The sequence below is a fragment of the Staphylococcus sp. HMSC063A07 genome, from assembly GCF_001836955.1.
In the GTDB taxonomy this organism is placed as follows: Bacteria; Bacillota; Bacilli; order Staphylococcales; family Staphylococcaceae; genus Staphylococcus; species Staphylococcus lugdunensis.
In genome coordinates this window covers 285,983-342,794 of the sequence record NZ_KV830932.1, presented here as the reverse complement: position 1 = coordinate 342,794, position 56,812 = coordinate 285,983, and the positions used below count along the sequence as shown (strand labels likewise).

General features: G+C 34.5%; 52 protein-coding genes. 40 read left to right on the top strand and 12 right to left on the bottom strand.

Annotated elements, in window-relative coordinates; genetic code table 11:
* The first annotated feature begins 143 nt into the window (after window positions 1-143).
* The 9 genes from HMPREF2597_RS11560 (at window position 144) to HMPREF2597_RS11520 (ending at window position 8,650) form a co-directional block, all read left to right on the top strand.
* Window positions 144-806: a DUF5080 family protein gene (locus tag HMPREF2597_RS11560; protein WP_002478477.1), complete on the top strand. Its 663-nt coding sequence runs from the start codon at window positions 144-146 to the stop codon at window positions 804-806.
* A 68-nt stretch (window positions 807-874) separates the two neighbouring features.
* Entirely contained in the window at window positions 875-1,528 is a 654-nt protein-coding gene (locus HMPREF2597_RS11555; protein ID WP_002478476.1) for a DUF5079 family protein, read from the top strand.
* 322 nt (window positions 1,529-1,850) lie between these two features.
* On the top strand, window positions 1,851-2,894 hold the full coding sequence (locus HMPREF2597_RS11550) for a hemolysin family protein (RefSeq protein WP_002478475.1): 1,044 nt from the start codon (window positions 1,851-1,853) through the stop codon (window positions 2,892-2,894).
* Window positions 2,895-2,910: 16 nt separating this feature from the next.
* Window positions 2,911-3,984, top strand: coding sequence for an NAD(P)H-dependent flavin oxidoreductase (locus HMPREF2597_RS11545; RefSeq protein WP_002478474.1), 1,074 nt, complete (start codon window positions 2,911-2,913; stop codon window positions 3,982-3,984).
* A gap of 79 nt (window positions 3,985-4,063) precedes the next feature.
* Window positions 4,064-4,912, top strand: coding sequence for a DUF72 domain-containing protein (locus HMPREF2597_RS11540; protein ID WP_012990908.1), 849 nt, complete (start codon window positions 4,064-4,066; stop codon window positions 4,910-4,912).
* A gap of 12 nt (window positions 4,913-4,924) precedes the next feature.
* On the top strand, window positions 4,925-5,752 hold the full coding sequence (locus HMPREF2597_RS11535) for a sulfite exporter TauE/SafE family protein (RefSeq protein ID WP_002478472.1): 828 nt from the start codon (window positions 4,925-4,927) through the stop codon (window positions 5,750-5,752).
* Window positions 5,753-5,772: 20 nt separating this feature from the next.
* The gene (locus HMPREF2597_RS11530; RefSeq protein WP_002478471.1) at window positions 5,773-7,092 is read left to right on the top strand and encodes a bifunctional metallophosphatase/5'-nucleotidase; all 1,320 of its coding nucleotides are present in this window, start codon (window positions 5,773-5,775) and stop codon (window positions 7,090-7,092) included.
* Between the two features lie 83 nt (window positions 7,093-7,175).
* On the top strand, window positions 7,176-8,099 hold the full coding sequence (gene lipA / locus HMPREF2597_RS11525) for a lipoyl synthase (RefSeq protein ID WP_002459589.1): 924 nt from the start codon (window positions 7,176-7,178) through the stop codon (window positions 8,097-8,099).
* Window positions 8,100-8,251: 152 nt separating this feature from the next.
* On the top strand, window positions 8,252-8,650 hold the full coding sequence (locus HMPREF2597_RS11520) for a YutD family protein (protein WP_002478470.1): 399 nt from the start codon (window positions 8,252-8,254) through the stop codon (window positions 8,648-8,650).
* A 151-nt stretch (window positions 8,651-8,801) separates the two neighbouring features.
* Here the strand turns inward: HMPREF2597_RS11520 and HMPREF2597_RS11515 are convergent, their stop codons facing one another.
* Entirely contained in the window at window positions 8,802-9,068 is a 267-nt protein-coding gene (locus HMPREF2597_RS11515; protein WP_002459587.1) for a DUF3055 domain-containing protein, read from the bottom strand.
* Between the two features lie 101 nt (window positions 9,069-9,169).
* Here HMPREF2597_RS11515 and HMPREF2597_RS11510 point away from each other — a divergent pair, with 101 nt between their 5' ends.
* From HMPREF2597_RS11510 to dltD, 8 genes are all read left to right on the top strand, one after another.
* Window positions 9,170-9,601 (top strand): DUF86 domain-containing protein, encoded by a 432-nt coding sequence (locus HMPREF2597_RS11510; protein WP_070817306.1) that lies wholly within the window; start codon window positions 9,170-9,172, stop codon window positions 9,599-9,601.
* Window positions 9,602-9,603: 2 nt separating this feature from the next.
* Complete coding sequence (locus HMPREF2597_RS11505; protein ID WP_002459585.1) at window positions 9,604-10,383, top strand: TIGR01457 family HAD-type hydrolase; 780 nt, start codon at window positions 9,604-9,606, stop codon at window positions 10,381-10,383.
* A gap of 27 nt (window positions 10,384-10,410) precedes the next feature.
* The gene (locus tag HMPREF2597_RS11500; protein ID WP_002478469.1) at window positions 10,411-11,376 is read left to right on the top strand and encodes a 2-hydroxyacid dehydrogenase; all 966 of its coding nucleotides are present in this window, start codon (window positions 10,411-10,413) and stop codon (window positions 11,374-11,376) included.
* A 316-nt stretch (window positions 11,377-11,692) separates the two neighbouring features.
* Window positions 11,693-11,842 carry a teichoic acid D-Ala incorporation-associated protein DltX gene (locus tag HMPREF2597_RS11495; RefSeq protein WP_002459583.1) on the top strand — a complete coding sequence of 50 codons (150 nt, stop codon included), beginning with the start codon at window positions 11,693-11,695 and terminating at the stop codon, window positions 11,840-11,842.
* Window positions 11,843-11,860: 18 nt separating this feature from the next.
* Window positions 11,861-13,318, top strand: a complete 1,458-nt coding sequence (gene dltA, locus HMPREF2597_RS11490) for a D-alanine--poly(phosphoribitol) ligase subunit DltA (RefSeq protein ID WP_002459582.1) — start codon at window positions 11,861-11,863, stop codon at window positions 13,316-13,318.
* Entirely contained in the window at window positions 13,315-14,529 is a 1,215-nt protein-coding gene (gene dltB, locus HMPREF2597_RS11485) for a D-alanyl-lipoteichoic acid biosynthesis protein DltB (RefSeq protein ID WP_002459581.1), read from the top strand. The genes dltA and dltB overlap by 4 nt, the downstream gene beginning before the upstream one ends.
* Window positions 14,530-14,544: 15 nt before the next feature.
* Window positions 14,545-14,781 carry a D-alanine--poly(phosphoribitol) ligase subunit 2 gene (dltC, locus tag HMPREF2597_RS11480; protein ID WP_002459580.1) on the top strand — a complete coding sequence of 79 codons (237 nt, stop codon included), beginning with the start codon at window positions 14,545-14,547 and terminating at the stop codon, window positions 14,779-14,781.
* Window positions 14,778-15,968, top strand: a complete 1,191-nt coding sequence (gene dltD, locus HMPREF2597_RS11475; RefSeq protein ID WP_002478468.1) for a D-alanyl-lipoteichoic acid biosynthesis protein DltD — start codon at window positions 14,778-14,780, stop codon at window positions 15,966-15,968. The genes dltC and dltD overlap by 4 nt, the downstream gene beginning before the upstream one ends.
* 224 nt (window positions 15,969-16,192) lie before the next feature.
* On the opposite strand, the gene HMPREF2597_RS11470 is transcribed toward dltD, so the two are convergent.
* On the bottom strand, window positions 16,193-16,435 hold the full coding sequence (locus HMPREF2597_RS11470; protein WP_002433501.1) for a NifU family protein: 243 nt from the start codon (window positions 16,433-16,435) through the stop codon (window positions 16,193-16,195).
* 103 nt (window positions 16,436-16,538) lie between these two features.
* Between HMPREF2597_RS11470 and HMPREF2597_RS11465 the strand changes: the two genes are divergently transcribed.
* Entirely contained in the window at window positions 16,539-16,865 is a 327-nt protein-coding gene (locus HMPREF2597_RS11465; protein ID WP_002459578.1) for a YuzD family protein, read from the top strand.
* 172 nt (window positions 16,866-17,037) lie between these two features.
* On the opposite strand, the gene HMPREF2597_RS11460 is transcribed toward HMPREF2597_RS11465, so the two are convergent.
* Window positions 17,038-18,102: an NAD(P)/FAD-dependent oxidoreductase gene (locus tag HMPREF2597_RS11460; RefSeq protein WP_002492328.1), complete on the bottom strand. Its 1,065-nt coding sequence runs from the start codon at window positions 18,100-18,102 to the stop codon at window positions 17,038-17,040.
* 324 nt (window positions 18,103-18,426) lie between these two features.
* Here HMPREF2597_RS11460 and HMPREF2597_RS11455 point away from each other — a divergent pair, with 324 nt between their 5' ends.
* The 19 genes from HMPREF2597_RS11455 (at window position 18,427) to HMPREF2597_RS11365 (ending at window position 46,460) form a co-directional block, all read left to right on the top strand.
* Window positions 18,427-18,663: a YuzB family protein gene (locus HMPREF2597_RS11455; RefSeq protein ID WP_002459576.1), complete on the top strand. Its 237-nt coding sequence runs from the start codon at window positions 18,427-18,429 to the stop codon at window positions 18,661-18,663.
* A 12-nt stretch (window positions 18,664-18,675) separates the two neighbouring features.
* Window positions 18,676-19,035: a HesB/IscA family protein gene (locus HMPREF2597_RS11450; protein ID WP_037540859.1), complete on the top strand. Its 360-nt coding sequence runs from the start codon at window positions 18,676-18,678 to the stop codon at window positions 19,033-19,035.
* 239 nt (window positions 19,036-19,274) lie between these two features.
* Window positions 19,275-20,006: a thioesterase II family protein gene (locus tag HMPREF2597_RS11445; RefSeq protein ID WP_002478465.1), complete on the top strand. Its 732-nt coding sequence runs from the start codon at window positions 19,275-19,277 to the stop codon at window positions 20,004-20,006.
* A 22-nt stretch (window positions 20,007-20,028) separates the two neighbouring features.
* Window positions 20,029-20,694, top strand: a complete 666-nt coding sequence (locus HMPREF2597_RS11440; protein ID WP_002491926.1) for a 4'-phosphopantetheinyl transferase family protein — start codon at window positions 20,029-20,031, stop codon at window positions 20,692-20,694.
* Window positions 20,691-22,274: a (2,3-dihydroxybenzoyl)adenylate synthase gene (locus HMPREF2597_RS11435; RefSeq protein ID WP_002478463.1), complete on the top strand. Its 1,584-nt coding sequence runs from the start codon at window positions 20,691-20,693 to the stop codon at window positions 22,272-22,274. The genes HMPREF2597_RS11440 and HMPREF2597_RS11435 overlap by 4 nt, the downstream gene beginning before the upstream one ends.
* A gap of 28 nt (window positions 22,275-22,302) precedes the next feature.
* Window positions 22,303-28,326 (top strand): non-ribosomal peptide synthetase, encoded by a 6,024-nt coding sequence (locus tag HMPREF2597_RS11430; RefSeq protein ID WP_014533331.1) that lies wholly within the window; start codon window positions 22,303-22,305, stop codon window positions 28,324-28,326.
* Window positions 28,327-28,328: 2 nt separating this feature from the next.
* Window positions 28,329-30,437, top strand: coding sequence for a bifunctional Gfo/Idh/MocA family oxidoreductase/class I SAM-dependent methyltransferase (locus HMPREF2597_RS11425; RefSeq protein ID WP_012990905.1), 2,109 nt, complete (start codon window positions 28,329-28,331; stop codon window positions 30,435-30,437).
* A gap of 2 nt (window positions 30,438-30,439) precedes the next feature.
* Window positions 30,440-31,132 (top strand): VOC family protein, encoded by a 693-nt coding sequence (locus HMPREF2597_RS11420; RefSeq protein WP_002478460.1) that lies wholly within the window; start codon window positions 30,440-30,442, stop codon window positions 31,130-31,132.
* A gap of 5 nt (window positions 31,133-31,137) precedes the next feature.
* Window positions 31,138-33,891, top strand: coding sequence for a condensation domain-containing protein (locus HMPREF2597_RS11415; protein WP_012990902.1), 2,754 nt, complete (start codon window positions 31,138-31,140; stop codon window positions 33,889-33,891).
* Window positions 33,892-33,907: 16 nt separating this feature from the next.
* Window positions 33,908-34,486 (top strand): MptD family putative ECF transporter S component, encoded by a 579-nt coding sequence (locus HMPREF2597_RS11410; protein ID WP_002459567.1) that lies wholly within the window; start codon window positions 33,908-33,910, stop codon window positions 34,484-34,486.
* Window positions 34,483-35,208 carry an energy-coupling factor transporter transmembrane component T gene (locus tag HMPREF2597_RS11405; protein ID WP_070817305.1) on the top strand — a complete coding sequence of 242 codons (726 nt, stop codon included), beginning with the start codon at window positions 34,483-34,485 and terminating at the stop codon, window positions 35,206-35,208. Before HMPREF2597_RS11410 ends, HMPREF2597_RS11405 begins: the two co-directional genes overlap by 4 nt.
* Window positions 35,208-36,668 carry an ABC transporter ATP-binding protein gene (locus HMPREF2597_RS11400; RefSeq protein ID WP_002478457.1) on the top strand — a complete coding sequence of 487 codons (1,461 nt, stop codon included), beginning with the start codon at window positions 35,208-35,210 and terminating at the stop codon, window positions 36,666-36,668. Before HMPREF2597_RS11405 ends, HMPREF2597_RS11400 begins: the two co-directional genes overlap by 1 nt.
* Window positions 36,669-36,691: 23 nt before the next feature.
* Window positions 36,692-38,446 (top strand): ABC transporter ATP-binding protein, encoded by a 1,755-nt coding sequence (locus HMPREF2597_RS11395; RefSeq protein ID WP_002459564.1) that lies wholly within the window; start codon window positions 36,692-36,694, stop codon window positions 38,444-38,446.
* A gap of 24 nt (window positions 38,447-38,470) precedes the next feature.
* Complete coding sequence (locus HMPREF2597_RS11390) at window positions 38,471-40,204, top strand: ABC transporter ATP-binding protein (protein ID WP_002478456.1); 1,734 nt, start codon at window positions 38,471-38,473, stop codon at window positions 40,202-40,204.
* Window positions 40,205-41,242 carry a saccharopine dehydrogenase NADP-binding domain-containing protein gene (locus tag HMPREF2597_RS11385; protein WP_070817304.1) on the top strand — a complete coding sequence of 346 codons (1,038 nt, stop codon included), beginning with the start codon at window positions 40,205-40,207 and terminating at the stop codon, window positions 41,240-41,242. It begins immediately after the preceding gene.
* A gap of 283 nt (window positions 41,243-41,525) precedes the next feature.
* On the top strand, window positions 41,526-42,734 hold the full coding sequence (locus tag HMPREF2597_RS11380; RefSeq protein ID WP_002459561.1) for an NAD(P)/FAD-dependent oxidoreductase: 1,209 nt from the start codon (window positions 41,526-41,528) through the stop codon (window positions 42,732-42,734).
* A 215-nt stretch (window positions 42,735-42,949) separates the two neighbouring features.
* A complete protein-coding gene (locus tag HMPREF2597_RS11375; protein ID WP_002478454.1) occupies window positions 42,950-44,428 on the top strand; it encodes a M17 family metallopeptidase in 1,479 nt (492 codons plus the stop codon).
* 316 nt (window positions 44,429-44,744) lie between these two features.
* The gene (locus tag HMPREF2597_RS11370; protein WP_002478453.1) at window positions 44,745-46,064 is read left to right on the top strand and encodes a Na+/H+ antiporter family protein; all 1,320 of its coding nucleotides are present in this window, start codon (window positions 44,745-44,747) and stop codon (window positions 46,062-46,064) included.
* 21 nt (window positions 46,065-46,085) lie between these two features.
* Window positions 46,086-46,460 carry a PaaI family thioesterase gene (locus tag HMPREF2597_RS11365; RefSeq protein ID WP_002459558.1) on the top strand — a complete coding sequence of 125 codons (375 nt, stop codon included), beginning with the start codon at window positions 46,086-46,088 and terminating at the stop codon, window positions 46,458-46,460.
* A gap of 31 nt (window positions 46,461-46,491) precedes the next feature.
* On the opposite strand, the gene HMPREF2597_RS11360 is transcribed toward HMPREF2597_RS11365, so the two are convergent.
* The 9 genes from HMPREF2597_RS11360 to kapB all read right to left on the bottom strand — a co-directional run bounded on the left by HMPREF2597_RS11360 (window position 46,492) and on the right by kapB (window position 54,058).
* Window positions 46,492-47,661 (bottom strand): NAD(P)-binding domain-containing protein, encoded by a 1,170-nt coding sequence (locus HMPREF2597_RS11360; RefSeq protein WP_002478452.1) that lies wholly within the window; start codon window positions 47,659-47,661, stop codon window positions 46,492-46,494.
* 127 nt (window positions 47,662-47,788) lie between these two features.
* The gene (gene mnhG1, locus HMPREF2597_RS11355; protein WP_002478451.1) at window positions 47,789-48,145 is read right to left on the bottom strand and encodes a Na+/H+ antiporter Mnh1 subunit G; all 357 of its coding nucleotides are present in this window, start codon (window positions 48,143-48,145) and stop codon (window positions 47,789-47,791) included.
* Complete coding sequence (locus HMPREF2597_RS11350) at window positions 48,123-48,413, bottom strand: Na(+)/H(+) antiporter subunit F1 (protein WP_002478450.1); 291 nt, start codon at window positions 48,411-48,413, stop codon at window positions 48,123-48,125. Before HMPREF2597_RS11350 ends, mnhG1 begins: the two co-directional genes overlap by 23 nt.
* Window positions 48,410-48,889, bottom strand: a complete 480-nt coding sequence (locus HMPREF2597_RS11345) for a Na+/H+ antiporter subunit E (protein WP_037543131.1) — start codon at window positions 48,887-48,889, stop codon at window positions 48,410-48,412. The genes HMPREF2597_RS11350 and HMPREF2597_RS11345 overlap by 4 nt, the downstream gene beginning before the upstream one ends.
* A 2-nt stretch (window positions 48,890-48,891) precedes the next feature.
* Complete coding sequence (locus HMPREF2597_RS11340) at window positions 48,892-50,388, bottom strand: Na+/H+ antiporter subunit D (RefSeq protein ID WP_002478448.1); 1,497 nt, start codon at window positions 50,386-50,388, stop codon at window positions 48,892-48,894.
* A complete protein-coding gene (gene mnhC1 / locus HMPREF2597_RS11335) occupies window positions 50,375-50,722 on the bottom strand; it encodes a Na+/H+ antiporter Mnh1 subunit C (protein WP_002478447.1) in 348 nt (115 codons plus the stop codon). Before mnhC1 ends, HMPREF2597_RS11340 begins: the two co-directional genes overlap by 14 nt.
* Window positions 50,722-51,150, bottom strand: a complete 429-nt coding sequence (locus tag HMPREF2597_RS11330) for a Na(+)/H(+) antiporter subunit B (RefSeq protein ID WP_070817303.1) — start codon at window positions 51,148-51,150, stop codon at window positions 50,722-50,724. The genes mnhC1 and HMPREF2597_RS11330 overlap by 1 nt, the downstream gene beginning before the upstream one ends.
* Complete coding sequence (locus HMPREF2597_RS11325) at window positions 51,131-53,548, bottom strand: Na+/H+ antiporter subunit A (protein ID WP_002478446.1); 2,418 nt, start codon at window positions 53,546-53,548, stop codon at window positions 51,131-51,133. Before HMPREF2597_RS11325 ends, HMPREF2597_RS11330 begins: the two co-directional genes overlap by 20 nt.
* Window positions 53,549-53,677: 129 nt before the next feature.
* Window positions 53,678-54,058: a sporulation phosphorelay system protein KapB gene (gene kapB / locus HMPREF2597_RS11320; RefSeq protein WP_002478445.1), complete on the bottom strand. Its 381-nt coding sequence runs from the start codon at window positions 54,056-54,058 to the stop codon at window positions 53,678-53,680.
* Window positions 54,059-54,126: 68 nt separating this feature from the next.
* Here kapB and HMPREF2597_RS11315 point away from each other — a divergent pair, with 68 nt between their 5' ends.
* The 3 genes from HMPREF2597_RS11315 to HMPREF2597_RS11305 all read left to right on the top strand — a co-directional run bounded on the left by HMPREF2597_RS11315 (window position 54,127) and on the right by HMPREF2597_RS11305 (window position 56,714).
* A complete protein-coding gene (locus tag HMPREF2597_RS11315) occupies window positions 54,127-54,720 on the top strand; it encodes a peptidylprolyl isomerase (RefSeq protein ID WP_002459548.1) in 594 nt (197 codons plus the stop codon).
* Window positions 54,721-55,005: 285 nt separating this feature from the next.
* Window positions 55,006-55,386, top strand: coding sequence for a S1 domain-containing post-transcriptional regulator Ygs (gene ygs / locus HMPREF2597_RS11310; protein WP_002478444.1), 381 nt, complete (start codon window positions 55,006-55,008; stop codon window positions 55,384-55,386).
* A gap of 197 nt (window positions 55,387-55,583) precedes the next feature.
* Window positions 55,584-56,714 (top strand): NADH-dependent flavin oxidoreductase, encoded by a 1,131-nt coding sequence (locus HMPREF2597_RS11305; protein WP_002478443.1) that lies wholly within the window; start codon window positions 55,584-55,586, stop codon window positions 56,712-56,714.
* Window positions 56,715-56,812: the final 98 nt, after the last annotated feature.

Below are 56,812 nucleotides of genomic sequence, written 5' to 3'. Positions count from 1 at the left end.
CGTCATTTTAATGATTAACTTGTTAATAGGTCGTTCTTACTTTAATTTGATGAGATATCAAGTGTTAGAGGAACTTGAATTAGAAGAGCAACATCATACTAGCAAGTAAATAACTTATATTTTAAATAAGAAGGTGAATACCTATGATTATAATTATTACAGTGGGTCTGTTCATTCTAAGTTGTGCAGCATATTTTATTGTTAGAGAATGCTTAGATTTACTTAAAAGGAAGAAATATGTGAAAGCTGCATTATTATTTATAGGTTATATGGTAGTGTATGAAACATATGTTTACTTTGATAACATTGGTATGGTTGAGATGGATAATGTGAAGAGTATTGTGTTTTGGTTGTTCTTACTAAGCAGCTATTTATCAGCGCATTATTCTATATTAAAACCCAACAGAATAAGATTGGAAGAGGTCAAAAATACGGCAAGAATATTACATAAATATGATAAAGAAAAAGCTGAAAGTTTAAGAACTGATCTAAAATACGGAAAAGATATTGCACGTGCAGGTGCTATATGTTCATCTATTTTTATTATGTCAATAGCGATGAAAGTTAAACAAACCACTGAACGCACGAATGATGATTTACGTTATTTTGTAGAACGCTCACTTAATGACACAATGTCAATTGCATTTGCAATCACTTCTATTGTATTTGTCTTGATTTTTATTTATTTCATCATAGACATTTATTTTTGGGTGAATCGTGGCATCTTTCATGGCTATGTGGTTCGACCCATTATTATGTTTGGGTGGATGATAATCTTCGCAATTGTTATAGCTCAATATCGATAAAGATATATACTTAATGTTGCTTAATCTGTTAAAAAGTAGAAGCTACTATTAATAGGAGGGATGATGGCATGGAAGAGACTTATCAAGCATTGAGAAAACCAGCAACTCAAGCTATGAATATGTTGGCTTTAGGCTCAATTCTTTTTAGTTCTATACAATATTTTGTTGGTCTCACTTTAGCAGCAACAGCTAATTATTTAATTATAGCAACTTCTATAGAACTTTTAATAATTTTTTGTGGCTTGTTGCAGTTATTCTTCCCTAAAATTCCTAGTGATCGAAAAAAGATAAAAAAGAGAGCCCTGATATTTATGATAGTGGGCATACTTTCTACATATAGCAGTTATTTATCTTTTTATAATATTTACTTTTTTATCGAGGGTAATACTCAAGAAATTAGAATATATTGGATATTAGGAACCGTTATAGCCATTATTTGTTTTTCTGCACATATTTTAAGTTTAATTTTTATGACGATTACGCCGAGTTTTATTAAAGATAAGACGCTCTTAATTCTGTTTTTAAAATTTGTTGCGATCTTATTATATGTTCAAAAGGCAATAGAGTTTTTTATTATACCTGATCATCAAGGTAATAGATTTTTAATGATTGGATTGCTATTATTGATTCCATTAATGAACTATATTTGTACATATTTTTATTTGTTATTTGGTGAGATATTAACGAGTAAAGAAATGGGTTACAGGATTGAAAGCAAGTAATCCAGTGAAAATAAGCATCGGTTAGCAACTTATGGTGAATTTAGCTATGAGTTTAAAAATGATTTGAACTTATCGAGTCTCATTATAGACTGTGTCACCCAAAATATATGATTATTTCATAATGAATTTGAATTTACTTTATTCAGTTTGTAATAACATAATTTAAATTAAAACTTATAATGTGTTATTCGCACGTCATCGTCGCTAACACTTATAAGTTTTTTGTATATTGGCTAAGGGAACTTATGCGTTTATGGTGTTTAATTGTTGGGAATATTTTATATAATATAACATTTTTATTCATTGCAGAGGAGCATGTTGTATGATTATTGCAATTATTTGTTTAGTTGTGTTGTCGTTCTTCTTTTCTATTGGTGAAACCACTTTAAGTACGGTGCATCGGACGAAATTTCAAACTGAAGGCGAGCAAGGTGATAAAAAAGCATATCGTATTGCACGATTTTTAGCGCATCCAAGTGAAGCGATGACGGCGTTACTCATTGGTCGTACGATAAGTATGACGCTGTTGACTGTGCTAGTAGCAGCGGTATCTTATCATGCACAATGGCACTTAGGCCTCACGCTTACAATATATGCTGTATTTGTTATTTTATTTGCAGAAGTGATACCTAAATCTATTGCTGCAAATTTCGCTAATCGCATTATGCGTATGATTTTTCCTGTTGTACGTGTGTTTGTCGCAATCTTGCGTCCAATCACTTTATTATTGGATGCGATAACGAAAGGGTTGAATCGACTTATTGCGAATGGAAGTGAACCAGAAGCGCAATGGTCTAAAGCGGAGATTCAAATGATGTTTGCAGTGGCTCAGCGTGATGGGGCATTGAATGAAATTGAAAGTGAACGTTTAAAAGGGGTTATGGCGTTTAGTAATTTAAAGATTAAAGATGTTAATACGACGCCAAGAGTAAATGTCACTGCATTTTCAAATATCACACCTTATGATGAAGTCTATCAAACGGTCATGAATGAACCTTATACGCGTTATCCAGTATATGATGAAGATATTGATCATATTATAGGCGTGTTTCATTCGAAATACTTACTGTCTTGGAGCAAAGATCCGAGTCATACTATTGATGAATATATTGCTGAACCACTGTTTGTCAATGAACACAATCGTGCAGAATGGGTGTTGAGAAAAATGACAATAAGTCGAAAACATTTAGCGATTGTGCTTGATGAATATGGTGGTACAGATGGTATTGTTTCGCATGAAGATTTAATTGAAGAAATGTTAGGCATGGATATTGAAGATGAAATGGATAAAGAAGAACAAGAAAAGTTACAACAACAACGTTTAAAACATCAGCACCTGCATCAACAATTTCAAAGACGACGGTAAATTTGGAGGATACAAGATGAAGCAGTTGACAACGCAATTCACAAAATATTTGAACGTTCACTATCCTATCATTCAAGCAGGCATGGCTGGCAGTACTACACCCGAATTAGTGGCTGCCGTGAGTCATCAAGGTGGGCTTGGCACGATTGGTGCAGGCTACTTTGATACTGCGCGATTAGAACAAGAAATCCAAGCAGTTCAGGCATTAACTTCGGAACCATTTGCAGTGAATTTATTTATTCCGAGTGATTATCAGTATTCAGAGGCTGAGGTGGCACAAATGAATGCTTGGCTGAAACCTTATCGTCGTGCACTTCAACTAGAAGAACCCACTGTAAATATTACTGAGGAACAACGTTTTAATGCTGCGATTGATTTAGTGCTTCAATACCATGTGCCTGTATGTAGCTTTACATTTGGCATACCGAATCAAGAAATCATTGAACGACTAAAAGCAGCACAAATTGTGACGATGGGTACTGCAACATCAGTAGATGAGGCAATCGCAATTGAACAAGCAGGTATAGATATCGTAATTGCCCAAGGTAGCGAAGCAGGAGGACATCGTAGTAGCTTTTTACCTACAACTCAAGGGCAACAATCAATGATTGGTACAATGGCACTTGTACCACAAATCGTTGATCACGTAGATATTCCTGTTATTGCTGCAGGTGGCATTATGGATGGCCGTGGCATTTTGGCAAGCTTGATTTTAGGTGCCTCTGGCGTACAAATGGGCACAGCTTTTTTAACGTTGCAAGAAAGTGGTGCACGCCCAGTATTAAAGCAAGCCATTCTGAATAGTAAAGAGACGGATACGGTCGTGACAAATGTATTTAGTGGCAAATATGCGCGTGGTATTAATAACAATTTTATTCAATCCTTTAAGAATTATAATGGTAAAATCCCTGATTATCCAATTCAAAATCAGTTGACAACATCGATACGTCAACATTCAGCACAAAAGCATAACGATGCATGGACGCACTTATGGAGTGGACAAGCACCACGACTGGCTATAGATAGTCATGTAGCTGGACTTTTTGATAAATTGTTGACAGAGATAGAAGCATTACGTTGCCAATTTTAAATCGTTTATCATTGATAAATCTAAGTTGATATAATGAAGTAATAAATTCGATTGTGGTATGATTGTACTGGTGATGAATATGATTAACATTGGCTTAACTGGTTGGGGTGACCATGAGACGTTATATGAAGATATTGGACGCCAAGCTGATAAACTTCAAACGTATGCAGGTCATTTTCCAATTGTTGAATTGGACGCCTCTTATTATGCGATTCAACCTGAAAGAAATATATTAAAGTGGATTAAAGAGACACCAGAGACGTTTAAATTTGTTGTCAAAATACATCAAGCGTTGACGTTACATGCGGATTATAAAGATGTTGCGACATCGCGCAAAGCGTTGTTTGAGCAATTTAAAGCAATGATTGAACCCCTGCAAACGCATGATAAATTAGCGTTGGTGTTAGTTCAATTTCCGCCTTGGTTTGATTGCTCGATGGAAAATGTAACTTATTTACGGTATGTACGCCAACAATTATTAGATCTTCCTGTATGCATTGAATTTCGTCATCAATCATGGTTTGATGCGGTACATAAGGAACAGACATTACAATTTCTTGTCGACCATCAATTTATTCATGCGGTTTGTGATGAACCACAGGTGAAAATGGGTTCGATTCCAATGGTTAATCGTATTACTCATGATATCGCCTTTGTACGTTATCATGGGCGCAACACTCAAGGCTGGACTAAAAAGGATATGACAGGCCAAGAATGGCGAGATGTGCGGTATTTATATGATTATAATCAACAAGAATTGCAAGACCTCGCGCATAAAGTTGAAATATTAGCGCAAAAAGCTAAGACAGTATATGTCGTGTTTAATAATAATTCTGGGGGCCATGCGGCTAAAAATGCCAAAACATATCAACAGATGCTTGGAATAGATTATACAGGTTTGGCACCACAACAACTAAAATTATTTTAAGAGGCGAAATCAATGGTATTAACTTTTATTTTTCTTATTTTAATTGGCCTACTTTCTGCTGTTATTGGTTCATTAGTAGGTATTGGCGGCGGTATCATCATTGTACCTACGCTTGTTTATTTAGGTGTGGAACATCATCTTTTACATGGCATTACGCCTCAAATTGCTATTGGGACGTCATCCGTGATACTCATTGTAACAGGATTATCGTCATCTCTAGGCTATTTGAAAACGAAACAAGTCGATATTAAAAATGGCTCTATTTTCCTATTTGGCTTATTGCCTGGGTCATTAGCGGGTTCGTTGCTTAGTCGCTATTTAACATTAGAGTCATTCAATTTATATTTTGGTATTTTTATGATTCTTGTATCCATTATATTGATGGAACGTCATAAAATAAAACCAATTAAACTATTTGATAAGCCACAATATCGTAAGTCTTATACGGATTCGGAAGGTGTAACTTATCATTATAGTGTTCCACCGCTTGTGGCTTTTGTCGCAACCTTATTTATTGGTGTGTTAACAGGATTATTTGGCATTGGCGGCGGTGCATTAATGACGCCATTAATGCTGATTATCTTTAGATTTCCACCACATGTTGCTGTCGGCACAAGTATGATGATGATTTTCTTTTCTAGTGTGATGAGCTCAATTGGTCACATTTTTCAAGGACATGTGGCTTGGGGCTATTCTATTATTTTAATTATCTCAAGTTATATTGGCGCACAAATTGGAGTGAAGATCAATCATTCTATTAAGTCTGAAACGGTAGTCATGTTGCTTAGAACTGTCATGTTATTCATGGGGATTTATCTTATTTTTAAATCATTGATGTAAATTACAAAGGGGGTAGTACTGTGAAGTTGACGATTTATCATACGAATGATATACATAGTCATTTGTACGAATATGCACGCATTCAAGCTTATTTACAGACACATCGCCCAGCGCTTCAACATCCTTCTCTTTATATAGATATTGGGGATCATGTCGATTTATCTGCCCCTGTGACAGAAGCAACATTAGGGAAAAAGAATGTTGCGTTATTAAACGAGGCACAATGTGATATTGCAACCATTGGTAATAATGAAGGGATGACGATTTCGCATGAAGCTTTGAATACATTATATGATGATGCGCATTTTAAGGTGATTTGTACGAATGTTCTTGACGAACATGGACAATTGCCTAACCATATCGCAACTTCATATATTCAAAACATCGAAGGGACACGGATTCTTTTTGTTGCTGCAACCGCACCATTTACACCATTTTATCGTGCGCTAGATTGGATTGTGACAGATCCACTTGAAGCGATTAAAGATGAGATTCAATCACGTCAAGGACAATATGATGTCTTAATTGTGATGAGTCATGTTGGTGTCTTTTTTGATGAACAATTATGTCAAGAAATACCAGATATTGATGTTATTTTCGGGAGCCATACGCATCACTATTTTGAACATGGTGAAATAAATAATGGTGTGCTGATGGCTGCCGCTGGAAAATATGGTCACTATTTAGGTGAAGTTACGCTAACCATTGAACAACATCAAGTCATTGCGAAAGAAGCAATGCTACATCCGCTCGACACATTGCCCACTGTCGAAACACACTTTGATGAGGAAGGTAAGGCACTGCTAAATGAACCTGTGATTCACCATCCAGTTCACTTAGAAAATAAAACAGATGTCATTACCCAAACAACCTATCTTCTCGCTGAAAGTGTCTTTGAATTTACAAATGCAGATTGTGCGATCATCAATGCGGGATTAATTGTTCAAGGTATTCAGGCTGACCAAGTGACCGAGTACGATATTCACCGTATGCTACCACATCCTATTAATTTAGTAAGGGTAAAAGTCACAGGTACAGAATTGAAAAATGTGATTATAAAAAGTCAAAAGCAAGAATATTTACATGAGCATGCACAAGGTTTAGGCTTTAGAGGAGACATCTTTGGCGGTTATATTTTATATAATTTGGGTTTTATAGAATCAGAAGCACGTTATTTTATCAATGGAGAAGACATTGATGATGAGCAATACTATACGTTGGGAACGGTTGATATGTACACGTTTGGCCGTTACTTCCCGATGCTAAAAGGATTGCCAACAGAATATTTAATGCCAGAATTTTTACGCGATATATTTAAAGAAAAGTTATTAAATTATTAAATTTATTGCGTATTACGTTTTAATTTAGGGTAAATTTAGTTATAATGAATGAAGATTGATTATTCAGGAGGGTAAGCGTTGTTATGGCTACAAGAAATGAAGAAATTTTACGTAAACCAGATTGGTTGAAAATTAAGCTTAACACGAATGAGAACTACACTGGCCTCAAAAAAATGATGCGAGAAAAGAATCTACACACTGTTTGCGAAGAAGCAAAGTGTCCAAATATACATGAATGCTGGGGAGCAAGACGTACGGCAACGTTTATGATTTTAGGTGCGGTATGTACAAGAGCATGCCGTTTCTGTGCTGTTAAGACGGGATTACCTAATGAATTAGACTTAAATGAGCCAGAACGTGTGGCAGAATCGGTTGAACTGATGAATTTAAAACACGTGGTTATTACAGCAGTAGCACGTGATGACTTAAGAGATGCGGGTTCAAATGTTTATGCTGAAACAGTGCGCAAAGTACGTGAACGAAATCCATTCACAACGATTGAAATCTTACCATCTGATATGGGTGGGGATTATGAAGCGTTAGAAACATTAATGGCATCACGACCAGATATTTTAAATCACAATATCGAAACAGTACGCCGTTTAACACCAAGAGTACGTGCACGTGCAACATATGACCGTACACTCGAATTCTTACGTCGTTCAAAAGAATTACAACCAGATATTCCTACGAAATCAAGTATTATGGTAGGTTTAGGTGAAACGACTGAAGAATTATTACAAGCTATGGATGATTTACGTGCAAATGACGTAGACATTTTGACAATTGGTCAATATTTACAACCATCTCGTAAGCATTTAAAAGTTCAAAAATATTATACACCTCTAGAATTTGGTAAGTTACGTAAAGCAGCTATGGATAAAGGATTCAAACACTGTGAAGCTGGACCAATGGTACGTAGCTCATATCACGCAGATGAACAAGTTAATGAAGCGGCTAAAGAACGTCATCGCTTAGGAGAAAAGCAATTAAATCATCAACAATAATCGAATAGACTGTGGAAATTGAGTTGGCAGAAGTATTATGTGAGCCACTATCAGCTATGGTCATTCTTATCAATAAAAGGGCTTAGTTTGTACGAGAGTGATTAACTGTCGTATTTGCTAAGTCTTTATTATCATATAAAGGTGAGTCATTTATGATTAAAGTAAACCAGCAATATTTTGAAATCATTGAGGACTATCGTGACTGCTTTGATGAAGAATTATTTGCTGCTAAATATGCAGATATTCTCGATAAATATGACTTTGTTGTCGGAGATTTTGGTTACGAACTGTTAAGACTCAAAGGATTTTATAAAGATAGTAACAAAAAGGCTGAAATTTCAAAACGCTTTTCAAGTATTCAAGATTATATCTTAGAATATTGTAATTTTGGCTGCCCATATTTTGTTCTACAGCGTCTTTCAGAAGACGAGGTTAAAACTCGATTAGGTGAGTCAGACACACAAATTAACAGTGAAGACAAACTACACGATGTCAAAATAGCGCCATCCATACCAGCAGAATCTCAACAAATAGAAACCAATAAAGATTAATTGGCACAGACAACATAGCATCAACAGAGTAACTTTCAAAACGAAAGTCCACAAGTAAAGCGAGAAAACAAAGTTAACATCAACTTTTGTTTCCTCGCTTTTTTCATGCTTTGATAACATGTTTATGACACAGCATTGAATCATGAACATGTTATTGTATGACTTCATTTAAATATTCGGTTATTTCAGTGGCTTCTGCATCAGAAACACCAAGAATATAGGCGATATAACCATCTTCTTCAAGGTCATCTGTGCCGATAATTCCAAATTTATTGGTCTGCATATTCAAAACTAATGTCTTTCCATAATGACGGTCTGTTTGAACTAACATCAAATCATAGCGACTATGTTCACCGACAAAGCCTACAAATTGCACTTGACTTTGTTCTTCATCGTCATATAAATACATATCTATCATAAAGTGGTGCTCCTTTATTTAAGGTTATTTATTTAGTATAACTACAAATGAAGTGTGCTGCAAAATTATGATATGATAAAGACATTAAGAGGTGACTAAGCATGTATTTTGTAGACAAAGAAAAATTAACACAGAAATTAAATTATTTAAGGCAGTTAACGCAAGATTATCAAGATCATAAAGATAATCCTTATGCTTTTGAGCGCATTGCACAAATTCTAATTGAAGCATCTGTCGATATTGGTAATATGATTATCGATGCTTTTATTTTAAGAGATCCTGGTAATTACAAGGATGTAATTGATATATTAGCACTTGAGGGTGTGATTACATCTGAAACACAAGCTGCAATCAATCAAACAATCGAAGTGCGTAAGCAATTTGCACATGATTATATTACTTTACAACATGATACACTTGAACCTCTGTTTGATGATGCACTACCGTATTATGACAACTTTATATATGAAGTATCATTATTTTTAGAACAGGAAAGTGTACCAGTGACAGCTTTTGGAAAAGGAGACAATTAACAATGAAACACTATAAAGGATATTTAATAGATTTAGATGGGACGATGTACAAAGGTACAGAGGAAGTTGACGGAGCAGCACAATTTATTGATTATTTAAATCAGCAAGGCATCCCTCATTTATATGTAACGAATAACTCGACCAAGACACCTGAAGAAGTAACAGCTAAATTACGCGAGATGCATATTGATGCTAAACCTGAGGAGATTGTGACTTCAGCATTAGCTACGGCAAACTTTATTGCCAATGAAAAAGCAAATGCCTCTGTATATATGATTGGTGGTAGTGGTTTGAAAGCAGCATTACTAGACCGTCGTTTAACATTAAGACGAGATAAACATGTCGATTATGTAGTGATAGGATTAGATGAACAAGTTACCTACGATAAACTAGCGATTGCAACACTTGCTGTACGTGAGGGTGCCACATTTATTTCAACTAATCCGGATGTTTCTATTCCTAAAGAAAGTGGTTTATTACCTGGTAATGGTGCTATTACAAGTGTCGTTAGCGTCTCTACTGGGCAACAACCACAATTTATTGGTAAACCAGAACCAGTTATAATGGATATTGCACTTGATATACTTAAATTAGATAAAGCAGATGTTGCCATGGTCGGGGACTTGTATGATACAGATATTATGTCTGGCATCAATGTTGGCGTGGATACAATTCATGTTCAAACGGGTGTAACCTCATTTGCTGAAATTCAAGAAAAAGATGTTCCGCCAACTTATTCGGTAAAAGATTTAAATGAAGTGATTCGACAATTACAACAATAGTCAGGGACACATAAAGGAGGCTGAATGATGGTTAAAATACTTGTTACCAGAAAAATCCCAGACCACTTTGTCCAGCAATTAGAACAATTTGGGGAAGTAGAGATGTGGGATAAGGCACTTGTACCAATGCCTAGAGCACAGTTTTTAACAGCTATTAAAGATGCAACAGCGTGTTTCATTACGCTCAGTGAACAAATTGATCACGAAGTTATCGCACAAGCGCCACAGTTGCGTATCGTTGCAAATATGGCAGTTGGCTATGATAATATCGATATTTCACTAGCAAAGTCACGCGATATTGTGGTAACCAATACACCAGATGTACTTACAGAAACGACAGCAGAATTAGGGTTTACCTTGATGCTTAGTGTTGCGCGACGTATTGTTGAAGCAGAAAAATATGTTCAAGATGGTCGATGGACTAGCTGGGGTCCTTACTTATTATCTGGTAAAGATGTGTACGGTTCGACTGTTGGTATTTTTGGCATGGGTGCCATTGGTCAAGCATTTGCAAGGCGTTTAAGTGGCTTTAATACGCGTACGCTATATCATAATCGTTCAAGAAGAGAAGATGTTGAGCGTGAATTAAAAGTCACATATGCTGATTTTGACACATTATTAGAAGAAAGTGATTTTGTCATATGTACAGCACCATTGACAGCGGAAACGAAGAACAAATTTAATGCTGAGGCATTTCAAGCGATGAAACAAGATGCAATCTTTATCAACATTGGTCGAGGTGCAATAGTAGATGAAGACGCACTTGTATTTGCACTTGAACAAGGTGATATCGCAGGATGCGGCTTAGATGTTTTACGTGAAGAACCTATTAATGAGAAACATCCATTATTATCTATGCCGAATGCCGTCATTTTACCGCATATTGGCAGTGCATCAGTGAAGACGAGAAATCGTATGATTCAATTATGCGTTGATAATATCGTGGCTGTTTTACAACAACAGGCGCCATTAACACCGGTTACTAGCCATTAAATTATGATACAAGCAGAGCTTTTACATGTTGTTATTTAATAGCATGTAGAAGTTTTTTGCGTATATAACAAAATTGTTATGTCATATGTAATTGTGTGTTTCGTTAATAAGACGTAAAATAAAATATGTTCTACAAATAGTGTAGTGCAAGTCTTTGCAATAGTGTTTTTAAAGATAACATTGCAGGCTTGTCAAAAAATAGATATAATAAGTTGTAAAAATAATATATAAATCTGAAACTAATTATACTTATTATAAAAAGTGGCGCAGCAAAAGATAAGCTGTGCATCTTAATTTTGAATGAGTGAGGTGCGATATGAAAGCCCAACAAAAAGAAACTTCAGAAACATTTAAAAAACTTAAACCATATTTATTAACATTGCTTTATTTAGCTATATTCATAGCATTGTATTTAATTTATGGTACTGGCGATACACAGAATAACTTCATTTATAATGAATTTTAATGAGGGAGAATATAACATATGAACGATATCATTTCTAAATTAATCGATATTGAGCAAGCGCAGCCGAATCAAGTTGCTGTAAGACATATGAATGACGAATTAACTTATAAGGAATTACTTGAGGAATCAAGTAAACTAGCACATCAATTACAAGGCAGTCAACAACCAATGATTTTATACGGCCATATGTCTCCGTACATGATTGTTGGTATGCTTGGTGCTATCAAAGCAGGTTGCGGCTACGTTCCGATTGATACATCGGTGCCAGCTGAACGTGTAAACATGATTATTGATAAAGTTGAACCACAGTTCATCTTTAATACCGTTGATGAACCATTAACATATGATGGGGCGAAGACGATTACGACTCAAGATGTCAAAGAATCAAACAATCCAATCGTATTCGATAGTCAAATGACTGAAACAGATACGGTATATACTATCTTTACTTCCGGTTCAACTGGTGAGCCTAAAGGTGTTCAAATTCAATACGCAAGCTTGATTGAATTTGCTGAATGGATGGTATCGTTACATCAAGAAGATGGTGGCCAAGAATGGTTAAACCAAGCACCATTTTCATTTGATTTATCAGTGATGGCAATCTATCCATGTTTAACATCTGGTGGCACACTAAATCTTGTAGATAAAGATATGATTAAAAAGCCTAAGTTATTAAATGACATGTTAGTGGCTACACCAATTAACACTTGGGTATCTACACCATCATTTATTGAAATGTGCTTATTATTGCCGACATTGAATGAAAATGATTACCCAAGCTTAAATCATTTCTTCTTCTGTGGTGAAATTTTGGCACATAGAACAGCTAAGGCTTTAGTTGATAGATATCCACACGCTGTGATTTACAACACATATGGTCCGACTGAAGCAACTGTAGCTGTTACAAGTATTCAAATCACACCTGATGTATTAGCGCAATATAATCCACTTCCAGTAGGTGTTGCACGTCCAGGTACGACGTTATCTATAACTGATGAAGACGAACTTGTTATTAAAGGTAACAGCGTGAGCCTAGGTTATTTAAAAAATAAAGCTAAAACAGATGCTGCATTTAAATATGATGATGGCATTCGCCATTATTATACAGGGGATAAAGCCAAAGAAGACAACGGCCTATGGTTCATTCAAGGACGTATTGATTTCCAAATTAAAATGAATGGTTACCGTATGGAACTTGAAGAGATTGAAGCACAATTACGCCAATCTGATCGAGTGAGAGAAGCTGTTGTAGTGCCAGTATACCGCAATGATAAAGTTGTTCACTTAATTGGTGCTGTTGTTCCAACGCAACACGTTGAAGATGATATGGCTATGACTCACGCATTGAAATCCGAATTGAAATCTCGTTTACCCGAGTATATGATACCGAGAAAATTCGTTTGGATGGATCATTTACCACTTACTTCAAATGGTAAATTAGATCGTAAAGCTATTGCGGAGGTTGTAAACGGATGATTCCATATGGTACGTTTACGTTCTTTTTAATTGCATTTATTGTACTCTTACCAGTGATTATACTCGGATTTTTAGGTAAGCGTAGTTATATATACAACGGCATTAGTACAGCCATTATGATTGTCATTATCTTTGCTTCAGATAAGTATCATTTCTTTGGTACGAAATATATTAGCGTCCAGTTAATATGTTTTATTGTGTATTTAATTTATCAAACAGCGCTGATTATGTTTTACTTTAAATCGAGACAGAAAAATAATACATTTGCAAAATTTACTGTAATTATGGTTCTGTCTATCTTGCCATTAGCAGTGGTTAAAATATTGCAAAGCTCTTGGCTAGGTGGTCATCAAATTCATTTCCATGAACATAAATTAATTGAATTTGTAGGGTTCTTAGGTATTTCTTATGTAACTTTTAAAAGTGTTCAATTAATTATGGAAATTCGAGATGGCTCGATTAAAGAAATAAAAGTTGGCAAGTTAATGCAATTTATTTCATTCTTCCCAACGGTATCATCTGGTCCAATCGACCGTTACAAACGTTACGTGAAAGATGATAAGAAGATTCCAACAGGTGAGCAATATCGTGAGTTGATTTTAAAAGCGATTCATATGATAATGTTAGGGTTCCTATATAAATACATTATTGCGCATTTAATTCAATTCTATGCGATTAATCCATTGATGATGGATTTACATGGATTTACGCATAAATGGCTGTATATGTATGCGTATAGTTTCTATCTGTTCTTTGACTTTGCTGGTTACAGTTTATTTGCGGTAGCAGTCAGCTATATCTATGGCATTATGACACCGCCAAACTTTAAACAACCATTTAAAGCTAAAAATATAAAAGACTTCTGGAATAGATGGCATATGTCGCTATCATTCTGGTTTAGAGATTGCATTTACATGCGTGCACTGTTCTACATGTCAAAGAAAAAATTATTAAAAAGTCAATTTGCCATGTCTAATGTAGCCTTTTTCCTAAACTTCTTTATCATGGGTGTCTGGCACGGTTTAGAATTATTCTATATCGTCTATGGTATCTATCATGGTTTAATGTTTATTGGTTACGGCTATTATGAACGCTGGCGCAAGAAACATCCTGCACGTTGGCAAAATGGATTTACAACTGCCTTAAGCATTGTTATCACTTTCCATTTTGTAGCATTTGGATTTTTAATTTTCTCAGGAAAACTGATATAAAAGGAGTAATTAATTATGGAATTTAAAGAACAAGTATTAGATGTATTAGCTGAAGTTGCTGAAAATGATATCGTCAAAGAAAACCCTGATGTAGAAATTTTCGAAGAGGGGATTATTGATTCATTCCAAACTGTAGGACTGTTATTAGAAATTCAAAACAAATTAGGTATTGAAGTTTCAATTATGGATTTTGATCGTGATGAGTGGGCGACACCAAATAAAATTGTGGAAGCATTAGAAGAATTACGATGAAATTAAAACCGTTTTTACCGATTTTAATTAGCGGTGTGATATTTATCATCTTTGTCTTAATGCCGTCAAGCTGGTTTACGGGATTGGTGACAAATAAAACACTGGCAAATAATAGACTTGCTTCAACGGATCAAGTGCTTAAAGGTACGCTCATTCAAAACAAATTATTTAAATCAAACGATTATTACCCAATTTATGGTTCAAGTGAACTCAACAAAGAAGATCCATTTAATCCAGGTATTGCACTTAATGGTCGTAAAGGGACTAAACCTGCATATTTACTTGGAACGGGTGGTTCAACAGACTTGATTAACGCTGTTGAGTTAGCAGCACAATACGATCAACTAAAAGGTAAAAAAATTAGTTTAATTATTTCACCGCAATGGTTCACTGATCATGGTTTAACAAATAAGAACTATGATGGACGTATGTCTGCGAACCAAATCGATCAATTGTTCAAGCAATCTAAAATGCCAGCTGAGTTGAAACAACGCTACGCGAAACGGTTATTACAATTTAAGCATGCTAAAAATAAAGCATTTTTAAAACAACTAGCAAAACACCCAGATCAAGATCATGGCAATTATATTTCTCAATTCAAAGGTGAGCAAATCAAAAAGATTGAAGCAATCAAATTATACTTTGGTTTCGACAAATCACCGTTGTCACATGTTGAACCAGTGACATCACCGAATGCTTCTTGGAACGAGATGAATCGCAAAGCGACAAAAATTGCAATCGATCATTCGAAATCCAATAAATATGGCATTAAAGATGAATATTGGAAACTAATTAAGGAAAATAGACGTAAAGTAAGACGTGATTGGGAGTTTAATATTAATTCTCCAGAATTTAACGACTTAAAATTACTTGTAGATACGATGCGTGAAGCAGGTGCAGATGTTCAATACGTCAGCATCCCTGCCAATGGAAAATGGTACGATCATATCGGTATTCCACATGAACGTCGTCAACCTGTTTACAACAAAATTCGTGAAACAGTAATTAATAATGGTGGTCAATTGTATGATATGACGGACAAAGAATATGCGAAACATTACATTACTGATGCCGTTCATATAGGATGGAAAGGCTGGGTCGACATGGATAGACAAATCGACAAGCATATGAGAGCACCTTACAAAGCACCACATAAACCGCATCACGATGATCAAGATCATCAATAAATATAAGTAAGATGTATTGAATATAACAATAGCACAAAGACGGTTTTTAATTTCAAATCGTCTTTGTGCTATTTATTTTGGGATTTATGTTCCATATTGTCATTTTTTAGAGATTTATATCTCAGTATTTTGGTTCTTGAATGTTATACATTTTATCTCTGTGACTACAAATGAAAAAACTAGAGCGCGTAGGGGCTCTAGTGATATATATATATTATAGATATCTAGAATACTTGTTCCACTTCAATTACACCTGGAACTTCTTCATGTAATGCTCGTTCAATACCTGCTTTTAATGTAATTGTTGAACTTGGGCAAGTGCCGCAAGCACCATGTAGTTGTAATTTAACAATACCGTCTTCTACATCGACTAATGTACAGTCGCCGCCATCACGTAAGAGAAACGGGCGTAAACGTTCAATAACTTCAGCTACTTGATCAAACATTGTTGCATTCTCAGTTGGCATGAGAGATGACTCCTTTCAAGTATATTACTTCATATTTAGATTGTTATTCTATTATAATGGATAGTGAAAGAAAAATCTATCAACTCAACGGGGGATTTTTTATATGACAAAGGTGAGTGTTGTCGTTTATGGGGCAGATGTGGTATGCGCAAGTTGTGTCAATGCGCCAACATCTAAAAATACGTATGAATGGTTACAACCATTATTAAAAAGAAAATATCCGCAAATTGACTTTCAATTCACATATATCGATTTTGAACACCAAACAGAAAATTTAACGGATCATGATGTGCAATTTATTGAACAATTGCAAGAGGATGAATTATTTTATCCTCTTGTGACGATGAATGATGCGTATGTAGCTGATGGCTATATACAAACAAAACAAGTCACAAATTTTGTAGATAATCATATTATGGATACAAAATAATATGTAGGGAGCGGGACAGCATTCATTATGAATCCGTAGTCTCGCTCCCGCAAGGTTGACAGGATTGAAAATACGCTGATACCAAGTTTTTTCAATCCTGTCAATTACTGTCAATATAGAGTTCGTAACCTAAAATATAATGATGTCCAAGACTTTATATTGAATAATTTTATTAACCATTATGGTATTTGTAGAGCCATAAGACACCTGATTTTAAAATAGCAGCAAGACGTCCGGTCACGGTACGATCCATGATATAGGCGAAACCTTGCTTTTCACCTAAAGAACCAAGGAAACCTTGTACTTTTAATTCTGGCATTTTATCTGGAAGCGCTTCGTTTGCCCATTGTTTTTTTAAGACATCGGCTATTTGATCGCCTTGAAGTTCTGCAAGTTGTGCACTTGGTGCGTGAGGTAAATCTGCACAGTCACCAACTACAAATACATTCGTATATGTAGGAATTTGATGATATTGATTTACAATCACGCGACCACTGCGATTAATATCTATCGGTAAATTTCTGACAATCTCAACAGGTTGGATACCAGCCGTCCATACTACTAAGTCGACGTCTTCAGGCTGTCCATTGTTATATATTTTACCGGGTTCAACACCATCAATTGTCGAATTTGGTACCACCGTTACATCGTGCTTTTTGAACCAAGTTGCAATATAATTGCTTAGTTTTTCCGGGAAATTTCTTAAAATACGTTCTCCACGGTCATATAAGATAATCTGAATGTCTTTTCGACTTTCTCTCAATTCGCTTGCTAACTCAATCCCGCTTAAGCCTGCACCAACGATACCAACTTTGGAACCAGCAGGCAGTTCGCTGATTTTATGAAATGTTTCACGAGCTTTAGATAATGTTTGGATACTATACGTATAGTCGTCAGCGCCGGGAACATTATGATATTTATCTTCACAGCCAAGTCCAATCACTAATTCATCGTAATCGACTTTTGTTTGACCGACCGAAATGATTTGGTCATCTAAGTTAATATCTGTAATTTCCCCATAAATGGTATTAATCCGCTCTGATTCTGGAAAATTCATGCGAACATCTGTATCAGACTTTGTGCCGGCTGCCAATGCATAAAATTCTGGCTTAAGGCCATGATAAGGCATGCGGTCGACTAACGTTAATGTATAGTCAGCCGGTAATGCATTTGGTAAAATGTGCGACATAATACGCATATTACCGTAGCCGCCACCTAGTAATACTAAATTTTTCATAAATATACCCCTTTGATATGAAATCATTGTCACACATCACTCATATTTTCTTAAACTGATGTTATATTAATTGAGTGAAAAACTGTGTAAACTGCATTTACGATAACAAAACATCAATTTCCCCAAAAAATTGAAGTATTTTTATTTATGTGCTTATTATATCTTGTTTTTTTGATGACTACAAACAAATTTACGACTGGGCACAATCATATTGTAAACGTTTTATTGGAGTGCATATAAAAATCAAGATAATGAGCTGGCCGTATGCATATAGAAAGTATATTTGCTATAATAATATGACTAAAATGATTGAGAGGGTGTACTATGAATCCAATCGTGGAATTTTGTATTTCCAATATGGCACGTGGTGGACAATATGTATACGATCAACTTGAAGAGGACCCTGATGTCGATGTGTTAGAATATGGTTGTCTACAAAATTGTGGTATCTGTTCATCCGGGTTGTATGCATTGGTTAATGGTGATATTGTTGAAGGTGAAACGCCAACTGAGTTATTAAATAATATATATAAACATATAGAAGAAACATGGATTTTTTAGGAGGTCATGATGATGAGTACTGTAACTTTAACAGAAGCTGCTGCTTATGAAGTCAAAGATATGTTGAAAAGTAATGATATGGAAGACGGTTATTTAAAAATTAAAGTTAATGGTGGTGGATGTACTGGTTTAACGTATGGTATGTCTGCAGAAGAAACAGCAGGGGATAACGACGAAGTGTTAGAGTTCTATGGTTTAAAAGTACTCGTAGATAAAGATGATGCGCCGGTGTTAAAAGGGACAACAATCGATTTTAAACAGTCACTCATGGGTGGTGGTTTCCAAATCGATAATCCTAATGCGATTGCATCTTGTGGCTGTGGCAGTTCATTTAAAACAGCCAAAGTTTCAGGTACACCAGAAGAATGTTAATCACGTGTAGTTAAATATAAATTGAATTAAATATGTTAGAAAACCTTATGAGTCTCTCATAGGGTTTTTTTGTTTTCCCAAAAAAGAGTATAAAAAATAAAAATTATATAGAATTTTTTGGGAAACAATAAATTTTGCGTTAAATATCAATCGACATTGATAATCATTATCAATTAATGTAAGATAAAAGTGTAAATATCATTTTAAATCATAAAATAACTATAGGAGGAAAAAGGTATTTGGCAAATTATCTAATAAATCATGAAAAAGATAGAGATGAAGCGTTGATATTATTTCCCTTCGCAGGTGGGGGGGCGAATATTTATCGACATTGGAGTGATTATTTTCCGGCAACCAATGTGATGCGAGTGCTTTATCCAGGCAGAGAAAGTCGGTTTAGCGAAACGCCCATTTCCGAAATTAGTGAGTTAGTTCAAGAAATTTATGATGAATTAGTCCAAACATTTAATTTTGAACAAGACTATTATTTATTTGGCCATAGTATGGGAACTAAAATTGTTTATGAACTTGCATTAAAAATTAAACATAGCGGTTTAAATAATCCTAAGGCAGTGATTATTTCGGCGGGTAGAGCACCGTGTTTTAAAGAACCTGATCCTATATATCATCTTGATGATGCAGGTTTTAAACAGGGCTTGCAAGACTATGGTGGTACACCAAAAGAAGTATTAGAAAATGATAATTTAATCAAAATGTTTTTACCGATGCTAAGAGCCGACTTTGTCATTGATGAAGAATACCAAGATATGAATAAAGAACCCTTAGATAGTCCTATTTTGGCGTTGATGGGTACCTCAGATGAACAAATGACGCTAGAAGAGTTACTAGAATGGGAGCAATACACAACCAAATCATTTAGATGGGAATATGTAGAGGGTGGACATATGTTTATTAACGGTAATTCCGAAGAAGCCATCAATAAGATAAAGGCATATTTAAATGAAATATAAAATATATGAGCTAAATGATAACATGCACAATTTATCACAACGCATCATGCAACATTTGTTAAATGGTTATTCGGTGATTGTTATTGGTAGGACTGACAGAGTTAACAAGTGCGGTAATCAATCCAGTTTTTTAACAAAATCACAGCTTGCTAAACTAAAAAATTTAAAAAGAAAAAGCGACAAAGTGAATTATATTTATAGTCATGCACTTGTGAATTTGTTTTATCAATATCTATTGACGTGTGAGTTAACTGACTTGGTCTATCAATACACAAGCTACAAAAAGCCTTATATAGAAAATGCTTATAATATTCGCTTTAATATTTCGCATACTGAAGGTTGCTGTGTGGTTGCGTTTTCAATGGTTGATATTGGTGTAGATGTTGAAAATATAACAAGACAAATTGACTTCAAAGATATTATTGACTGTTATTTTAATGTGCACGAAGCGTTATATATTAGCGATAATCCGTATCATTTCTTTCAGTGTTGGGTTGCCAAGGAAGCATATTTAAAATGTATTGGTACAGGTTTGATGGAAGGATTGGATTATGTAGAAGTTCAAAAACGTTCAGGCAATCATTTTATAATATACAACAATAAAGATACAACAAAATCCATTGTGAGAATGGAAGATATAGATTCAAAATTTATTTTAGGTATTTCAATGATGGAGGTTCCAAAATGAAAAGGACAAAGAGAGAACAACTAGAAATATTTTATGATGAACAAGTTTGGGATCATCAAACACTAGATGAATTTATCCAAGAAAAAGTAAGACAGTACCCAGAAAAGATTGCACTTATAGATCGTGAGTTTGAATTTACATATCAAGAAATGTATGACGAGATAAATCATTTTGCGTATAAATTTTATCAGGATGGCATTAAACCGGACGATAAAGTGTTAATCCAGTTACCAAACTGCTTCGAATTTATTTTCGTCTTATTCGCATTATTTAAAATAGGAGCGATACCTGTATTAGCTTTAGCGACACATCGAAAAGTTGAGATCAAAGGTGTTTTGGAAGCGTCTGGTGCGGTAGCATATATAGCTAAAGATAAGTATTTAGGCTTTTCATATTCACAGCTGATTAATGAAATAGAAGGTGAACTAGGTTGTCAGATTAATCAATATATTCTTGGAAATTCCAAGCAATATAAAAATTTTTATTCCGTAAATCGTAATGATTATGACTATCGCTATTCAGAGGAATTAATCAAGCCATCTTATAATAATACTGCATTATTGTTACTTTCAGGCGGTACGACAGGTATACCTAAACTTATACCTCGTAGACATTGTGACTATATTTATGTTGCCAAACAATGTGCACAAAGATGTGGCTTAGATGAACATTCGACTTACTTAGTTGCTTTGCCTATCGCACATAATTTTCCTTTAGGTTGTCCAGGAATCATTGGAACATTAGCGGTCGGTGGCACAATAGTGATTTGTAGTGTTACGAGCCCTGATGAAATTTTCCCGTTGATAGATGAACAAGATATTACTCATTTAGCGCTTGTACCATCATTGGCGAAAATGTGTCTTGACTATCAAAAAGATAACGATGAAGATGATATCAGTTCTCTCAAATTAATTCAGGTGGGAGGTGCATTATTAGATTCATTTACTGCGCAAAAAATTGAAGAACAATTTGAGTGTAAATTACAACAAGTATACGGTATTGCAGAAGGATTAATTTGTATGACTGATAAGCAAGATGGCAATGAAGTCACTTATCACACACAAGGGACACCTATTTCTGAATATGACGAAATTAAAATATTAGATGATAGTGGAAAAGAAGTGCAGCAAGGTGAATATGGCGAGCTTTACGTCAGAGGCCCCTATACAATATATAACTATGAACATGCGCCACACATAAAATGTGTAGATGATGACATGTATTTTATGACAGGAGATAAAGTGAAGCAACAACCTGATGGAAACTTTAAAGTTGTTGGGCGTATCAAAGAGATGATTAATAAATCAGGTGAGAAAATTTTACCTAATGAATTAGAAGATGTCATTTTAGGCCATCCTAATGTTGACGAAGTCAAAGTAATAGGAGTACCAGATGAGGTTGTAGGTGAGAAAATTTGTGTCTGCATTAAAGAGGATACAAATATCAATCTTAATGAACTGAGAAATTATCTACAACAACAAGGTATAGCAAATTTTAAATTGCCCGATTTAATAAAAAAAGTACCCGTATGGCCTTTAACTACATTTGGGAAAATTGATGTTAATAGATTAAAAGAATGAGTTAAATAAGACATGGAGGTTTATAGTAATGGAAGTGCTTTTTTCGAAAGATAAAATAAAACAGCTTATTAAGTCTTGGTTAACTGAAAAAACAAATCTTACACACATTGATGCGCACGAAAATCTTATTAATTTAGGCGTTCATTCAATAGATATCATGGCATTAGTCAGTAAATTGCGACGAGAAGGTTTAAGGATAAAATTTTCTCAATTAATAGAAAAACCTACATTTAGCCAGTGGATGTTACTTGTTGACAACAGTAAATTTAAAAAGAAAAAAAGTACTGTTCATCATTCAATAGAAGCGGTTGATAACTATCAGCCATTTCCATTAACAGATGTACAAAGTGCGTATTTAATTGGTAGAGAACAGGATCAAGTGTTGGGTGGCGTTGGCTGTCATGCATACTTTGAAATTATAGGGCATCAAGTGGATATAGAAAAATTAAATCAAGCATGGAATGAGCTACAACGTATTCACCCTATGTTACGCTGCCGATTTATTGATAACCATCAACAACAATTTCTGAAAGAACCAATCAAAAAACGCATCGATATAATCGAATTAGATAACTTAGATGAAACGCAACTATCAGTGGAATTAGCAAAATATAGAACAGAACTATCCCACAAAAAATTAGATGTTTATCGTGGAGAAGTGGCAAGCTTAACTGCTTTTATATTGCCACAGCAAAAGGTGCAAATAAGTTTAAATATCGATTTATTGGTAGCAGATGTTTTAAGTATCAGTATGATCATAAAACAATTAGCGCATTTATATCATGGTCATACTGTAAGTGAAGAACAAATCACGTTTAAGACATATTTGGAACAAAAGCAGATAGATGATGAACAAGTAGAACAAGATAAAACATTTTGGTCACACAAAATAGATGAATTGCAGTTGAATCCTATTCAATTACCCATTTTAAAAAAGCCAGAATTGGTAGAACAGGTAAAAGTATCAAGACATAAAAGAATAATTGAAAATAAGGTATGGGAAAAAATTAAAGAGAACGCAAAGCGATTTGACACAACGCCATCTATTGTTTTACTTACATGCTATATGTTGACACTAGAGAAATGGAGCAATCAAGAAGGCTTTTATGTCAATATTCCGTTGTTTAATAGAGAAAGTGATACAAAAGATGTAACGCATATAGTAGCAGATTTTACAAATCTGTTATTAGTTGAACATATACCTCATAAAAATGAACGCTTTGCGAATACGTTACAAAGAGTAAAGCAAACGTTTATTGAGAATGTATCCCATTCTGATTATAGCGGTGTACAAGTACAACGTGATGTTTCAAAAAAATATGGAGAAAGTATAAATATCGCCCCAGTCGTATTCGCATGTAATATTGATTATGAACTTGAAAACGATGAGACAAGACAAACATTTGGAGAAATATCGTATATGGTTTCTCAAACACCAGGCGTGTGGTTAGATTTTCAATCTTATCTTGTTAAAGGCGACTTGCATTTATGCTGGGACAAGGTGGATGATTTGCTAACAGATACAACGGTTGATGCGATGTTAGATGACTATCGTCGTTTGCTCGCATCATTAACAGATGTTGATAATTGGAATAAGACGAACGACATATTAAGCGAATATGTGGAAGACATACAGCTATCAGACTTGAAACAACCTAATGCAATGCTATATGAAGGTTTCGTGCGAAATTATCAGCAGACACCAGACAATATTGCATTAATAGCTTCAGATGATGGTAAACGTATGACTTACGGTGAATTATTTGACAAAGCCATGTCCGTTAAACAGATGTTAGAAGATATTGGCGTTAAGCCCCATGATTATGTGGGGATTACATTACCTAGAGGAATCGACCAAGTGGTGTCAATTCTCGGTGTGTTATTTGCCGGCGCTGCTTATGTACCGATTGGTATTCAGCAACCTAGTGATCGGAGAGACAAGATTTATAAGCAGGTAGGGATAGATGTCATTATTAGCAATACCAAATATATTGAGTCATGTTCATTAAGAAGTAGTCATAAAAAAATGATTGATGTTAATTTAACTACAAAGCCAAAAGATTGCAAGATTAAGTCTGTTAGTGCGAATAGCTCTGCATATGTCATTATGACGTCGGGTTCAACAGGTGTACCTAAGGGTGTTGAAATTACCCATAATAATGCAATGAATACAATACTTGATATTAATTGTAAGTATCATATCACCAATGAAGATACATTATTGATGGTGTCATCAATAGACTTTGATTTATCTGTTTACGACATATTTGGGATATTAGATGCAGGTGGCACGCTAATCCTCACAACCGAAGAGAATTTTAAAGATGCTAATAAATGGCTAGAAATCATTCATAAATATAATGTGACAGTTTGGGATTCTGTGCCTATTCTGTTTGATATGCTTGTTACCATGGCAGAAGGTAAAAATGAACATCTTCCTTTAAGTAAAGTATTACTGTCAGGAGATTGGATAGATTTAAACTTGCCACAGCGGTTTTACGAACGTTCAATGTCAGATAGTTTAGTCGTTGCGATGGGTGGTGCAACGGAAGCATCCATTTGGTCTAACCATATCGATGTTCCACATCAACTTCCTATTGACTGGATTTCGATACCATATGGAACAGCACTCAAAGGGCAAATGTATAAAGTAGTAGATAAATTTGATAGAGTATGCCCTAATAATGTAGTTGGAGAATTACATATTGGTGGACTTGGCGTGGCTAAAGGTTATATTGGTGACCAACAGCTAACTGAAGAAAAATTCTACTATGATAACAATCATGTTAAGTGGTATCGAACAGGTGACCAAGGTCGTATTTGGAATGATGGCACGATTGAATTTTTAGGTAGAATTGATAATCAAGTAAAAATCAAAGGGCATAGAATTGAAATCGGTGAAATTGAAAAAGCAATCTCAAACGCTATAGACATTAGTAAAGTGAAGGTTATTAAAACTAATAATGCACTTTCAGCATTTATTATTCCTAAAAGTCATACAACCATCTTAAATGATGAAAATGGTATTAAAGATATACCTCAAACATTATCTAGAATGAATAACATGATCTATCACGTATTAATGAAAATGTTTGAGAATTTAAATGCATTAGATAGCTTAAATTATCGTTCGTTTGAGACTATTTTAACAACATTAAACGTTCATAAAAAGTACGAGTCTATAGTGAACAAATGGCTAAATAGACTTATAGCTAAAGGCTATATTAATGAACAAGATGGCAAATACAAGCGTACATCTAAAGTAGATAATGCTTATCAATACCCTGATGAAAACAAATCCATCATCAAATTTTTAAATAAATTAGAAAAATATTTACCTAAACTGATTACTGGAGAACTGAATCCTATTGAGCTGTTCTATCAGCAAGAACCAGAGTTAGCACCATCTAAACTTGCAGAACTAATGCCTTGGAATATGGCGATACAAGACTATTTGTTCAAAACTATCCAAGAATTAAACAATCAATCGATAAATGTCTTAGAGTTTGAGACAAGAAACAGCGCATTAAGCAGTGACCTTGTGCATCAAATCAATCATAAAGGCAAAGATTACCATTATTTAGATGAATCAAAATTATTAAATCGGGAGTATATTGATCATGACATTGGAATCGAAGTAAAAAACGACTTTGAGCAGCTAAAAGATCACCATTATGATGTGATTATTGCTGTTAACGCGCTTCATAGAAGTTTTAATATACAACAGCAGTTGATGAAACTTAAATCTAAGTTGAAACCAGATGGACATATAATTATTGTTGAACCTAATCTAAGTTTATTTATTGAACAAATTACGGTTGATATATTAAATGCTTATATTGGTGATTATAAGGGGAAATTAACTAGACGAGATTGGCAAAACATGTTTACTGAAAATAACTTTGATTGTCAGCGTATACAACAAGTTGGTAATGATAGGGTTTATGCTAATATTTATTGCATTTCTCCAACTGATATAACATCTGAATATATTACATCTCAACTGACGCATGTTATACCGAATTATATGATTCCAGCGCATATTTATTTCTTAAATGTATTTCCATTAAATAAAAATGGTAAAATTGATCAGAAAAAATTAAGTCAGTTAGCTCGTAAACAAAGAAACAGTGATTCCAGCGTTAAAGCTAACAACTTAACTCATATGGAACAAAAGATACTAAATATATGGCGTGCAGAGTTTAACGATTACACTATTAACAGCGATTCAAATTTTTATAACATTGGTGGCGATTCACTAATTGCTACACATATAGCTAAAGAAATAGAAACCGCATTTCATATAAATTTTACTATTAAAGATGCCATGGAAAACACAACAATCAAAGCGCAGGCTGCACAAGTTGAGAAGAATAAGAACCAAGTGCATACAGATGAAACCATCGAATTTCAAACTAATCCAGCAAAAGAAAATGAACCGTTTTCCTTAACTGATGTTCAATATTCTTACTTCATAGGCAGGAAAAAAGAATTAAGCCACCATAATGTATCGACGCATTGCTATTTCGAAATTAATGCTACGAATATTGAATTAGAACGACTAGAAAGAGCATGGAACAAGCTAATCCATAGCCACGGCATGATGCGAGCAATAATTACTGATGATGGCTTACAGCAAATATTAAGCGAAGTGCCATATTATAAATTTAAAACGAACCATCTTGAAAATAAAAATTCACAACAGCAACAAAGTTCGTTGTTGGAAATTAGAAATAGATTGTCTCATCAAGTATTAGATATCAATCAATGGCCCATTTTTAATATTGAAGTATCTATTTTATCTGACAGAGAAGTTAGACTGCATATTAGTTTCGACAATTTGATCTTTGATGGTTGGAGTATGTTTACATTGCTAAGTCAATGGAATCAGCTGTATCTTAACAAAGATATAAGCCAACAACTTACAGCGTTAAACTTTAGAGATTATGTATGCTACCTAAATCAACTTAAACAAACAGAGCAATACACCAAAGATAGAGACTATTGGTTAAAACGAGTCGGACACTTTTTAACAGCACCAGAAATACCAACAATGGCTGTATCAAATGATGATGCAAATCAGTTTACAAGAAGAACATATCATGTTGATAAACAAAGTTGGCAAAAGTTAAAAGAAATAGCTAAAGGCATAGAGTTGACGCCAACCTCACTCTTGATCGGTATATATGCTGAAGCGATTAGGAAAGTCAGTCATAACGATAATTTTTCACTTAATATTACGCAATTTAATAGGTTGCCAGTACATCCTAATATTGAACATGTCATAGGTGATTTCACTACATTAACTTTATTAGAAATTAAACATTATGGCAGCACAACATTGTTAGATCGCTTTAAATATGTTCAGAAACAGCTCGTCAAAGATTTAGAACATCATCTGTATTCCGGTGTTGAATTTCAACGAGATTTAAGAAAATATTGTGAAATTAATGACTATATACTCATGCCGTTTGTATTTACAAGTGGTCTAGGTATACATGCACTTAATAGCCAAAACTTACTAGGAGAAATTGTTTACAATATTAGTCAAACGCCTCAGGTTTGGTTAGACAATCAAGTGATTGAACGAGATGGTGGTTTAGACATTTATTGGGATAGTGTAGATCACCGCATAGGTACAGACAACCTTGATAAAATGTTTGATTATTTTATTAAGATGATACTTGAGATTGCGCATAATAAAAATGTTCTAAATCATGAATTAAACGTAAGTGATAGATATGAAGATACTTATTTTACAAAAATAGATTCCGTTTTAGAAAATGATAATCAACTCGAAGTAAGTAGTTTCATAGACGATGTTAAAGATATTTTAACGGATATTGTTAAACAAGAGGTTTCTAACAGTAATAGCAGATTTTTTGAAATTGGTGGTGATTCTCTTAAAGCGATAGAACTTGCCAATAAAATTAGAAACCAATTTAACGTTGAACTCGAACTATCCTTTATATTTACAAATCCTACTGTCGCTGATATTGCAGCTAAAATAGAAGGCTCACAACATATTAATCGTGATGAAGGGGTGTTGTAAATATGAAAAATTGTATTATATGTGGCAGTAGATTTGGTCAATTTTATATAGAGGCGATACGTAAACATGATGATATAAATATTTGTGGGTTGTTAGCAAATGGTAGTCAACGCTCTGTCGACTGTGCTGAATTTTATCAGTTAAATTTATATACGCATATCGATGAGATTCCGAGTCATATTGATTTTGCATGTGTAGCAATTAAATCAGAAGTTCAAGGTGGTCAAGGCAATATTATTGCCAAAAAGCTATTACAAAAAGGGATAGATGTCATATTTGAACAACCTATTTCTGAGAGGGAATATGCGGAGTTATATGGGGTCGCTCGAAAAAATCAACGTTATTTTGCAATTTGCAATTTATATAGTAGATTGCCATCAGTACAAAATTTTATCGAAAATTATCAAATCATAAAAAAGGAACAAGATGTTAAATATATCAATTTCGAATTTGCAACACAGTTATCTTATCCAGTGGCAGAAATACTATGTAAATTATTACCAGCGTTTGTAAATGAACCCCTCCCTGAAAAATTAAATAATGATGGACCGTATCATTTACTTTCGACTAATTTAAATGGTATTCAATTAAATTTAAGTGCGTACAATGAAGTTCGTGATGATATTGACCAATTTATGCGACAGTTATTCAATATAAAAATAGGATTTCAAGGTGGCGAACTAGCATTAACCGATCCGCACGGTAATGTGCAGTGGAGAGAATATATTCATTTTCCAAAAGAACACTTGTTGCCTTATAAATTAAAAGATCATCCACCACTTGGCATGCAAAAAAATAACATAGAAACGATATATTCAAGCTATGAACAAACACAGCAATTAATATTTACAGAACTTTGGACTCGGATGATTTTTGAAGAAATAAATTTATATTTAAACCAAGAATATTACAGTAAAAAATGCTTTAATTCCAAGGCACAGAGCCACATCAATCATGCCATGGCTTGGAAAAAACTTATGCAAGCATTTGGTTATCCACAAAAGACAAAAAATGATTTTTATGCGTACTTTGATGTCAGTCAGTTCAAATATGACATTGCGTCTGATGATGATATAAGTGGTCAACTGCATAGATTAGAACGTGTATGTGCGCTCACCATGCTTTATGTATTAGGTAAGTATTTAGATAAGAAACAGTCTTATATGTTAGATGACATATTTGAAAGATTAGAAGTACATCCTAACAATAAAGACATTATGAGCAGATGGTTGAATTATTTAGTAGATCATTTTTATGTAATTAAAACTATGGATAATGCATATATTTTTGATTATCAAACGCTTACTAAAGATAACGTGCAACATGAATGGAATCATCTTGAGCAGCAATGGATAACATCTATTATGCCAAAGAAAATCTTCCAATATTTTAAAGCACACTTTGAGCATATTGAAGCTATCGTTAGAGGAGATAAACCAGTTAATTTAATTTTATTTGAACATGGAGATATTGACATTGCCAATGCGTTGTATCGCCATACAGCGATTGCACGCTATATTAACACACAAATTGCTTTATACGTTCAAACATGCGCAGAACATAGAAGGCTCAATATATTAGAATTAGGCGCTGGTACAGGTGCAACTACGACGTGCATTTTGAAACAAATCGGGCAGATATTTACGGGGTCGTATCTCTTTACGGATATTTCGCAGTATTTTATCTCGTTGGCAAAAAAACAATTTGTTGATAAAACCTTTATGCGATATCAACTTCTAAATATAGATAACCTTCATCATAGCAAATTAAATGCTTATCAGCCTATAGACATTGTGATCGCAGTGGGTGTTATTAATAACGCGAAGAACTTGAACAGATTACTTAAGTCTGTGCATCAGATTTTAACTAAAGGAGGCAAACTTATCATCGGTGAAGCTTATGGTGAATCGGCACCTATGTTAATTTCTCAAGCATTTATGATGACCGAGCCAACTGATATTAGAAAAAGTAAAAATACAACCTTTCTCACGCTAGATGAATGGTATGAACTATTTAATCAGACGGGATTTAAACTATTAGATAAAAAACCACAACAAAGCGATGAATTAGCATCATTTAAGCAAGCATTATTTATTTTAGAAAAGAGGTAATTATGTATAAAATTGGCCACTTACAATATAAAGTGAAAAATCTTGCACAAGCGATGGAAGCGTTCAAACAGCTAGGGTTTGAAATTGAAAGAGGCGGTGAAAAATCTAAAAATGCATTTATTTGGTTCAATGAGGGTCCCTATATTGAACTTATAGAAATGAATCGCACATTAATGCCATTTGCTTATATTTTTAGATGTATTTATGGCCGTGCAATGAAAGCGCGATGGAAAAAATGGTGTTGTAGTCAGCAAGGATTTATAGATTTTGCCATTGAAGCTCAAAAAGCTAGCTTAAGGTCTATTGCGCACTTTTCAAAAAACAAAACAATATTAAATCAATTTGAAATCAAAGGGAGAAAGGTGATTACGTGGTATAGAAAAAATTTAAAAAACGAAAAGATAGCATTTAGTTATTATCCAATTCTACCTGTAACATTACCGTTTGTGGTTTCAGATTATAGTACGCCACAGAGGCCTTCAAGTACAATTCATTCGAATCAATTCACAGAAATTGATAAGGTTATCTTCGTGTGTCAACCACAAGATTATCAATTGATGTGCCAATTGGTTTGTCATGATGACAAACTTCAATTAAAACAAGGAAATATTACAGAAATTGATAAAGTTATTTTGAAAAATAATCAAAATGAAACGTATCAATTATCTAATAAAATTACCTTAGAAAGGATGTGATAAAGGTGAATTTAGAGCAGCAACTCATTGAGTTATATAAGCAAGGTATAACGCTGTGGACGAAAGACGGTCAATTACATTATAAAAGTAAAAATGCAAAAATAAATGAAAAAATATTAGCATTTTTGAAGCAAAACAAACAGGATATTTTAAAGCTTTTATTAAAACATAGTGACGTTAATTATTATCAAAGTGCAACACGCTTTCTCTTAAAAGACATTCAAAGTGCCTATCTAATAGGGCAACAAAGCAAATTTGGAGATGTATCAAGTCATGTCTATTTTGAAGTCAAATTTCCTAAATTAGACATAGAGCGAGCTAATCAATTATGGAATAAACTCATAAAGAAACATCAAGCTTTGAGGACGATTATTGACTCATGGGAGACACAAACGATATTGTCAGGTGACTTAGATTATAAATTATTAGTAAATAATGAAAATGGTGACAGTCATTTAATACGAGAACAACTTCAAGATAAACAATATGATCCAGCAACATGGCCATTATTTGATATAGGTATTACGCAACGACATGAGCAATCCATACTGCACCTATCGTTTGATTTTTTAATTTTAGATTGGACAAGTATTTGGATATTACTTAAATCGTTTGAAAGTGCCTATTTTAATGAAAATGACGTTATTGATACATCTCAAGACTACGAGCTAAAAGATATATATATGCAAAGCGAATTAACTAAGGCAAGCTCTAAATATTTGGTTGATCAGCAATATTGGTTAAATAAGTTGCCACATTTAGGACAATATCCACAATTACCAATTACTATTGATAATGCCAAAGATTTATTTGTAAGAAATTCATTTGTAGTCAATCGTCAGTCATGGTTAAATTTAAAAACATTTGCACAACAGCATGGATTAACGCCAAATACATTTGTACTAACCGCATTTGCTTGTGTTGTCAATAAGTGGATCGATCAACAGACATTTGTAGTCAATTTAACGACGATGAACCGTAATGAAACATATAAAGATATTGATCATATTGTCGGTGATTTCACCTCTACGAACTTATTATCAATCAATGTTGATGAAAATAGTTCGTTTTTGGAAAACGCTTCAAAGATTCAAGCTACACTATTAGAGGACTTACAGCATAACACTTTTACCGGTGTTGATTTAATTAGAGAGATTAGAAAAACAAATTCAAATCGTCTGTATCCTATTGTTTTTACAAGTTCATTAGGGACTGGAGATATGCACTTTGAGCATTTGAAAATTGGGGATGAAGGCTTAAGTCAATCGCCACAAGTGTTTATGGATTGTCAAATCATGGAAATTAACGGTAAGTTAAACGTTAATATTGATACGAGACAAGGTATTTTTAAAGAAGCATTTATCAATAGGTTTATTATGGATTTAGAACACATGCTCATGAATTATACAACTAGTGAAAGTTTAACTAAGACACTTAGCTTTTGGTATGACACTGAAAGAAAAACAAGTGCGTATCAGCAAATCATGTCACAACAGCAAGACGTCAAACAAATAGATAATAAAACATCTGATGTTCAAGCAGATTTAGTACCCGAATCTTTAAAGCAAGAAATCATCGACCATTGTCAGTCGATATTACAAGTCAATTCACTATCTTATGATGACAATTTTTATAACTTTGGTGCGGATTCACTAGTATTAGCACGACTTTCTACTCAAGTGGTTGAATCGTGTAAAGCACATGATTATGAAACCATCAATTTTGATGGTTTATTACGAAAATTATTAGCCGAACCCACGATTAATATGCTATTCAATGCAATTAATACCAAAATTGCTGAAGTAGAAAATGTGAAGGAGTCGGAAAGTAATCAATCAATCGGGAAGTTGACATTCTTTAAAAAGGAAGGTACGACACTAAAAATACTATTTCATGCTGGTTTAGGAACGATGAATTGTTTGCGTTATTTAATCGATGATTTAAAAGCTATTGATCGCGATGCATTGGCAGGAATTACCATTAACAATCAAGAGCAATATTGTCATATCAATCGTCAAAATCTTGTTAAAAAAATTAGTGAATCCTATGCTGAAATGATTAGTGAAACGGATTATGAATCGATTCATCTTGTAGGATATTGTTCGGGCGGATTGGTGGCGTTAGAAACTGCTAATATTTTAACACTACAAGGCATTGACGTAGAACATGTGACGTTAATTGATACATCGATATCACCTATATCTCAAATAGATGACATCGTGTCAGAAATGGCATATATACAAAATCATTTTATAACAATCTCTGATGTCATTCCTGATATTGAATACAATAAATTAACTCAGAGTATTAAAGAAATGTATAGCAACATAGAACAAGACAAACAATATCATTTATTAGATTTCCTGGAAAATAAATATGGGGAATCAGATCAATTAGTTACACAATTAAAACATTTTTTTGAACGCAAAACATTTGATGAACGATTTAAGATTTATGCGAATGTAATAGAGGAAACAAATGGAGAAACTATTAATGAAGCATTTTTAATGTCTTCTTATCAAGTTCAAATGGCAAGTTGGGAATCCGCACATATGGTGCCCACGACTTACATTGGGGATGTTACGTATTTAAATGCGCAACAAAAAGAAAATAGTTCTTTATTGCCAGCACAAGATAATGATCAATGGGAACAATATTGCATAGGTAATTTTGAACAAAAAAATATTCCAGGTAATCATTACGATTGCGTAGAAGATAAAGATAATGCCACAGCAATAGCAAATTTAATAGCTCATTAGTAAAGGAGTCATTTTTATGAAACAGTTAAACGTTAAAGATTTAATTACAGTAGGTATTTTTACAGCCATTTATTTGGTCGTCTTTTTTGTTACTTTTATGCTAGGTTATATACCGTTTTTAATTCCATTTTTAGGATTAATTTGTCCAATCGTTTGTGGTATACCGTTTATTTTATATGTGATGAAAATTGAAAAATTTGGAATGTTAACACTGACTGGATTTATATTAGGGCTAGCTTTTACCATCATGGGAAGTGGACTAATTATGATTCCAGCTGGATTGATTTGTGGATTGCTTGGTGATTTGATTATGAAACAAGGTGATTACAAAGCTTGGAATAATATTGCATGGGGTTATGCGGTCTTTTCATTATGGATGATGGGCTTTGTGTTGCGTATGTTTTTAGCTAGAGATGCGTATTTTAAAGAGTTAGAACAATCTTATGGGCATGAATATGTGCAAACATTAGCATCTATAACGCCATTATGGACGTTACCAATTATGTTTGTTTTAACAATCGTTGGTGGGCTCTTAGGTGCTTGGTTAGGTAAGAAAATGTTTAGTAAACATTTTAAAAAGGCGGGGCTTATGTGAGTAAAATAAGTTCTTTATTTAAAGATGATAGAACACGGTTAGCACAATTAGACCCTCGAACTAAGATTTTACTGACAATTACTGTGGGCACTATTCTTATTTCAAGTGGGAGTTCACAAAGTATCTTACGTATTACGATTACGTTATGTTCATTGAGCTTGTTACTTTCTATATATAAATACTTAGCTTTTTTAAAGTTTACAATGTTGTTCGTGATACTGATGCTTTTACAAGCTTATGTTGTGCCGTATACACATGGTATGCTGCAGTTTATCTTGTTGGCTTGCGTAGGCATATTTATGAATATGTTGCCTGGTTTCATTGTAGGTTATTTTACATTATATTCAACTAAAGTGAGCGAATTTATAGCCGCTATGGAAAAAATAAAAATGCCACGCAACGTTATTATTCCAATCACTGTTATTTTTCGCTTTTTTCCAACGATTTCAGAAGAGTATAGGAATATTAATCATGCCATGAAAATGCGCGGTATTACGTTAAGACGACATATTTTTAAAAATTTAGAGTATCGTCTCATTCCACTGATTATATCAGTCGTACAAATTGGCAATGATTTATCCTTTGCTGCAATGACACGTGGCATCGATGCACCACACGCAAGGACAAATATATGTACAGTCAAATTTAAGTGGTTAGATATGGTGTTCTTTATTGTTATGTTGGCATTGTGGGTGAATTATTATAAGGAGAAATTAAGTTGATGATTAAATTTGACAACGTATCTTTTACTTATGCTGAAGCAACACATCCAGCACTAAAGCAGTTATCTTTAGAAATCAAACAAGGTGAAGTTGCTATATTTTGTGGGAAGTCAGGCAGCGGTAAATCAACCATAGCAAAATTGATTAATGGCTTAATACCAAAGGTTCAAACGGGTGACATTGAGGGAGACATTTATCTTAATCAACAATCGATGGCTGAATTATCCATGTATGAAATTTCGACCATGGTAGGCAGCGTATTTCAAAATCCTAAAACACAATTCTATAACGTGGATACAACCAGTGAACTGGCTTTTAACCTGGAAAATCAAGGTGTTTCACCAGCTACAATCATGCAGAAAATTGAACAAACCATGGATTATTTTGAGTTAACACATTTATTACAGCGGAATATCTTTGAGTTGTCTGGAGGCGAAAAGCAGATGATTGCATGTGCTTCCGTGCTAATTAGTAAGCCAGAAATCGTCGTCTTGGATGAGCCTTCTTCCAATTTAGATATGTATAGTATTAAAAAGCTTCAGCAGATGATACGTTATTTGAAGCAACAAGGGACGACGGTAATCATTATAGATCATCGTCTCGATTATGCGCTTGATTTGGCTGACAATATCTATTATATCGATAGCGGACAATTGCAACAGTGTTTTACGGTGAATGATTTTCGTGCGCTCGAACAACAACAGTATGAAACAATGGGATTAAGATATCAAGCCTGTCCAGTAAAAAACGATATGCCTCATAACGATAATCAACCGTCAATACACATTAAAGATTTCAGCTATGGTTACAACAAATGGAGACAAACTAAACAACTAAATATTGCAGATTTCAGCATACCTGAACATGAAATGATTGCCATAATTGGTGATAATGGTAGTGGAAAGTCCACCTTTGCACGTTGTTTTTGTGGTTTAGCAAAGGGATTCAAAGGAAGTGTCTCATGGCAACAATGTCATGCAAAAAGGAAACAATTATTAAAGCATAGCTATATGGTATTTCAAGATGTCAACACACAATTGTTTACAGAAAGTGTTGACCAAGAAATGAAACTACTCAATCAAGATATAGAAGAAACACATGTTAATGCTATTTTGAAACACATGAATTTATTGGCTAAAAAAGAGGCGCATCCACGCTCATTGTCTGGTGGTGAAAAGCAACGTGTTGCGATAGCGACCGCGCTTATCAGCAATAAAGATTTTATTATTTTTGATGAGCCAACGTCAGGTTTAGATTTATATCACATGAAGCAAGTCGCACAGAATATTCAGACGGTCCATGCGCAAGGTAAGCGCGTTTTTGTTATCACGCATGATTATGCTTTGATTTTAGAATTATGCAGTTATGTCATGCATTTTGCAGCTGGACAAGTCATAGATCATTATCCATTAGATCATGCAGGTCATGATAAATTGGCATCATATTTCCAAGTATTATGAGGTAAAAGAAAGGAGTAACAAACATGACAAATCGCTCACATTGGTTCACATCTTTATTGAATTTCGGTAAAGATAGTAAAGGAAAAATTGTGTTATCGGTCTTGTTATCCATCTTGAGTGTGTTTTCAGGTTTAGTTCCATATTGGGCAGTCTATCGAATTATTCTGTATGTGGTAGCTGGGCATAAAGAAATACACAACGTATTATTTTACATTGGCATAGCGCTTTTAGCCTATGTATTACAAGTTATCTTTTTCGGTTGTTCTACCATGCTGTCCCATGTAACAGCTTATGACATATTGTCAACAATTAGAAAAAGATTGGCACAGAAACTTATGCGATTACCACTCGGTGTTGTGGAAGCGAAAAAAATCGGTGAACTTAAGAGCATTATGGTAGACAAAGTTGAAACAATCGAATTACCTCTAGCACATATTATTCCTGAAGTCATTGGCAACTTATTATTATCACTCGCGATTTTTGTTTGTATGATTGTCATTGATTGGCGGATGGCATGTGCAATGCTCATTACAATTCCGATATCATTTTTTGCATTTAAAAAGTTAATGTCTGGCTTTAATGATACGTATGCTGCACAAATGGCATCAAATAATTATATGAATAGTTCAATTGTAGAATATATCGAAGGTATTGAGGTAATTAAGACATTTAATCAATCGCAAAAGTCTTATCAAAAATATAAAGATGCCGTCAATGATTATAAGACACATACATTAAATTGGTTTAAACAAACATGGGGTTATATGAATTTAGGTGCCAGCATCTTACCATCAACCTTTTTAGGGGTCTTACCTATGGGGATGTATCTGGTGGCCATACATCAATTAGATCAAGCATCATTTTTCTTATGTTTAGTGTTATCTTTAGGTGTCGTTGCACCAATTAAGAACTTCACTAATTATGTGAATCAATTAAAGTCGATTCAATATGCAATTTCTGAAGTACAAACAATTTTAGATTTAGAAGAATTAAGTCAACCCGAACAATTTCAACAGCCTAAAAATACCAATATTACGTTTAATGATGTCGGTTTTTCTTATACAGGTGAAAGTGAAGACCTTGTTTTTGATCACTTAAACTTTACAATTCCTAGCCAGACCTTTACCGCTATAGTTGGTCCTTCTGGAACTGGGAAATCCACGATTGCTAAATTATTATTGAGATTTTGGGATGTAACCCGTGGTGACATTTTAATAGGAGATGCCAACATTAAAAATATCAGCCCTAAACAATTGAATGATTTAGTCGGTTTTGTTGGTCAAGATAACTTTTTATTAAACTTAACCTTTAAAGAAAATATTAAATTAGGACGCCCTGAAGCATCAGATCAAGATGTTATTGCTGCTGCTAAACAAGCACAATGTCATGATTTTATTCAACAGTTACCTCAAGGCTATGATACATATGTGGGTGCTGTTGGTGATAAATTATCAGGTGGAGAAAAACAACGTGTGACGATTGCACGTATGATTTTGAAAGATGCACCTATCATCGTTCTAGATGAAGCAACAGCTTATGTAGATCCAGACAATGAACAAAAGATTCAAAGTGCTTTAAATGCATTAACACACAATAAAACGTTAATTGTGATTGCACATCGTTTATCAACGATTAAACAAGCAGATCAAATCATAGTGTTAGATCAACATCGTATTGCTGAGCAAGGTACACATGAAGCGTTGCTTAAAAATCAAGGTACATATCACAAAATGTGGACGATTCATAGAGGTGTTAAAGACTGGGGCGTCACGTCGTAGTGATAGACGATAAGGAGGATTCCGATGTTTCAAATAACCAATAAAATTTTAAAATGGACTGCACCCTTCAAAGCTCGAATGATTTTAGGATTTGTCATGTCATTTCTGAATGCAATTTTTATTGCAATGCCTATCTTCTTAGCTGCCAATGTGTTTAATCGCATGTTAACACATCAAGATATTGAAAGTAATGAAATATTTTTGGTACTTGGTGTCATGATTGTATTAGTGTTGGCACGTTTCATCACTGCGTATGCGAAAAATAGGTTACAAGAGAGTATTGCCTACGAAATGAGTGCTACAGAGAGATTAACCATTGGTGAAAAATTAAAAAATGTGCGTTTAGGATATTTTGAGCGTAATCATTCGAATGAGCTCTCAACAACCGTAACTTCAGATTTAACATTTTTAGAAAACTATGCCATGAAAATGGTTGATATAGTGGTGAATGGATATATCCTAATCACGGTACTTATTCTATCATTAGCCGTTGTCTCATGGCAGGTTGCGTTGGTTGCACTTTGCGGTGTCTTGCTATCATTACTGAGTATTTATGTCTTAGAAAAAATAAGTCATCGTAATGCACCGAAATATCACTATGCACAAAATCAGCTTGTTGAGAAGGTGTTAGAAGTTGTAAGAGGTATTCAAGTTATTAAAGCTTTTTCTAAAGAAGATACGAGTTTAAATAGCTTCAATCGTGCTGTTGACGATAGTAAGCGTACAAATTCTAAAATAGAACTGCAATATACACCGTTTAATTTACTTCACTTATTAAGTTTAAAAATTGTTTCAGTACTTATTGTGCTTGTCGCAACTTTATTATATTTTAACCATACAATTGAACTACCGATGCTCATTATGATGGCTATATTTTCATTTGTCATCTTTGATAGTGTAGAGCATATTAATAATGCAGCACATGTGTTAGAAATTATTGATGTGACACTGGATGATATCGCCGAGATAAAAACGGCTCCAGAGCTCAATGAAACTGCAACGAACCAAAATATTACCAACTATAATATAGCCTTTGATCATGTAAGCTTTGCCTATGAGCAACAATCCGTTATTAAAGATGTGACATTTAACATTGATGCACAAACGTCAACAGCGATTATTGGACCATCTGGAAGTGGTAAGTCAACACTGTGTCATTTGCTGTTAAGATTTTACGATGTCGATGAAGGTAGTATACGTATTGGTGACGTAGATATTAGAGTTATGACACTAAGCACATTGATGTCACATATTAGTGCAGTTTTTCAAAAAGTTTACTTGTTTAATGATACTATCGAAAACAATATTTTATTTGGGAAACCTCATGCGACACAAGAAGAAGTGGTTGAAGCAGCGAAACAGGCCTGTTGTCATGATTTTATCATGTCTTTACCTCAAGGCTATCAAACCGTTGTCAACGAAAAAGGAAATAATCTTTCAGGTGGTGAAAAACAACGCATCTCTATTGCCAGAGCCATTCTAAAAGATGCACCTATCATTATTCTTGATGAAGCAACAGCGAGTATTGATCCTGAAAATGAACATCTGATTCAACAAGCGATTGATGAACTGAGCAAAGGGAAAACGGTTATTACGATTGCACACAAATTAGGAACAATTAAAAATGCAGACCAAATCGTGGTGTTACAACAAGGAGAAATCTGTCAACTTGGTCAGCATGATACACTTGCAAATGAAGCAGGTATGTATCAAGACTTTTTAGCTATTAAAAGTGAATCGGAAGGTTGGAAATTATAAATGGTACAATGTATTGGTATTATCGGAGGCAATGGTGTAATAGGGTATAAGCTTGCGACATTATTAGCAAACCACCAGAATATCAACGTTATTATTACTTCTAGACAACTACGACCTCAACATGAGTTACCACAACATGTTACATTTACAACCGTTCATTTAGAGCGTGAGGATGAAATCATATCATTGATACGTCGATGTGATTTGATTATAAATTGCACTGGAAAGGCAATCAGACAATTATTACGATATTGTTTCACATATCACACGCACTATATCGATGCTTCTGGAGACATTCAGTGGGCAAACAATGAAGCAGAATTGCATAGCCAGCTAAGTAGAGCAAAGCTTAATGCAATTCAATTTGCAGGTGTTAACCCAGGATTAACGGAAGTCCTACTTGATTATACATATTGCCGTAATGAAGTAAAATCCTTAGAAATGTATTTTTCAGGCACAGGACATCTATCTAAATCCGCTGTCCTTGAAATGATGACAACATCTAATCCACCTTATGCATACAATCAAATGTATTTAGTACAAGGAGAGTTAACGCCTACAAATTATATGATGACAACACGTCAGCTTGAGTCAGACGCACCACCATATCATTGCATTCCTATTATTAACCAACACTTTATAAATTATATTAAGCAAACAACGATTAACGAAGCACATTTCTTTAATGCTTTTAAAGACGACAGTATTATCTATAAAATGGCACAAGCGAAATATCACTTTGATCAACATGATATCATTAGTGCCATCACTATATTACGCAATGAATTTGAAGTTGATGCCAATCGCCATGAGCCATTTACATGCATTAGTTTGCTGTTAAATGATAACAAGACAATTTCAATACGGTGGTCACAAGATTGGAATGATGTAACTGCTTTGACATTATATTGGACGGCGATATTGATATTACAAGGGAATGTTAAACAACATGGTTTAACAAACTTATATGAAGCTATAGACGCCGAGACGTTACTAAATATGCTTCAACAAGAAAGCCATTGCTACTTTCATAACTAATGGTTAAAAAATAACAAACTATTAACAACTTTTACTTTAAACCTATATTCGCTTGAAAATGTAAGCTAAAAACTATAGAATTAAACATGGATTGAAGATTTTGTCTTTTTTGTGAACTCAAATGACTTGATCAAGATTATAAAAAGACATTGATACGTATGTATAAAGTCTATAAATTGTTTTTTGCAACACATTCATATTGAATTAACTTATGAATTGTATTATTGTCACATACTTTAGACTACGTAGAAATTAAATCAAATGAAAGCTTAGGTGAATAGTAATGGCTCAAGAACGGAAAAAAATACTTGTATTAGGTGCAGGTTATGCTGGATTACAAACTGTAACAAAATTACAAAAGCATGTTTCAGCTGAAGAAGCAGAAATTACATTGGTGAATAAAAATAAATATCACTATGAATCAACGTGGTTACATGAAGCGTCAGCTGGGACTATTAGCTACGAAGATTTAATATATCCAGTTGAAAGCGTACTTAAAAAAGACAAAGTAAACTTCGTCAATGCTGAAGTGACTAAAATTGACCGCAATGCGAAAAAAGTAGAAACAGATAGCGGTATTTTTAACTACGATATTTTAGTTGTTGCATTAGGCTTTGAAACTGAAACATTTGGTATCAACGGTATGAAAGACTATGCTTTCCAAATTGAAAATGTTGATACTGCCCGTCATTTATCTCGTCATATTGAAGATAAATTTGCCAACTATGCAGCTTCAAAAGAGAAAAATGATAATGACTTAGCTATTTTAGTAGGTGGCGCTGGATTCACCGGTATTGAATTTTTAGGTGAATTAACTGACCGCATTCCTGAATTATGTAATAAGTATGGTGTAAACCAAGAAAAGGTTAGAATTACTTGCGTTGAAGCTGCACCAAAAATGTTACCAATGTTCTCAGACGAGTTAGTTAACTACGCAGTTAAGTATTTAGAAGATCGCGGCGTTGAATTTAAAATCGCTACACCGATCGTTGCTTGTAACGAAAAAGGTTTTGTAGTTAAAATCAATGATCAAGAACAACAATTAGAAGCGGGTACTTCAGTTTGGGCTGCAGGTGTACGTGGTAGTCAATTAATGGAAGCATCATTTGAAGGTGTTAAACGTGGCCGTATCGTGAACAAACAAGATTTAACTATCGAAGGTCATGACGATATCTTTGTGATTGGTGATGTATCTGCGTTTATTCCAGCTGGTGAAGAACGCCCATTACCAACAACTGCTCAAATTGCTATGCAACAAGGTGAGCACGTGGCTAAAAACATTAAACATATCTTAAATGGTGAAGCTACAGTTGACTTTGAATATGTTGACCGCGGAACAGTATGTTCTTTAGGTTCACATGATGGTGTTGGTATTGTATACGGTAGAGACATTGCAGGTAAAAAAGCTGCTTTCATGAAAAAAGTGATCGATACACGTGCAATATTCAAAATCGGTGGCGTAGGTTTAGCATTCAAAAAAGGTAAATTCTAAGATAATGGACTGACGATTAACATAAAAAAAGTTAATAGGACACTTTGATCTACCGTTTAGCCTCTTGCATTGAGCAAGGGGTTTTTTAGTGCCTAAATCAACATATTAACATGATTGATATACCTAATTGGTACTATGTTATGATTTATAAATGATATAGTTAAATTTATAAGGAAAATTTTAAAATTAAATAATTATATAAAAGGAATGATACTATGGTTCAATTAATTTTCAATCAACAACAAGGTACCAAGGACACTTTAATCATAGGATTACCATCACATCTGAATCAATTAGAGCCAATTTATTATGATGGTCTCGATTTGACAGGTTTATTGGAGAGCTATAAGCATCAGCATATTATTAGTGCTAATGTAGGACATATTTCTTCAACAGCATTATATATTAATCAACGTCTAGTAAGATTAATCACAGTTGGCTTAGGTAATTTAAAAACGTTAACTTCAGCTGATTATTTATGTGGATTTGGTCAATTATTTCAATATTTACGTAAAGAAATGATTGCAGAAGCCGAGCTACTATTTGAGACATTTCAATCTAAAACAATGTCCAAGCAACACTGCGCGACATTGCTCGGACTACAAAGTGCACGAGCGATTTATCAATTTGATCATTACAAATCAAATAAACGTGTACCATATCATTTAACCATTTATTTGAATAAGATAGATGATGAGATACAGCATACCCTAGAGCAAGGTGTTATTGTCGGTGAAGGCGTGAATGTTGCACGTGACTTCAGTTATATGCCACCTAATTTGTTAACGCCTAAAGTTTTTGCCGATGAAATTACACAACATTTTGAAGATCGTGCTGTTCAGATTGATATAAAAAATGGTACACAATTGTTGTCAGAAGGCTTTGGTTTGTTACACGCAGTAGGCAAGGGTTCTGCACATGAACCGCAACTGATTACATTGACATATCAAGGTACAAATGAGGAGCAAGCACCTATTATGCTTGTAGGTAAGGGTATTACCTATGATTCAGGAGGATATAGCATTAAGTCAAAGGCAGGCATGCAAACAATGAAATTTGATATGTGTGGTGCAGCGAATGTAGTAGGCATGTTGCATGCCATTGAACGCTTACAACTGCCAATAAATGTCGTCGGTATTATTGCGGCAGCTGAAAATATGATTAGCGACAGCTCTATGAAGCCGGATGATATCTATACGGCACTTAGTGGTGAAACAGTTGAAGTACTCAATAGTGATGCAGAAGGTCGATTAGTATTAGGCGATGCGGTGTTTTACGCGAGTCAATTTCAGCCAAATGCCATTCTTGATTTTGCAACGTTAACAGGTGCAGCAATTGCTGCTTTAGGAGAAGATAAGGCTGCTGTATTTAATTCACAAGCAGATGATCAACTAAAAGAAATTTTAACCGTTGCACAACAGTACGAAGAATATGTATTTGAACTACCTATGACTGCGACAGAGCAACGTTTAATTCGTCAGTCAGATGTTGCCGATTTAGTCAATCACACGAATGGCCAAGGCAAAGCTTTATTTGCAGCTGCTTTCATCAGTCATTTTAGCGGAAGTGTGCCGCATTTACATTTTGATATTGCGGGTCCAGCTACCATCGCTCATAAGAACTATAATGGTCCAAAAGGTGCAACAGGGTATTTAATACCAACAATTGTAAAGTGGTTACAACAATTAACATAAAGATTCATAGTGGAACATAGTTCCTGAAGTCAACTATTTCAAGTTATAAATGATCTGGGGACATCATTATGTTTTAGGCTATGAACTCCATATATTGGCAGTAGTTGACTGGATTGAAAATACGCTGGATACCAAGCTTTTTTCAATCCTAGTCAACCTTGCCGGGGCAGGACTACGAATTCATAATGAATACTGTCCTGCTCTTTTTTTAACCATTTTTTTGCAACTTTATATTGACAGCTGTAATTTGAACTGCTATTATAAACGTCATACAAAAACGCTTTAGTTCGGTAGAGTGATAAAGGATGTGTTTTTTATGATTAATGCAGTTGTTATTGCAGTAGTGCTAATGATTGTTTTATGTTTATGTCGACTTAATGTAGTCATTAGTCTTTTTATTAGTGCACTTGTTGGTGGATTGATTTCAGGTATGACTTTAAATAAAGTGGTGGCGGTCTTCGCTAAAAATATTGTAGATGGTGCAGAGGTTGCTTTGAGTTATGCTTTATTAGGTGGTTTTGCTGCTTTAATTTCTTATAGTGGTATTACCGATTATTTAGTTAATAAGATTATACGTGCAATCCACTCAGAGAATAGTCGATTGTCAAGAATTAAGGTTAAAGTCATTATTATAGTGGCACTTTTAGCGATGAGTATTATGAGCCAGAACTTAATTCCAGTTCATATCGCTTTTATTCCAATTGTGATACCACCATTATTAAGTTTATTTAATGACTTGCGCATAGATCGACGTTTGATTGGTTTAGTCATTGGCTTTGGATTATGTTGGCCATACGTATTATTACCTTATGGTTTTGGTCAAATCTTCCACCAAATTATTCAAAGCGGATTTTCAAAAGCACATCATCCTATTGAATTTAATATGATTTGGAAAGCGATGTTAATACCTTCAATGGGCTATATTGCTGGCTTGATACTAGGTATGATTTACTATCGTAAACCCAGAGATTATAAGCGTGAATCATATACAGATAACGAAGCAGGCAATACTGAAATTAAACCATATGTCTTAGGTGTAACTGTTGTAGCAATTTTAGCAACATTTTTAGTTCAAACATTTACAGATTCAATGATTTTTGGTGCGCTTGCAGGGGTGCTTGTATTCTTCATTTCTCGTGTTTATAAATGGACAGAGTTAGATAGTCAATTTGTTGAAGGTATTAAAATTATGTCATTTATAGGTGTAGTTATCTTGTCAGCGAATGGCTTTGCGGGTGTGATGAATGAAACTGGAGATATCCAACACTTGGTAAGTAACTTAACACAAGTGACAAGTGGACATAAGTTATTAAGCATCATCATCATGTATGTCATTGGCTTAATTGTCACATTAGGTATTGGTTCATCGTTTGCAACAATTCCAATCATTGCTACGTTATTTATTCCATTAGGTGCTTCTCTTGGATTGGATACGATGGCATTAATTGCTTTAGTAGGTACCGCTGCTGCATTAGGTGATTCGGGTTCACCTGCGAGTGATTCAACACTGGGGCCTACAGCAGGATTAGATATTGATGGACAGCACGATCATATACGAGATACCTGTATTCCAAACTTTATCTTTTATAATGTGCCGCTCATTATTTTTGGAACAATTGCAGCTATGGTATTATAAAACAAAAACGGAGTGTCTCATATGACTAATTTATTAGAAACATTGGATATGAAGATTGAGTCCGAACAAGAGGGCAAGGTTGTATTGTCTATGCCAGTGAGTGATAAAGTGAAACAACCTTTTGGATATTTACATGGAGGCGCAAGTCTAGCACTTGGTGAAACAGCCTGTTCACTTGGTGCGGCTAATTTAATTGATAACCAAAAATTCATTCCACTTGGTTTAGAGATGAATGCCAATCATATTAAATCTACACGTGATGGTTATGTCTATGCCACGGCTACAATATTGCACCAAGGTAGTACAACACAAGTTTGGGATATTAAAATTACAGATGACAAAGCACAACTTATTAGTGTTATGCGTGGTACAATCGCAATCAAGTCAATAAAGTAACAAAATTTCCCCTATAAAAGAGGAAGCGTTATTATGCACTTCCTCTTTTATAGGGTTTTTGAGTTAGACGTTGATATGCCTGATATATGCGTTCTGCGGCATCACGCCCACCCATAATGTTTCTAGCGAATGGGCCTAATTCTAAATCTGCTAATCCACCAGCAACAAATAATTGTGGTAACCACTCTAATTCTGAAGTTATTTGAGGGAATCCACTCATGGTTATAGGTGCTTGTTCTTGTTGAATCAAGTTTTTAACCATAGGCTGTTGAAGCAAAGTAGGCTTAAAACCAGTAGCTAATAAAATATGGTTATATGGATGCTGCTCCTGTTCCGTATAACAATGATGATCCGATATGTGTTTGATAGGTGACTGATGGATGATAAGTCGACCTTCAGATACATATTTTTTAAGGCGTAAATATAATTCATGTGGTAATGAACCCTTATGTCGTTCTTGGTTTATGATAGCCATACGTTTTTGTGATGATTCAATTTGTAAGAACCGGTTCATATTTTTAGGACCGAGCCATCCAGGATCAGCGTCAAAATCATATATTTCAAATTGCTTATTCATCCATAAATGAATCGTATTATCTGGCTGTAAATCAATTAATTTTAATGTTAAATGTGCAGCAGAAATACCACTACCGACAACATGAGAGGTATGTTGATAAATTGTTTCGTCGATATTAGTTTGAAAAATATGTGTGATATCTGGTTGCTGTTGAAAGATGTCAGGAATGTACGGCTGATGATTGCAACCATTGGCTAATACCACACAATCTGTATTAAAAAGTGTGCCATCTTGTAGTTCAAGCTGCCATTGTGATTGCTGTTTACGTATGTGACTAACCTTGCCTTGGCGATGGCACATATTAAGATTGTAATCATGAATTTGTTGATGTGTATGATCCATAAACATGTCACGTTGAGGACGTTTATATTTACCATAAGTCGCGCCCGTATACTGATGGTATTTCGCAAATTGTTTTAAATGAAATGGATTTGGATGACAATGGTGTACAAACGGAGACCTTAAAAAAGGCATGCGAATACGCTGGCTAAATTGATTAAACTGTTCACATAATGAAGCATATGGGTCAATAATCGTTAAATTTTCAAGTGGTAAGCCATGATGTCTTAACTTAATAGCAATTGTGGTGCCTTGAAGACCGCCACCAATAATTGTCCAATGCATATAATCACTACTTTCTATTATAAAACGTAATAGTTACGATTTATAATAGCATGTTTAACAAAATAAATGCAACAAAAAAGGGACCGGAACAGAATTCATTATGAATTCGTAGTTCCGCTCCCTAACGTTATAATTTTTTATCTTTTAAATCATCATTAATTTCATCTATTTTAGTGTTCTTAGTGTATGGCGTTTTAATATTATAAGCTGCTTTCATAATCATATGACTTGAAAGGGGACCAGTTATAAAGACAAAGATAATACCTAATAGTAGTTGCATATTTGGATAACCTTTCGTGGCGTAAAAATATAAAAACGTACCAAATAGTAAGAACATGGCACCAAGTGTTGCTGCTTTACCCGCAGCATGTGCGCGTGAGTAAACATCTTCGAGACGAATAATGCCAATGGCTGCAAATGCACTTATCAATGCACCTAAAATAACAAATATTACAGCGATACTATTGATGATCGTCGTTATCACGGTCAATCACCTTACCTTTATCAATAAATTTACTAAATACAGCTGTACCTAAAAATGCAAGTATGGCAACGAGTAAAATTGCTACTAATAAATACTCTGCCCCCATAAAAATACTGTAAAGTGCGATGCAGGCCATTAATTGCAGGCCAATCGCATCTAGTGCAACAATTCTATCAGCGAGAGAGGGGCCTAAAATGACCCTAATAAACATTGCAATCATTGATAACGCAACAATGATTAAAGCAATCATCATAATGACATGAATCATTCGTTCCCCACCTCTCTAACTACTTTTTCCAATGATGATTTAATACTAGCGACTTCTTCTTCTTTAGTACTAAAGTCAATGGCATGAATATAGATTTTAGTGCGGTCGTCACTAATACCAAGGACGACAGTTCCTGGTGTCAACGTAATAAGGTTAGATAATAAGACGATTTGCCAATCTGTTTTTAAGTCTGTGTTATATACAAAGAATCCAGGATGATTATTGATTTTAGGCCGTAAAATGATCTTTAATACATCAATATTTGCTTTAATTAATTCAATCAAAAAGACTACGGCTAATTTTATAATTTTATATACGCGATATAAATAAAAATGTTGCGGTAATACTTTTGAAAATAAAAATACGAATAGGGCACCAAGAATTAATCCAAGGACGAAATTATTGAGGGTATAGCTACCAGTTAATAAAAGCCAGATAACAGAAAGAATCAAATTAACAATAAATTGAAATGCAATCATCATTTACCCCCCAATACACTTTTAATATAAATACTAGGATCTGTATAAGTCATTGCAGCTTCCTTAACATAAGGATAAAGTACCTCTGCCGATAATCCAAAAACAACTGTAATGGTAACAGCAACAATTGAAATGATTGTAATCGTGGTAATTTGTTGATTTGATGCTATGTTATAGCCATATGCCTCACCGAAGAATCCTTTTAAGAAAATACGCATAACGGAATATAATACGACTAAACTTGATAGTAATACAACGATACCACTGATATAGAAACCTTCTTCAAATGTAGACTTTACAATTAATAACTTACCATAAAAACCACTTAATGGTGGTATACCCGCTAGACTAAGTGCGGCTATAAAGAATGTCCATCCTAAAACAGGATAAGACTTTATTAAACCACCAAATTGATTTAAATCTGTAGTTTTAGTGATTTGATACATTACTCCAATTAATAAAAACAGGGCAGTTTTGACCAACATATCATGTAAAGTGTAATATATTGCGCCCATCATACCAGTTTGTGTCATTAAGGCAACACCCACCAGAATCACGCCTATAGCAATCATAATATTGTAAATAATGATCTTTTTCGTATCATTAAATGCAATCGCACCTACACAGCCAAATATAATTGTTAGTAATGCAAAGAATAAGACAAGATAGTGTGAGAAGCCAACGGTATCTTGGAAAAATAAACTCAAAGTTCTAGCAATCGCGTATACGCCGACTTTAGTTAACAATGCACCAAAAAAAGCAATAATAGCAAATGGAGGTGCATAATATGAACCAGGTAACCATACATACATTGGAAAGGCACCAGCCTTTGTTGCAAAAACAAAGAAGAATAAAATAAAGACAATGCTAACTAGTCCGCTTTCAGTGTTTGATAGTTGTGCTAGTTTTTGACTGATATCTGCCATATTTAACGTTCCCACAATAGAATAAAGAATTGCTACTGCGATAACGAAAAATGTAGAAGATACAACGTTAATGAGTAAATATTTAACCGTTTCTCTCAATTGAACTTGCGTACTACCGAGCACGAGTAAGCAATAAGAAGACATTAAAAATACTTCGAAAAAGACAAATAAGTTAAAAATATCTCCGGTAGTAAATGCGCCTATAATACCAGTCAACATAAACATAATAGAGAAGTAATAATAATACGTTTCTCTATGTATGCCAGATGTAGGAATTGAAAATGAAATAATTAGCATTGTAATTACAATGCTGGTAATGATTAACATGGCACTAAATAAATCTAAAGTAAAAACAATGCCATATGGTGCCGACCATGAGCCGAGTTCAACTTTAATTGGACCATGTTGTGCCACATGATTAAAGTTAACAATCGCAGCTACTAACGTTAACACACATCCAATAAGAGCCACATAACGTTTGATAACAGGACGCTTACCTAAGAATACTAGTATAATCGCTGTAATCATCGGCACGATAATGGCTACCACTAATAAATTACTTTCTAGCATCTTCAGGAGCTCCTTTCATACGTTCGACATTATCAGTGCCTAATTCTTTATAACTGCGAAATGCAAGTACTAAGAAAAAGGCTGTTGTTGCAAAGGCGATGACAATCGCAGTTAAAATTAAGGCATGTGGTATAGGGTCAACATAATGAGAGATACCTTTTTCATAAATAGGCATTTCACCATTTTTTAAACCACCCATTGTGATTAAAAAGAGATTTGAGGCATGTGTGATAATTGTTGTTCCCATAATAACGCGAATAAGACTTTTAGATAAGATGAGATAGACACTGATGGCAGTTAATATGCCACAAACAATAATCATGATAATTTCCATTAGTCATTCTCTCCAATCGTTATAATAATCGTCATTACGGTACCAACTACGGCACATAACACACCAAAGTCAAAGAACATGGGCGTATTCATATGCATAGGTGCAAGCAATGGTAAGGGAACATTAAATTCAGTATGTGTAAAGAAATTTTCGCCATATAACCAACTTGCAATAGGTGTTGTTACACAAAAGACAAGACCTATACCAATCAAAATTTTAAAATCCCAAGGGAAGATACGACTCATTGTTTTGATATCAAAAGCAATGGTGATAATTACTAAAGCGCTTGAGATTAATAAACCACCGACAAAGCCACCACCAGGTGTATAATGACCTGCTAAAAATAATGTGACAGCAAAAAGTGAAATTAACAAAGCGATAATGACAGCAGCATACTGTAACATTAAATTATTTTTCTGTCTGTTCATAACGCTTCACCTCACTTGAATTGGCTTTATGCTTGTTTTTTAATTTAATCATTGTATATACGCCTAAACCTGCAATACCAAGTACAGACGATTCAAATAAAGTGTCCATACCACGGAAATCGACGAGGATGACGTTGACCATGTTTTTACCATGAGCTAGATCATACACATGCGCTTTATAGTACTCAGCTATTGAAGTGAAATGGCGATTACCATAGGCAATCAAACCTAAAATGATAACAACAAGTCCTACGCCAGCAGATATCAAAGCATTCGTTACTTTAAATGATCGCGTCTCGTTATAACGGTTTAAGTTAGGCAAATAATAGAAACATAGTAAAAATAATGCAGTTGAGATTGACTCAACAACAAATTGAGTTAAAGCTAAATCAGGTGCTTTAAAGAAGACAAATAGTACCGATACGGCATAGCCAATGACACTCAACATGATAATACTAAAGAGTCTAGACTTAGCTAAGACGACCATAAACGCAGCAACAACAAGCAATACAATAATAGCTGCTTCAAAGATTCTAATACGATTTACGTCTTTAAAGTCAAAGTGGAAAGGCACACTTGACAGTGTAGCGATAGTGATGACTAATAAAGCACTGAAGATAATAACTAAATGATTACGTGAGAAACCATCTACATAACTACTTGTCATTGCCTTAGAATAGTTAGGTAAAAGCATGCCCGAACGATTATACCAATAATTGAACGTTAGCCGTTGAGGGTGAGCTTGCAATAGTTTAACCCAGTAAGTAAACGTTAAAATAAAGACAATTCCTAAAGCATAAATCACTAACGTAGAGATGAACGCTAGGGTCAGACCGTGAAATAGTTCAAATTCTGCTACTACATTTGATGACTGACTGATTGCTTGTGCTGCAGGTGCAACAAGTGCTTGTGATGTCCATCCAGGGAATAAACCAAGGGCAATCACTAGAATCGCTAAAATAGTAGGTGACACAAGCATGAGAATTGGTGCTTCATGTGCTTGTTTTGGCAAACGATCTGGACGATGTTTGCCAAAAAAGATGTGCATGACAAATTTAATAGCGTAGACAAAGGTAAAGATACTTCCAGCAATAGCCATGATTGGGAAAATCATACCTAATGTGTTTAAGCTAAAAATATTTGCATGTGTTACCGAAAGCATAGCATCTATAAATGATTCTTTTGACAAGAAACCATTAAACGGTGGAATGCCTGCCATACTTAATGCTGAAATAATCGTAAGCGTAAAGGTCATCGGCATGATAGTCAATAAACCACCTAGCTTATTGATATCACGCGTACCAGTTTCGTGATCAATCGCTCCTGTCACCATAAATAAGGCACCTTTAAATGTCGCATGATTAATTAAATGGAACATTGCTGCAGTATAAGCTGCAATATAGAGCTGGCTATCAGCGCCTTCGAAATGATAGCTTACTGCGCCAATACCCAGCATTGACATAATCATGCCTAACTGAGAGACGGTTGAAAATGCAAGAATACCCTTTAAATCAGTTTGTTTAGTTGCATTTAAAGAAGCCCAAAATAGAGTGATTAGACCGACGAGTGTCACGGTCCAAATCCAACCTTGAGATACAGCAAACAATGGTGTCATACGCGCCACTAGATATAATCCTGCTTTAACCATGGTTGCAGAATGTAAGTAAGCACTTACTGGTGTTGGCGCCTCCATAGCATCTGGTAACCAAATATAAAAAGGTACCTGTGCAGATTTGGTGAAAGCTCCAATTAAAACTAAAACCATCGCAAGATTAAATATTGGGCTATTTTGAATTTCAATGGTATTTTCAAATAATTGCTTAATACTAAAACTATTTCCAGCAATACCTAATAGAATAAAACCACCGAGTAAAGATAAGCCGCCTAATACTGTAATGATTAGTGACTTTTGTGCACCATAAATGGAAGCTTGACGTGTTCTCCAAAAGGAAATCAGTAAGAAACTGGAAAAAGACGTTAGCTCCCAGAATAAGTACAACATAATCATATTATCTGAGATGACAACACCTAACATCGCACCCATAAATAATAATAAATAACAGTAAAAGTTTCCAAGTTGTTCTTGCTTACTTAAGTATCCAATCGAATAAAGTACGACTAAACTACCAATCCCTGTAATTAATAAGCTAAACAATAAACCTAAGCCATCTATATAAAGGTCAAAGTTCATTCCGATATGAGGCATCCAGTTTAAAGTTCTCATTATCGTATTACCTGACGTCGTAATTGGTATGTAGGTTAAAAAATAAATAAATAAGACGATAGGGACAGGTAATACAAACCATCCTAAATGGATACGTGGTACGAATCGATATAGGATTGGAATAATGAGTGCAAATATTAACGGTAATATAACCGCAATATGTAACCAACTCATTATATTGTCCTCCTTTAAAAATTTGTTTATGTTATTCATTATACATGAATCATATTGTTCTGAAAAACGTGACAATCACTACTATGCTTACATTTATCGAGACTTTTAAATAAGAAGAAACACGTTTTTTTAGTAAAAATTTTGTTTGTATTGAAGGGTATAATCCTCTTTTATGCGTGACAAATTTTCTAATGCGCGCTGTGCATAATCATCATTTTGTTCTTTAAGTGAATCTTCTAATGCGGAGAGTGCTTGTTGCAATGATGCTTCATAAGACATACGTTCAACATTAAATTCCCGTAATTGTGACTGCTTAGCATAACGCTTTTCAAAGTGGCTTAGCGCTTTACGCTCGTGAAAGAACACGCCTTCTGTAGCTTTGGGATGATGTAAATCACCTTGTTTTGGATGTTTAATCACTTGCTCAATTTGAACAAGAACCTCATCACCATGCTGTTCTACAATGGAGACGCCATAAGTCCCAGTTTTATGTGAAAATCGATGTAACATGTTATATGACTTCCTTTCAAATATGTTAGTATATATGTATATCATCATAACATGAATGGAGAATTGAAATGGCTAACTATCCACAGTTAAATAAAGAAATACAAGATAATGAAATTAAAGTAATCATGCATACAAATAAAGGTGACATGACGTTTAAATTATTCCCAGATATTGCTCCAAAAACAGTTGAAAATTTTGTGACACATGCGAAAAATGGCTATTATGATGGTGTTACATTCCACCGTGTGATTAATGACTTTATGATTCAAGGTGGTGACCCTACAGCAACTGGTATGGGTGGAGAAAGCATATATGGAAGTGCTTTTGAAGATGAATTTTCATTAGAAGCATTTAACTTATATGGCGCTTTGTCAATGGCCAATGCTGGTCCAAATACAAATGGGTCACAATTTTTTGTTGTACAAATGAAAGACATCCCAGAATCAATGATTAGTCAACTTGTTGATGGTGGCTGGCCTGAAGAAATCGCTCAAGCTTATAAAGAAAATGGCGGTACACCATGGTTGGATCAAAAGCATACGGTTTTCGGACAACTCATTGAAGGAGACACTACATTAGAAGATATCGCTAATACTAAAGTAGGTCCTCAAGATAAACCTGTACATGATGTTGTTATTGAAGGTATCGATGTAGCAGAATAAGAACTAAGAACGCGATATAATCACGACCAACAAGAATTTAAATATTTAGCTGTATGAGTTGTTGCTGTTTGGGATTTAATAGGTAGCCCAAGCACTACTTTTATAAATAGAATATATGATTTAACAAGAATTAAAACCATGTAGATTGATTGTTATCAGTTGCATGGTTTTTAATTAGTCTATAAACTACATGATTTCTCTGTTCCTAACAATATTATTAGTCCACATTATCGTTTTGTGCTATTATTATTATGTTAAGTAAAATAGATATAAGGGGTTATCACGTTGAATAATCACTATAGAGCAGGTCAACATATTAAGGTACGTGTGACTGGTATTCAACCTTATGGCGCATTTGTTGAGACCCCTGACCATACTGAAGGACTTATTCATATTTCAGAGATTATGGATGACTATGTCCACAATTTAAAGAAATTTCTGTCAGAGGGACAGGTAGTTAAAGCTAAAATTTTATCAATTGATGATGAAGGAAAGCTTAATTTGTCCCTTAAAGATAATGATTACTTTAAAAACTATGAACGTAAAAAAGAAAAACAATCCGTTTTGGATGAAATAAGAGAGACAGAAAAGTATGGGTTTCAAACGCTTGAAGAACGCCTACCGGTCTGGATTAAACAGTCAAAACGTGCGATGCATAACAATTGAATGACTGTGAACACGTCAAACTAACGTTGCTGATTAAAAGGAACGTTAGTTTTTTTATATAAAAATTCACAAATGATTGATATTTAGTTTTTCGGGAAGAAAAAAAGTGGATGTCAACATGTATTAACAAGCAAATAATTAGAACTAAAGTTGTTCACATGCTATAGTTTGTGCAAAATTAAGGAGGAAAATTTGCAATGAATAAAAAATATGCGAAGTTATTTGAGAAAGTTAAACTACCGAACGGTGTTGAACTAAAAAATCGATTTGTTTTGGCACCTATGACACACAATACTTCAAATGATGATGGTACAATTTCTGAAAGTGAAATAACATTTAGTGAAACGCGTTCTAAAGATGTTGGTCTAGCGATTAATGCAGCAAGTAATGTTAATGATCTTGGTAAAGCGTTTCCAGGTCAACCTTCAGTCGCACATGATTCCGATATCGATGGTTTAAAGCGTTTAGCAAAAGTGATGAAAAAACACGGCGCAAAGGCGTTAGTTCAAATACATCACGGTGGTGCACAGTCATTGCCAAACTTGACTCCTAATGGTGATGTTGTAGCTCCTAGTCCAATTTCAATGAAAAGTTTTGGAGAGCAGCAAGAACATCACGCGCGAGAGATAACACCAGAAGAAATTGAACAAACGATTAAAGATTTTGGTGAAGCAACACGTCGTGTGATTGAAGCGGGATTTGATGGCGTTGAGATTCACGGAGCTAACCATTATCTTATTCATCAATTTGTTTCTCCATACTATAATAGACGCAATGATGAATGGGCAGATTCAATGAAATTTCCACTAGCTGTCGTTCAAGAAGTACTTCAAGCAAAGCAAAAATATGCAAGTGATGACTTTATTGTTGGATATCGTTTATCACCAGAAGAACAAGAATCGCCAGGAATTACAATGGAAATCACTCAGCAATTGGTTGAACTTTTGGCAGAACAACCTATTGATTACATTCATATATCAACAATGCATGTACATGGTGAAACACGAGAAGGTAAATACGCTGGTCAAGAACGCTTACCACTCATCCATAGATGGATAGATGGTCGCATGCCATTGATTGGAATAGGCTCTATATTCACGGCTGACCAAGCATTAGATGCAGTTGAAACAGCAGATATCGAATTAGTGGCTTTAGGACGTGAACTTGCACTCGATTATCAATTTATTTCAAAAATCGAAAAAGGCAAAGAGCAAGATATTATTTCTACATTTGATTCAACACGACAAGATCATTATGAATTACCACCGAACTTGTGGAAAAAATTTAATAATGGCTTTTATCCACTACCAAGAACAGATGAGAATTAGAGGTCATTAACACGAGCTAGCGGGACTAAAAGAAACACACAGTACATGTCTCTATTATATTCTGAACCAAATATTGGCAGTAGTTGACTGGATTGAAA

Bases quoted from the DNA above. Each gene is read 5' to 3' on its own strand.
- HMPREF2597_RS11560 (WP_002478477.1), top strand. From the start codon at position 144: ATGATTATAATTATTACAGTGGGTCTGTTCATTCTAAGTTGTGCAGCA.
- HMPREF2597_RS11555 (WP_002478476.1), top strand. From the start codon at position 875: ATGGAAGAGACTTATCAAGCATTGAGAAAACCAGCAACTCAAGCTATG.
- HMPREF2597_RS11550 (WP_002478475.1), top strand. From the start codon at position 1,851: ATGATTATTGCAATTATTTGTTTAGTTGTGTTGTCGTTCTTCTTTTCT.
- HMPREF2597_RS11545 (WP_002478474.1), top strand. From the start codon at position 2,911: ATGAAGCAGTTGACAACGCAATTCACAAAATATTTGAACGTTCACTAT.
- HMPREF2597_RS11540 (WP_012990908.1), top strand. From the start codon at position 4,064: ATGATTAACATTGGCTTAACTGGTTGGGGTGACCATGAGACGTTATAT.
- HMPREF2597_RS11535 (WP_002478472.1), top strand. From the start codon at position 4,925: ATGGTATTAACTTTTATTTTTCTTATTTTAATTGGCCTACTTTCTGCT.
- lipA (WP_002459589.1), top strand. From the start codon at position 7,176: ATGGCTACAAGAAATGAAGAAATTTTACGTAAACCAGATTGGTTGAAA.
- HMPREF2597_RS11520 (WP_002478470.1), top strand. From the start codon at position 8,252: ATGATTAAAGTAAACCAGCAATATTTTGAAATCATTGAGGACTATCGT.
- HMPREF2597_RS11515 (WP_002459587.1), bottom strand. From the start codon at position 9,068: ATGATAGATATGTATTTATATGACGATGAAGAACAAAGTCAAGTGCAA.
- HMPREF2597_RS11510 (WP_070817306.1), top strand. From the start codon at position 9,170: ATGTATTTTGTAGACAAAGAAAAATTAACACAGAAATTAAATTATTTA.
- HMPREF2597_RS11505 (WP_002459585.1), top strand. From the start codon at position 9,604: ATGAAACACTATAAAGGATATTTAATAGATTTAGATGGGACGATGTAC.
- HMPREF2597_RS11500 (WP_002478469.1), top strand. From the start codon at position 10,411: ATGGTTAAAATACTTGTTACCAGAAAAATCCCAGACCACTTTGTCCAG.
- HMPREF2597_RS11495 (WP_002459583.1), top strand. From the start codon at position 11,693: ATGAAAGCCCAACAAAAAGAAACTTCAGAAACATTTAAAAAACTTAAA.
- dltA (WP_002459582.1), top strand. From the start codon at position 11,861: ATGAACGATATCATTTCTAAATTAATCGATATTGAGCAAGCGCAGCCG.
- dltB (WP_002459581.1), top strand. From the start codon at position 13,315: ATGATTCCATATGGTACGTTTACGTTCTTTTTAATTGCATTTATTGTA.
- dltC (WP_002459580.1), top strand. From the start codon at position 14,545: ATGGAATTTAAAGAACAAGTATTAGATGTATTAGCTGAAGTTGCTGAA.
- dltD (WP_002478468.1), top strand. From the start codon at position 14,778: ATGAAATTAAAACCGTTTTTACCGATTTTAATTAGCGGTGTGATATTT.
- HMPREF2597_RS11470 (WP_002433501.1), bottom strand. From the start codon at position 16,435: ATGCCAACTGAGAATGCAACAATGTTTGATCAAGTAGCTGAAGTTATT.
- HMPREF2597_RS11465 (WP_002459578.1), top strand. From the start codon at position 16,539: ATGACAAAGGTGAGTGTTGTCGTTTATGGGGCAGATGTGGTATGCGCA.
- HMPREF2597_RS11460 (WP_002492328.1), bottom strand. From the start codon at position 18,102: ATGAAAAATTTAGTATTACTAGGTGGCGGCTACGGTAATATGCGTATT.
- HMPREF2597_RS11455 (WP_002459576.1), top strand. From the start codon at position 18,427: ATGAATCCAATCGTGGAATTTTGTATTTCCAATATGGCACGTGGTGGA.
- HMPREF2597_RS11450 (WP_037540859.1), top strand. From the start codon at position 18,676: ATGAGTACTGTAACTTTAACAGAAGCTGCTGCTTATGAAGTCAAAGAT.
- HMPREF2597_RS11440 (WP_002491926.1), top strand. From the start codon at position 20,029: ATGCACAATTTATCACAACGCATCATGCAACATTTGTTAAATGGTTAT.
- HMPREF2597_RS11435 (WP_002478463.1), top strand. From the start codon at position 20,691: ATGAAAAGGACAAAGAGAGAACAACTAGAAATATTTTATGATGAACAA.
- HMPREF2597_RS11430 (WP_014533331.1), top strand. From the start codon at position 22,303: ATGGAAGTGCTTTTTTCGAAAGATAAAATAAAACAGCTTATTAAGTCT.
- HMPREF2597_RS11425 (WP_012990905.1), top strand. From the start codon at position 28,329: ATGAAAAATTGTATTATATGTGGCAGTAGATTTGGTCAATTTTATATA.
- HMPREF2597_RS11420 (WP_002478460.1), top strand. From the start codon at position 30,440: ATGTATAAAATTGGCCACTTACAATATAAAGTGAAAAATCTTGCACAA.
- HMPREF2597_RS11410 (WP_002459567.1), top strand. From the start codon at position 33,908: ATGAAACAGTTAAACGTTAAAGATTTAATTACAGTAGGTATTTTTACA.
- HMPREF2597_RS11400 (WP_002478457.1), top strand. From the start codon at position 35,208: ATGATTAAATTTGACAACGTATCTTTTACTTATGCTGAAGCAACACAT.
- HMPREF2597_RS11395 (WP_002459564.1), top strand. From the start codon at position 36,692: ATGACAAATCGCTCACATTGGTTCACATCTTTATTGAATTTCGGTAAA.
- HMPREF2597_RS11390 (WP_002478456.1), top strand. From the start codon at position 38,471: ATGTTTCAAATAACCAATAAAATTTTAAAATGGACTGCACCCTTCAAA.
- HMPREF2597_RS11385 (WP_070817304.1), top strand. From the start codon at position 40,205: ATGGTACAATGTATTGGTATTATCGGAGGCAATGGTGTAATAGGGTAT.
- HMPREF2597_RS11380 (WP_002459561.1), top strand. From the start codon at position 41,526: ATGGCTCAAGAACGGAAAAAAATACTTGTATTAGGTGCAGGTTATGCT.
- HMPREF2597_RS11375 (WP_002478454.1), top strand. From the start codon at position 42,950: ATGGTTCAATTAATTTTCAATCAACAACAAGGTACCAAGGACACTTTA.
- HMPREF2597_RS11370 (WP_002478453.1), top strand. From the start codon at position 44,745: ATGATTAATGCAGTTGTTATTGCAGTAGTGCTAATGATTGTTTTATGT.
- HMPREF2597_RS11365 (WP_002459558.1), top strand. From the start codon at position 46,086: ATGACTAATTTATTAGAAACATTGGATATGAAGATTGAGTCCGAACAA.
- HMPREF2597_RS11360 (WP_002478452.1), bottom strand. From the start codon at position 47,661: ATGCATTGGACAATTATTGGTGGCGGTCTTCAAGGCACCACAATTGCT.
- HMPREF2597_RS11350 (WP_002478450.1), bottom strand. From the start codon at position 48,413: ATGATTCATGTCATTATGATGATTGCTTTAATCATTGTTGCGTTATCA.
- HMPREF2597_RS11340 (WP_002478448.1), bottom strand. From the start codon at position 50,388: ATGCTAGAAAGTAATTTATTAGTGGTAGCCATTATCGTGCCGATGATT.
- mnhC1 (WP_002478447.1), bottom strand. From the start codon at position 50,722: ATGGAAATTATCATGATTATTGTTTGTGGCATATTAACTGCCATCAGT.
- HMPREF2597_RS11330 (WP_070817303.1), bottom strand. From the start codon at position 51,150: ATGAACAGACAGAAAAATAATTTAATGTTACAGTATGCTGCTGTCATT.
- HMPREF2597_RS11325 (WP_002478446.1), bottom strand. From the start codon at position 53,548: ATGAGTTGGTTACATATTGCGGTTATATTACCGTTAATATTTGCACTC.
- kapB (WP_002478445.1), bottom strand. From the start codon at position 54,058: ATGTTACATCGATTTTCACATAAAACTGGGACTTATGGCGTCTCCATT.
- HMPREF2597_RS11315 (WP_002459548.1), top strand. From the start codon at position 54,127: ATGGCTAACTATCCACAGTTAAATAAAGAAATACAAGATAATGAAATT.
- HMPREF2597_RS11305 (WP_002478443.1), top strand. From the start codon at position 55,584: ATGAATAAAAAATATGCGAAGTTATTTGAGAAAGTTAAACTACCGAAC.